Raw genomic sequence first — 57,671 nt, forward strand, 5'->3', positions numbered from 1 at the left:
TGTCGGTGTCAACAGCGCGGCCGTTGATCAAACGGACTTCATCCTGGCCACTTGAGGTCCTGGCCAGTACTGTCGCAAGGAGCGTGGACCACGGAGGGGAGGGCAATGGATGCCCTCCCTTTTTCCTTCCACTCAATGTAACGCAGCCTCGGGTTGCCGTGCCTGATCGTGCAGGAGGGCGGGTATCACCTGGAGAGTCTGGAGGATAATGCCAGGGCGTTTTTTGTGAGCCCTGAGGTGTGGCAGCTCTGAGATATTGGGTGTCTGGATGATTGCTTTCGCGGGCAAGCCCGCTCCCACAGTGTCCGAGTAAAACCGCAGCTTTGCGGACGGCACTGAACCTGTGGGAGCGGGCTTGCCCGCGAAGAACGATAACGCGGTCCACCTGACGGAACACAAACGCCCTACGGCACTTGCCATAGCCCTTACGTTAACGTAAAGATTGCGGCAGGGCGCCGACGTATGAAGGCGCAAGGGCGGACGACCCGGAGCGCTTGATGACGCTAATAAAAACCAACTCCCCCAAACTGCATCGCGAAGCCCGGCTGGCCCGGGAAAAGCTGCACCTGGAAGGCGAAGTGCCGGATGGCGTCCTGCGTGCGGAAATCGATGCTTCGTGGCGGCGCAGCCTGAGTCATGGCGTGCATTTCAATGCCAAGCACGAACTGGCGCTGGAATCGAGCGCCAGCCTCGACCTGTTGTTGGCCAGCAATCGCCTGCTGATCGACGCCGCGTTACCGGCCATCGATTACCTGGCCGAGCGTCAGGGCAAGGAAGGGCTGATCATCCTCGCCAACTCCGACGCCACCATCCTCGCCGTCGAAGGCCGCGCCGACCGTCTCAAGGGCAGCGGCCTGCAGGACATCACCCTCGGCGCCTGCTGGAGCGAAGCGGTCCGCGGCACCAACGCCCTCGGCACGGCACTGGTGGAAGCACGGCCGACCCTGATCGATTGCGGCGAGCATTACCTGGATCGCCTCAGTGATTTTTCCTGCACTTCGGTGCCAATCCATTGCCCACAGGGCGACATCCTCGGCGTTCTCGACCTGACCCGCGAAGGCCCGCTCGGCCGTGCCCATGACAGCACGGCGCTGCTGGCCATGGCCGTCAGCCAGATCGAAAGCCGGGTGTTCAACGCCAGTTACCCGGACGAAATCGTCCTCGCCTTCCACAGCCGTCGCCAATACCTCGAATCCCCGTGGCAAGGCCTGCTGGCGGTGAGCCTTGGCGGGCAGATCCTCGCGGTCAGCGCCCAGGCTTGTCAGTTGCTCCACGCCGAGCGCTCGGCCCTGGTCGGTCGGCGCTGCGAGGAGTTTCTCGGCGTCGATGGTCTGCAGTTGTTGGCGCGTCTGCATCAGGGTGGAGCCGGCAGCCTGCAGACCGCCAAGGGTGAGTTCTTCTATAAAACCCTGCGCGCGCCACAACGCTCGATCAACGTCAGCAGCCCGCCGCGCACGGTCGCGAAACCGGCCAAGGCGCAACCGGATCTGGAAGCGCTCGCCGGCAGTAACAGCCGTTACGCCCGAGCCTTGCGCATGGCCCGTCAAGGGTTGGCCAACGAACTGCCGGTCCTGTTATTGGGCGAAACCGGCACCGGCAAAGAAGTGATCGCCCGTGCCCTGCACATGGCCGGCGTGCGCTGCGACAAACCCTTCGTGGCAGTGAACTGCGCGGCGATTCCCGAAGGCCTGATCGAGTCCGAACTGTTCGGCTACCGCGAAGGCGCGTTCACCGGTTCACGCCGGGGCGGCATGGTCGGCCGCCTGCAACAGGCCCATGGCGGCACCCTGTTCCTCGATGAAATCGGCGACATGCCGCTGGCCTTACAGGCCCGACTTTTGCGGGTGTTGCAGGATCGCAAGGTCGCGCCCCTGGGCGCCGGCGAAGAGCAGGACATCGACGTCGCGCTGATCTGCGCCACCCACCGCGACCTCAAGCGTCTGGTGGAAGAAAAACACTTTCGCGAGGACCTGTTCTACCGGGTCAATGGCATCAGCGTGATGCTCCCGGCCCTGCGCGAACGCGAAGATTTCGCCGCGCTGGTCAGCCGCCTGCTGACGACACTGGGCGCACCCGCCGTGGTGCTGCACGATGATCTCGATCGTTTGCTCAGCGGCTATCACTGGCCGGGCAACATCCGCCAGCTGGAGATGGTCCTGCGCACCGCGCTGGCCATGCGCGAACCGGGTGAAACCGTGCTGACCCTCGACCACCTGCCCGACAGCATGCTCGACGAATTGACCGCCAGCGAACGGCCCCAGGCCAGCAGCATCCGGGAAAACGAACTGGAGCTGATCCGCCAGTCCCTGGACACGCATCAGGGCAACGTCTCGGCCGCCGCCGACGCCCTGGGTATCAGCCGCGCGACCCTGTATCGCAAGCTCAAACAGTTGCGCTCCTGATGCAACGCCTGATCGTTCGGCTGATCGACAGCCAGAACCCCGAAGCCCTGCAAGCGTCGCTGCGCTGGCTGTACAGCTTCGTGCGCCCCCATCGCCTGGCGATTGCCGGGCTGCTGGGCTTGTCGGTCTGTGCTTCGGCGTTGGTGCTGGTGCAACCCTGGCTGACCAAGCTGTTGATCGACGACGGCCTGCTGGCGCGCAACTTCCCGATGCTGGTGCTGATCGCCGGGCTGATGGTCGTTGCCGGGCTGCTGGGCACGGCGCTTTCGGGCATCAACCGCTACCTGCACACGCGCCTGTCCGGGCGCATGCTGTTTGCCCTGCGCGATGACCTGTACCGGCATCTGCAAACCCTGTCGCCGAGCTTTTACGGGCAGCGGCGCATCGGTGACCTGATGTCGCGCCTCGATGGCGACGTCGCGGAGATTCAGCGGTTCGCCGTGGACTCGCTGTTCTCGGCGGTGTCGAGCGTGATTGGCCTGGTGGTTGCCATCGCGATGCTGGTGACGCTGTCGTGGAAACTGTCGCTGCTGGCCCTGGTACTGATCCCTCTCGATGTCCTCTGGCTGCGCTGGATGCGGCGCAAGGTCGAGCGCGATGTGCGGCAGTTGCGCGAGCGTTCGGCAGACATGTCGTCGTTCATGGTCGAGACCTTGCCGGTGATGAAGTTCATCCAGTCCGCCGGCCAGCAACAGCGCGAAGCGCGGCGCCTGGAAACGCTGGGGCAAGGCTACATGAGCCAGTTGCTGCGCCTGCAAGTCACCGAGTTTTTCACCCAGGCCGTGCCGGGCACGCTGACCTCGCTGTCCCGGGCCTGCGCCTTTTTGATCGGCGGATACTGGGTGGTGCAGGGCACCTGGCAGCTCGGTGCGCTGATCGCGTTTTCCACCTACCTGGGGATGGCCGTGGGGCCGGTACAGAGCCTGCTCGGGCTCTACGTGGCGATTCAGCGGATGACCGTCAGCCTCGGCCGGGTCATGGAGTTGCGCGGCGAACAGCCGACCGTGTCGACGCCTGCCAGACCACGGCCGATGCCCAATGGCGGCGATCTCTGGTTCGACAACGTGCATTTCGCCCATCCCGGTCGCCAATCGACCCTGCGCGGCATCGAAGCGCGGATTCCCTACGGTATGAAAGTGGCCCTCAGCGGCGGCTCGGGTGTCGGTAAATCCACCCTGATCGACCTGCTGCAACGCCATCACGATCCGCAATCGGGCCGGGTCCTGCTGGGCGACGTCGATGTGCGCGAGCTGGACCTGTTCCAGTTGCGTCGACGCATTGCCATCGTCAGCCAGGACATCGTGCTGTTTCGCGGCAGCCTCGCCGACAACCTGGCTTACGCGGTGCCGGACGCCAGTCGCGAAGCGATTGCCGAAGTGGCGCGCCTGGCGCAACTCGACAGCCTGATCGAGTCCTTGCCCGAGGGCCTCGACAGTCCGCTGGGCGAGCGCGGCCAGCAGTTGTCCGGTGGGCAGAAGCAGCGCATCGCGATTGCCCGGGCGCTGTTGCAGGACCCATTGATTCTGGTGCTCGATGAAGCGACCTCTGCGGTGGACGAAGCCACCGAGCGCGAAGTCATCGACGCCATCGACCGCTTGTTTGCCGCACGCACGCGCTTTCTGATCAGCCATCGCCCTTCAACCCTGGCCGATGCCGATCTGCGGTTCGAATTGCTCGACGGCGTGCTGACCTCGAAAACGGTGCTGCATGAAACCTGAGTTGCGCGTGGGTGTGGTGGACAGCGGCCATTCGGCGGCGCAACGGGTGCAAGTGATCGCCGGTCGGCGCTTTTCATTGCTCGAAGACGGACTGGCCGAGGGCGACTTGCGCGAGGATCCGCTGGGGCATGGCAGTGCGGTGATCGAGGCGATTGGCCGGCGTGCACCCTCGGCGCTGTTTTGCATGGCCCAGGTGTTCGACCAGCGCGGTGTCACCAGTGCCCTGCAGATCGCCACGGCGATTGACTGGCTGGTGGCGCAGAACGTGCGACTGATCAATCTGAGCCTCGGCCTGCGCCAGGATCGCAGCCTGTTGCGCGCGGCCTGCGCGGCGGCGGTGGCACGGGGCGTGCTGTTGTGTGCGTCGAGTCCGGCCCAGGGGGGCGGGGTGTTTCCGGCCAACTATCCGCAGGTGTTGCGGGTGACCGGCGATGCGCGCTGCGCCGAACAGGAATGGTCGTGGCTCAACAGCGCCCAGGCGGATTTCGCCGCCTGTGTGCATGGCACGTACCCGGGGCAATCCGGGGCGAGCCTCGGATGTGCCGCGTTGAGCGGGCACATCGCCGGGTTCCTTGTCGAGCAGCCTGATGCCAGCAATGAGCAAGTCATCGAGTGGTTGCGCGACCATGCCCGTTACCGTGGCCCTGAACGGCGCTTCGGGCCATGACGGACATCGTCATTCTTGGCGCCGGACCGGCTGGAGCCGCTGTCGCACTGGGGCTACGGCGGCTTGGCCATCGCGTCACGCTGATCAGCGAATGGCGCCGGTTTGCGGCGCTTGAAGGCGTGTCCGTGCGGGTTCTGGATGCCTTGCGCAGCGCGGGCCTGCATCAGGCGTTGACGGAGGCGGCGCTGCCTTCTCAACGCCAGGTGAGCTGGAACGGCCAGCGCCATGCGCAGAACATCGAGTACTTGCTCGACCGTCCGCTGTTTGACCGAGGCCTGCGTGAGGATTTGCGCCTGGCGGGGGTCGAGCTGATCGAAGGCCGGGTGCTAAGGGTTCAGTCATCGGCCAATGGCCACCGAATCGAAATTGACGGACACGAATCGCTGCTTGCGCCGTTTCTCGTGGAAGCCCGAGGACGTCAGGCACCCGCTATCGGCAGGGGCATGCGTGGCCCTGAGACCGTCAGCCTGCTCAATCGCTGGCAAGGTACGCCGGGCAGCACCGCCAGCGCCGTGGAAAGCCTTACGGATGGCTGGGCATGGATGGCGCGCCGGGCCGACGGTCAGTGTTACTGGCAATGGACGGTGGACGTGGCCAGTGCCGGGTTGCCGGGCAAGGCCATGTTGCTCGATTACTGCCGGCAAAGACGTGGGGAGTCGGCAGTGGCTCGTGTTTTTTTCGGCGGCGAACCGGAGCTGGATGTGCAGCTGCATGCCCGCAGCAGCACGGCGATTCTCAACCCGCAGGTGTGCGGCGATAACTGGATTCGGGTCGGTGATGCGGCGATGGCCGTGGACCCGTTGTCGGGCAACGGCATTTTCCAATCCCTCTCCTCGGCGTTGCAGGCGCCGACGGTGATCAACACGCTGTTGTGCAAGCCTGAGCGAGCGGCTCTGGCCCGGCGTTTCCACGAGCAGCGGGTGGAGCAGCTGTTTTTGCGTTTTGCGCGGATCGGCCGGGATTTCTATGCCGATGAACAGCGTTGGCTGGATCAGCCATTCTGGCAGGCACGACGGCAATGGCCGGATGGTGAAATTGCCCATGCCGAGGCCGATTTTAATGCCCTGAGAATCGAACTCGCGCCGGTGTTGCGTGACGGATTTGTCGACGAGGCCGAGGTGGTGATCACGGTGGATCAGCCGCTGGGGATCTGGCATGTGCAGGGGGTGGAGGTGGCGCCGCTTGTAAGAAGATTGCGCACGGAGCCGGCTGAGCAGGTATTGGCCGGGTTGACGGTGGAGCAGGGAAGGAGGGTTCGCGGCTGGTTGTTGGCTCAGGGATTCAAACCCTGATATTTGGGCTGTCTGGACCGGCCTCTTCGCGGGCAAGCCCGCTCCCACACTGGAATGCATTCCCCTGTGGGAGCGGGCTTGCCCGCGAAGGCGGCCTAAAGGACGCTACAAATCACAACTTGATCAGCACCGACTTCAACTCGGTGTAATGCTCGATCGCCGCATACCCCATCTCACGCCCGACCCCGGACATCTTGTAGCCGCCGAACGGCAGCGCCGGGTCCAGGGCGCTGTGGCAGTTGACCCACACCGACCCCGACTTGATGCGTGGAATCATCCGGTGCACCGCCGCCAGATCATTCGACCAGATGCTCGCCCCCAGGCCGTAGGGGCTGTCATTGGCCATGCGCAGGGCATCGGCCTCGTCATCGAACGGAATCGCCACCAGCACCGGGCCGAAGATTTCCTCCTGCACCAGTGAGTGCTTCTGATCGACATCGACAATCACCGTCGGCTTGACGAAGAACCCCGGGCCAAACTGCTCGCCGCCGCAGGCGATGGTCGCGCCGCTTTCCCGGCCCTTTTCGATGTACCCGTAGACGCGCTCCTGCTGGCGCGCCGAGATCAAGGGGCCCATGTCGACGCTCGGGTCCAGGCCGTTGCCGAGTTTCATCGCGTTGGCGATGTCGCTGATGTCCGCCACCACATTGTCGAAATGCTTGCGCTGCACATACAGCCGCGAACCTGCGCAGCAGACCTGGCCCTGATTGAAGAAAATAGCGCTGGCGGCCCCGGCCGCGGCGGTTTTCAGGTCGGCATCGGCCATGACGATGGTCGGCGACTTGCCGCCCAGTTCCAGGGTGACCCGGGTCATGGAGTCCATGGCGATCTTGCCGATCTGCTTGCCCACCGCGGTGGAGCCGGTGAAGGTCAGCTTGTCCACCAGCGGGTTGTGGGTCAGGGCGGAGCCTGCGGTGATGCCGGTGCCGGTGACCACATTGAACACGCCTTCGGGATAACCGGCCTCCAGCACCAGCTCCGCGAGTTTCAGTGCGGTCAGCGGGGTTTCATCGGCGGGTTTGAGCACCACGGTACAACCGGTGGCCAGGGCCGGGCCGAGTTTCCAGCAGGCCAGCAGCAGCGGGAAGTTCCAGGCAACGATCGCACCGACCACGCCCACCGCTTCACGACGGATGAAGCTGTGGAACTGATCGTCGGGCATCAGCGGTGCCGAGACGTCAACCGTCGAGCCTTCGATCTTGGTTGCCCAGCCGGCCATGTAGCGCAGGAAGTCGATGGCCAGTTGTACGTCCATCACCTGGGCCACGGCGGCACTCTTGCCATTGTTCAGGCATTCCAGTTGCGCCAGCAGCTCGGCGTCGCGCTGCATCAGGTCGGCGAGTTTCCATAACAGGTTCTGCCGTTCCCGGGGGCGGGTGCGGGTCCAGGATGAATCGTCGAATGCCTGGCGGGCGGCGAGGACCGCGCGGTCGACATCCTCCGGCGTTGCCCGTGGCACCACGCACAGCACTTCACCGGTGGCCGGGTTGTGCAGGGGCATGGTCTGGCCGTCGGCGGCCTCGACCCAGTCACCGCCGATGAGCATGCGCGGGGCGCGCTGGATGAATGCCGAAGTGGCGGGAAGCAGGTTTGGGAGCGACATGATGAAACCTCGTCTTGTTCGTGTGGCGAGGTCTTTCGCAATGGCTGTGCCAGTTGTGTTTTTTCGGCCCGAAGGCCCCATCTGCCGGGGCGTGACAGATTCTCTGCGGATCACCCTGCGAAGGATAAACGTCGCAAATTGCGACGACGTGAGACGTCCCGAACACAACACCCTGCAGGAGCGAGCTTGCTCCTGGCGGCGTTCCGACGATGGACGAAAGAGCGCCACGTTTAGTCGGCAAGCACGCGTAATCGTTAACGACCATCGCGAGCAAGCTCGCTCCTACAGAAAGCTATGCTTGTCTCAGGCTGAAACAGTTGTCGCGAAATTAAACGCGCAACGCCGGCGACAGGATTGGCAAAACACCGGCCATTATCGGCAAATCATTGATTCATTGAGGTATTCATAAGCTGGCACGCTCCGTGTATTGCTCATTGCAGACGTTTCTCCTGCCTCCGTCAGCGGTTCACCGCCGACGGCAGAAACCATAAAAACGATAAGCCACAACAATAAGAACGCACCGTGCGAGGTTCGACGTTGATGAAGAGAAAACTCCGATCAGGCATGAGCGCCAGCCTGCTGGCCGTAGCCGCTTGTGTAGCGCTGCATTCGCCTCACAGCCTGGCAGCCCGTGACGCCCAGACCATCCTCAAGGAAACCTGTCAGGGCTGTCACACCCCCGAAGCCGATAATGCCCTGAGCCGCATCAGCCATCAGCGCAAAACGCCGGAAGGCTGGCTGATGAGCATCGCCCGGATGCAGACCATGCACGGTTTGCAGATCAGCGACGACGACCGCCGCACGCTGGTCAAATACCTGGCCGACACCCAGGGCCTGGCACCGAGCGAAACCGACGGCGTGCGTTATGCGCTGGAACGCCGGCTCAATACCGTCGAGCAATTCGATGACCAGACCAGTCAGATGTGCGGCCGCTGCCACTCCGGTGCGCGGGTGGCCCTGCAACGGCGGCCCGCCCAGGAATGGGAGCGCCTGGTGAACTTCCACCTCGGCCAATGGCCGTCACTCGAATACCAGGCCCTGTCCCGCGACCGCGACTGGTTCGATCTGGCCCGCAAAGAAATGGTGCCGCTGCTGGCCAAGCGTTATCCGCTGGACAACCCGGCCTGGAAAAAATGGCAGAGCGCCGCGCCGAAAAGCGAAGCCCTGGCGGGTGACTGGAGCTTCAGCGGCCACTTGCCGGGCAAAGGCGAGCTGGCCGGTGTGATGAGCGTGACGGCCGACGGCAGCGACACCTTCAAGGTCAACGTCAAAGGCCTGTACGCGGACGGCTCGCCGTTCAACGGCGACGGCAGCGCGATTCTCTATACCGGCTATGAATGGCGCGGCAACGTGACCATCGATGGCGTGACCATGCGCCAGGTGTTCGCAGCGCAGGGCAATGCCATGCAGGGCCGCATGTTCGAGGCCGAGCACGACGAGCGCGGTCTGGACTTCGTCGCCGCCAAACAGGGTTCCCAGCGTTTGCTGGCGGTGCAACCGGGCTACGTGAAGGCCGGCAGCGAAACCGAAGTGACCCTGATCGGCAGCGGCCTTTCCGGCAAGCCGAACTTCGGCAAAGGCGTGGAAGTGGTTGAAGTCGTCTCGCAGAGCCCGGAGCAGATCAAGGTCAAGCTCAAGGCCGCCGCCAATGCCCAGCCGGGCGCGCGTGCAGTCACCGTCGGCACGCTGAAAGGCCCGAGCCTGTCGGTGTACAGCAAAATCGCCGAAGTCAAAGTCGTGCCGGAGTTCTCGGTGGCGCGGATCGGCGATGGTGGTGGATCGACGCCGAAAGTCCAGGGCCGTTTCGATGCCGAGGCCTGGGGCAAAGGCGCCGATGGCAAGCCGTACCGCATCGGCGTGTTCCCGGCGCAGTGGAAGGTCGAGGCCTTCGACGAACGCGCCAAAGAGGACGAAGACGTCAAGTTCGCCGGCACCATGCAGGCCGACGCAGGTGTGTTCACCCCGGGCGATGCCGGGCCGAACCCGGCACGCAAGATGTCCACCAACAACGCCGGCAACCTCAAGGTGATCGCCGCCGTCGACGACGCCGGGAAATCCCTGACCGGCGAAGGCCACCTGATCGTGACCGTGCAACGCTGGAACAATCCACCCATTCCATGAGTTGACTGATCTCTCACGGTTTCAGACATCTTTTTGGAATGACCGCAGGCCCCGCCAAGCGGGGTTTGCACAGGAGGTTTGCAATGGGCGCTATCTTGAATCTGGTCGAACGCAACCTGCACGAAGTGCAGGTCGATGCCGACCGCATGCTGTTTCACATCCCCAGCAGTTCGCTGTTCGCCAGCGATGAACTGACGGGCACCATCATCGATACCTTGCGTGGTCCCGGCTGCTCCTCGGACGACCTGATCCAGCGCCTGGCGGCGCGCTTCAACGGCGAGGAAATCACCGAGACCCTGCGCGAGCTGATGGCCCTGGAACTGGTCAGCGACGGCTCGCCGCTGACCCCGGACATCGCCACCAAACGGGTCGAGCGCACGGCGATCAACACCGTGGTGCTCAACGTCAACACCGGCTGCAACCTGAGCTGCACCTACTGCTACAAGGAAGACCTCGACAAGCCGTCGGCGGGCAAGAAAATGGACGTGGAAACGGCCATCGCTTCGGTGGAAATGCTGCTGCGCGAATCCCCGGACGAAGAGCGTTTCACCGTGGTGTTCTTCGGCGGCGAACCGCTGAGCAACCGCAAGCTGATCGAGTACATGGTCGATTACTGTGAGAAGCGTTTTCGCGAGGCCGGCAAGTTCGTCGAATTCGTCATGACCACCAACGCCACGCTGCTCACCGAAGAAACCGTGGACTACCTCAACGCCCACCGTTTCGGGCTGTCGGTGAGCATCGACGGTCCGAAAACCGTACACGACCGCAACCGCATCACCGTGGGCGGGCAGGGCACCTATGACGTGGTGCGGCGCAAGGCCGAGATGCTGCTGTCGCGCTACAACAGCCGTCCGGTGGGCGCGCGGGTGACCCTGACCACCGGCGTGACCGACGTTGAAACCATCTGGGATCACCTGTTCAACGAACTGGGTTTCGCCGAAGTCGGTTTTGCCCCGGTGACGTCCGGCGACATCAGCAGTTTCAACCTCACCAGCGACGAGTTGATCGAAGTCTTCGCCAACATGAAAAAACTCGGTCGGCGCTATCTGGAAGCGGCGCTGGAGCACCGCAACATCGGTTTCTCCAACCTGCACCAGCTGATCACCGATATCCACGAAGGCCACAAAAAGGCCCTGCCGTGCGGCGCGGGCCTGAAGATGCTGGCGGTCGATCACAAGGGCGAGCTGAACCTGTGCCACCGCTTTACCGGTTCGAGCCTGCCGACCTTCGGCAACGTGCACAGCGGCGTCAAGCAGGTGGAGTTGAACGACTTCCTGTCCCAGCGCCTGGACCGCACCAATACCGGTTGCGAAGACTGTCAGATCCGTAACCTGTGCTCCGGCGGTTGCTACCACGAGAGCTACGCCCGCTACGGCGACCCGACGCACCCGACCTATCACTACTGCGAACTGATGCGTGACTGGGTCGACTTCGGCATCGAGGTCTACACCCGGATCATGGCCCATAACCCTGCGTTCATCAGCAGCTACATCACTCCGCGCAAGGCTCACTGATATGAAACATCTCAAGGCAATCAATAACAAAGCGTTGAAGCTGGATCAGGCCGCGGACGAGAACCGCATAGAAGAAGTGGTGGCCATGAGCTCCGTGGCGGGCTGTGCCTCGACCACCGACCCGGGCTGGGAAATCGATGCGTTTGGCGGTGTGTCGTCGCTGTGCCAGCCGATGGAGGCCGATCTCTACGGTTGCTCCGACCCGTGCTGGTGGCCGGCCCAGGTGCCCGACATGATGAGCACCTACCCGGACTGGAACAAGGATGCCCAGGCGTCCAACGAAAACTGGCGCAACCTCGGCACTGTCTTCCCCAAAGACAAGTGATCACAGAAGAAGGATTCCAGCATGCGTAACATCAAAGCCTGCGGCCTGGCCGCGTTCGCCGTCCTGAGCAGCTGTTCCGTCAGTGTTCTGGCCGATGAAAACACCGCGCTGCAAGTCGGTCACGAATACATGGTGACCACCAACTACCCGAACAACCTGCACGTGATCGACCTGGCCACCGACACCCTGTTCAAGACCTGCAAGATGCCCGACGCCTTCGGCCCCGGCACCGTGCAGTTGTCGCCGGATCGCAAGACCGCCTACGTGCTGAACAATCACTATGCGGACGTCTACGGCGTCGAACTGGACAACTGCAAACAGGTGTTCCACGCCAGCATCACCCAGAAGCCGGGTGAGAAGGCCAAGTCGATGTTCGCCTTCACGGTCAGCCACGACGGCAAGGAGCTGTACACCGTCGCCAACCCGACGCTGATGATGAACGACCGCTACGAAGTGCAGCAGCCTCGGCTGGACGTGTACTCGACTGACGCCGGGATGGATGCCAAGCCGCTGCGCAGCTTCCCGGCGCCGCGGCAGCTGACCATCATGCAGAGTGGCGACGATGGCACCCTGTATGTGGCGGGGGCGGACGTCTACAAGGTCAATGTGCAGACCGGCAAGTTCGACGTGCTGATCCCCAGCCGTCACTGGAAACGCCCGAACTACAGCGCGCCGGACGTGCTCTACGTGTGGAACCAGCAGACGTACCGGCATGACTTCTCGCTGCTCTACACCGCCGCGAAATTCAAGGACAAGAAGCAGGACCCGGCCACCGCCGAATACCTGTATGGCCTGTTCAGCGTCGACCTGAAAACCGGCAAGACCGAAACCACCGACTTCGGGCCACTGACGGAAATCTATTTCAGCGGCATGCGCTCGCCCAAGGATCCGAACCTGATGTTCGGTGTGCTTAATCGCCTGGCCAAGTACGACATCAAGGAGAAGAAAATGCTCCAGGCGGCGACGCTTGATCACTCCTACTACTGCATTTCCTTCAACAAGGACGGCAGCAAGATCTACCTGGCCGGGACGTTCAACGACGTGGCGATCTTCGATGCCGACAGCCTCAAACAGACGGGCAGCATCAAATTGCCGGGCGGGGACATGGCGATTACCACGGCGCAGATATTTGTCCGGTAATTGCGGCGACTGAACCGACGCCTTCGCGGGCAAGCCCGCTCCCACAGTGGATTTGTGGTGTGGTCACTATTGTGTGAACACCGCTGAACCCTGTGGGAGCGGGCTTGCCCGCGAAGAGGCCCTCAAAAACACTAAAAATCTTAAACCCCCGGCACCGGGCAACTCATATCCCCCTCCTGACACTTCAGGTAGTTCTTGAACGTCTGCACCCGCGCCTTGGTCAGTTCCGTGGTGCAGTTGCTATAGATCAGCGGATACACACTCCCGCCTTCCACCCCGGACGTCGAGAACTTGCACTCGGCATCGCGGAACGCAACCCACGCCCGCTGTGCACCCACCAGCAGTTTCTTGTTGTCCGGGTTGCCCTTGAATCGCGAAGTGATCTGCTGGTACAGCGCATTCAATTCCTTGTCGGCGGCCGCATTCTGTTGCGCCGCGCACTGGTTCATCGTCGCCTGGTCGCTGGCGTTGTCGCAGTCAACGGCGACAGCCATGGAGGTGAACAGCAGGGGCGTCAATGCCAATAGTAAGCGTGGGTTCATGCCGGATGACTCGCTGTGACCGAAAGTTGAGGTGCAGTGTAGCGCTGTGACGGATTCAGCCCGCTACGCTTGCCACTGCGAATGTTTCACCAGCGATTGCCATTCGATGCTGTTTCGAAGGAAAACGTTAGCAGTTTCGACCTCCGACTTTGTGATTGCCCCAGAACTTATCCGTGCAAATGCAACCGAATATCTCAGGTATGGTTGATTGCGCATCCCGATTGGTACAACTTTAGGGTTGGTCTTGTGGTCTTACTGACCTACTGTTCAAGTACAGGAGGTGACTTATGAACCCAGCATCTGATCGCATCGAAAGGAAAATCCTGCTCAAGGCCAAGCGTTCGCAGGTCTGGCGAGTGATAGCCCATGCCGAAGAGTTCGGGAAGTGGTTTGGCGTGGCGCTGGAAGGCAAGCGTTTTGTGGCAGGCGAGTGGACCCAGGGCCGGGTTACGTACCCCGGTTATGAACACGTATTGTGGAACGTGTTGGTCGAGCGGGTCGAGCCGGAGCGGTTGTTTTCGTTTCGCTGGCATCCGTACGCGGTGCGTCCCGAGATCGACTATTCCCAGGAGCCAACCACCCTGGTCAAGTTCGAACTGGAAGATCATGACGCAGGCACCTTGCTCAGAGTCTCCGAGTCTGGTTTCGATCACATCCCCGATGTGCGCCGGGAAAAGGCTTTCCGGATGGATAGTCGTGGATGGGAAGAGCAAATGAACAATATCGAGCAGTTTTTGATCGACAATGCAAAGTCCCACGAGCAACAGGGAGGCTGAAGTCGGCTCGACGCCTGAGGCATCTAAGGGTTTTCGGAAGGTGGCTTATAGCGAATGTCTTACACGCGATGGTAGCGATATCGCCTGTTACAATTTGGATCCGATGCGTATTCTGGCCTCACCCACTGAAGCACAGGATGTGCTCAGGATCACGGATGATCGACCATATGCAAGGAACGCTGCGACAAGGAGTCGTCATGGTCTTGGAAAAACCCGCTTCGGCGGGTTTTTTTGTGACCGCAGGAAAGGTCGGGGCGGCAGCAAGCGGATACCCGCCGCCGTTTTCTTACTGACGATCGAGTTTCGCCGCCGCGCGCTCGGTGATTTCCGCCCGCAGCTTCAATGACCCCGCAGCCCGCTGGCGAGCCTCTTCCAGCACACTGGCCGGCGCTGTCTCGGGGTTGCCCGCCGTAAACGGCGGGACCGGAGCGTATTCCAGTTGCAACTGCACCAACTCGGCGGTGGCCGGGTCGAACAGTTCGGCGACCAGGGTCAGGGCGAAGTCGATACCGGCGGTGATCCCGCCACCGGTCAACAGATGGCCGTCGCGAACCACCCGATCCTTCACCGCGATTGCGCCCAGCGGCTTGAGCAACTCGTGATAGGCCCAGTGAGTGGTGGCGCGTTTGCCCTTGAGCAATCCCGCCGCGCCCAGTACCAGTGCGCCGGTGCACACCGACGTGATGTACCGGGCGTTGGCGGCCTGGGCCCTGAGGAAGTCCAGGGTCTGGTCATCTTCCATCAACGGCCCGACGCCACTGCCACCGGGTACGCAGATCACGTCCAGCGCCGGGCAATCCTCGAAGGTGGTCGTCGGTTTCAACAGCAGGCCGGTGCTGGCGGTGACCGGCATCAGGTCCTTCCAGATCAGATGCACTTTCACATCCGGCAGCGAGGCCAGTACGTCATAAGGGCCGGTCAGGTCCAGTTGCTGAACCTGTGGAAACAACAGAAAGCCGATCTGCAACGTCATGGTGTTTTTCTCGTGAAGTGGGTGGACGGCTTGACTGTAGGCTCGTAGGATTTGGCGTATACGCCAATATCCCCACGAATTACGCCAAATGTCGAAAACCATCCATGTACTCGCGTTCGCCAACGTGCAATTGCTCGACGTCACCGGGCCGTTGCAGGTCTTCGCCTCGGCCAACGACATTGCCCGCCAGCAAGGCCTGCCGCCACCCTATGCACCGACGGTGATTGCCAGCGGCGGCGGGGCGGTGATGTCGTCGGCGGGCCTGGCGCTGTTGGCCGAACCCTTACCGGATGACGGCACTGACACCCTGATCATCGCCGGTGGCTGGGGTGTCTACGCGGCGGCGCAAGATGCGCCGTTGGTCGCCTGGGTGCGCGAGCATGCCCGTGGCTGCCGACGGGTTTCCTCGGTGTGTACCGGTGCGTTTCTGCTGGCGGCAAGCGGCTGGCTCGATGGCCGGCGGGTGGTCACCCACTGGACCCGCTGCGAGCAACTGGCGCAACAGCACCCGCGCTTGCAGGTCGAACCCAACCCGATCTTCATCAACGACGGCCCGGTCTGGACCTCGGCCGGCGTGACGGCTGGCATCGACCTGGCACTAGCCATGGTCGAACAGGACCTGGGGCGCAACATGGCCCTGGAAGTCGCCCGGCAACTGGTGGTGTTTCTCAAGCGTCCGGGTGGCCAGTCGCAATTCAGCGTGACCCTGTCCCTGCAACAGGAAGGCAAGAGATTCGACGAACTCCACGCCTGGATCAGCGAAAACCTGACCAAGGACCTTGGCATCCCGACCCTGGCCTTGCAGGCCGGCATGAGCGAACGCAGCTTCGTACGCCACTACCGCGCCGACACCGGCCAGACCCCGGCCCGGGCCATCGAACTGATCCGCGTCGAAACCGCGCGGCGTCTGCTCAGCGATACCGGTGTGCCGATCAAAAGGGTGGCGGTGCAATGCGGCTTCGGCAGCGAAGAAACCCTGCGCCGCAGCTTCCTGCGGGCCATGGGGGTGACACCGCAGGCTTACCGGGAGCGGTTTTCGGTCAGTGTTGCAGTAGAGCCAGTGGGGCGTTGAGGTTCTTTTTGTCTGGACTCGATGCAGTTACCCCAAGTTCACCCGAACAACACCCTTTGCCAATGTTCTTCACTGATGATCGCGATTGGAACGCCACTCTCTCTTAGCTCAACCGCTTTTTTGATCTTGGTTCCATAAGTGCTATGAAGCCATTGATCGTTTCCGATGCTGCCGACCACCAGATAGTTGATTTTCTTGCTGACCGAACCTCCAATCAGGCCGCCGCGTTCGACAATCAGCGATTCGCATGCTTTGCGCGGACCGTAAGCCATGACTCCGGTGAACAGGAAAACCCGATCAACCCAGTTCAGCGCGGGTGCAGGGTTGTCGAGTGGAAGACTGCAAGGCGTTGTGAAAACCTGGCCAGAACCAACCGGCAGACCTGCAAACTGGTGCAGCATATCCAGTAGCTCAGCCGATTCTTCGGAGTCCAGCACGCCATCGCTCAACATGTCGGAGAGGCGTTTATAAAGGATGTTCACGACCGGATCACCCAGATGACACAAATGAGCTTCGATCCAGCTCTTGAGAAACTCGGCTTCCTGCTGGTTGATCTTGCCATCGGCAGCGAGTCCAGCCGCAATACCTGTCAACGCGTCGGCTGAACGTCTATCAATGCGTGCTTCGTGGAAAAATCCACTGTTTTGAAATTCCTGATGCAAATCGACCATCGTCCCTGCTCCTAGAATTCAACTTCCGCCACCTGATTGAAATACTTCGCCCGATCCGGCGTAAACGTCACCACCATGGCTGTCCGAGCACACGTCAGCGCTCGTTCTTGCGCCAGGTCCACGTCCAGGTCTTCCCCGCGCAAGCCTTGCCACTGGGCGAGGTATTTGAGGGATCCGTATTTTTCGGTTTTCTTCAGGCTGCGGCTGACGCCACCTTTCCAGCCCAGCACCGGCAACTCGCCGGCGAGGCACTGTCGGGCGAGTTCGGGGAAACGGGCGGCGCGCTGGCGGCCGACTTCCCAGCATTTGATCAGGCCCTTGTCGTCGGCCTCCCAGAGTTCTTCGCGGTTCAAACCGGTTCGGAGCGGGGTGTCGATGCTGCGATGGATGCGTTGGGTCATTCTGGTTCCTTGAATTCGGGTGGTTCTGGACAGCTCCGCTGTACCCGTTGATTGAGGATGGTAGGTGGGGTGATAGCGGCTGGCAACAATCGTTTTCGGACAATTGAGATGCCTTGCTTGCTGATAACCGGGCAGGTTTGTTTAGTGGTTGCAGGAGATTGGCTTGCACCGGTCACCGGTTCACCCGGCGGTATTCAGTCAATCTTGTGTTGTGGCTGATGCCCCTTTCGCGAGCAAGCCCGCTCCCACACTTGCTCTCGGTCGGACACAAATTTGTGCCCATTCAAAAGTAAATGTGGGAGCGGGCTTGCTCGCGAAAGGGGCGACGCGTTCTCAAGGCTGCCAGACAACCTTCTCCCCACTCAACCTGCGATCCAGAAAACACGCCGCACTGATCAACGCCAGATGCGTCAGCGCCTGCGGCGTGTTGCCCATGTGCCGCCCATGGCTGTCGAACTCTTCGGCATACAACCCCAGCGGGTTGGCGTACCTGAGCAGCTGTTCGAACTCCAGGTGGGCCTTGTCGAGCTGGCCGGCGCGGGCCAGGCATTCGACGTACCAGAACGAGCAGGCGGCGAAGGCGCCTTCGCTGCCGGGCAGGCCGTCGATCTGGCTGTCGTCGTTGCGGTAGCGGTAGATCATGCCGTCGCGCACCAGGCTCTTTTCGATGGCTTGCAGGGTTGCCAGCCAGCGCGGGTCACGGGCACTGACGAAGCGCACCAGCGGCATCAGCAGCATCGAACCGTCCAGGCCGGTGCCGCCGATGTGCTGGACGAAATGCCCGTGCTCCTCATTCCAGAAGTTCTCCCAGATGTCGGCATGGATCGCCTGGCGGGTCTGGTCCCAACGGGCGAACGGGGCGGGCAGCGAGCGTTTGGACGCGAGGCGGATGGCGCGGTCCAGGGCGACCCAGCACATCAGCCGTGAATGCAGGAAATGATATTGCTCGCCGCGCATTTCCCAGATGCCGACGTCCTTTTGCTCCCAGGTCTGACAAACCTGATCGATGACTTCCACCGTGTGTTTCCAGCCTTCATGGGAGATGGCTTCGCCGTACTTGTTGACCAGGTAAATCGCGTCCATCAGCTCGCCAAAGATGTCGAGCTGGACCTGTTCGTACGCCTGATTGCCGATGCGCACCGGTTGTGCGCCACCATGACCAGACAGGTGCGTCAGCTCGATTTCCGGCAACTCCTGGCGACCGTCGATGGCATACAGGATGTTGAGTTTCGTCGGCTTGCCCCGGCACTCGCTGACCCGGCCGCGCAACCAGCGCATGTAGGCATTGGCCTCTTCGACGAAGCCCAGGCGCATGAATGCATAGACGGTGAACGAAGCGTCGCGGATCCAGGTGTAGCGATAGTCCCAGTTGCGCTCGCCACCAGGGCTTTCCGGGAGGCCGAAAGTAGCCGCGGCGAGAATGGCGCCGTGCTTGCGCGAGGTCAGCAGCTTCATGGCCAGGGCCGAGCGGTTGACCCTCTCGCGCCAGCGCCCGCGGTAGTTGGACTGGCCGATCCAGTCGCGCCAGAACTTCAGGGTGCGTGTCAGGCACAGATCGGCGGCACCCTCCCTGAAGCGTGGGTCGCCAGGCGCACCGAGCAGGAACTGGGCGGTCTGGTCTTGTTCAAGGGTGAACTGCGCGACCGCGCCATTGGCATCAATGTGCATGGCTTGATCGGCGCACAGTCGCAGGGACGGCTGGTCCGCAGCCTCGAAGATCACGTCATCCTTGTCCATGCTCGCGCGGGTGCTGGCGCGGGCGTAGTCATGGCGCACCGCGCAACGCATGTGGAAGGTGGCGCGGCCGCTGACCACGCGGATCCGCCGCATCAGCAGTGGCAGGTCGTCCTCGGTGTCGCCGACCGGCAGCAGGTCGGTGACCTCGACCACCGCCCGGTCACTGAGCCAGCGGGTTTGCAGCACGTTGGTGTCGGGCAGGTAAATCTGTTCGCGGCGGGCGTCGGGCAAGTCCGGCGATAGCTGGAAAATTCCCGCCTCGGGGGTGTCCAGCAGCGAGCAGAAGATTGACGGACTGTCGAACTCCGGCCAGCAGAAGAAATCCACGCTGCCCTTGTCGTTGACCAGCGCCGCGCTGCGCATGTCGCCGATGATGCCGTGGGCGTCGATGGGGCTCTGGCGTTCGGGGTGATCAGCCATTGTCGCGCAACTCCGGGAGTCTGGGGCCTATTTAGCTGACTGGTCTGGGTGGCCGAGAGTTCACTTGGCGGGGAGTGTGAGTTGTCTGTGAGGGCCCCTTCGTCGGAACGCCGCCCGGGGCAAGCCCGCTCCCACAGTTGATTTGTGTACGCCGTCCAATGTGGGAGCGGGCTTGCTCGCGAAGGGGCCTTCACATTCAACCAACAATTCCACGCTTCCCCCGCAATCAGCCGTTATGGCAACGTGCAGTCCCCTGATGAGACCTGACCCATGGCCAACCCCTATCGCGAGTTGTTCAAAGCCCCCGGCAGCGGCGCATTCGTGCTGGCCGGCATGCTCGCGCGCATGCCGATTTCCATGACCGGCATCGGCCTGATCACCATGCTCTCGCAATTGCAGGGTGGCTACGGAATGGCGGGCGCGGTGGCGGCGACGTTCGCCCTGGCCACGGCCTTTTGTGCGCCGCAGGTCTCGCGGCTGGTGGATCGGTATGGCCAGGGGCGGATTCTGCCGGTGGCGGCGCTGCTCGGCGGCGGGGCGCTGTTGCTGTTGTTGCTGTGCACGCGGTTGCAGGCACCGCACTGGACACTGTTTGTCTTCGCCGCGCTGGCCGGTTGCATGCCGAGCATGTCGGCGATGGTGCGGGCCCGCTGGACCGAGGTGTATCGTGGCCGCCCCGAGTTGCAGACTGCCTACGCCCTGGAATCGGTACTGGATGAAGTCTGCTTCATCGTCGGGCCGCCGCTTTCCGTTGGCCTGTGTGTGGTGGCGTTTCCCGAGGCAGGGCCATTGGCGGCCTTGCTGGCGCTGGCCGTCGGCGTCACCGCGTTCGTGTTGCAGCGCAGCACGGAACCGCCGGTACATCCCCACGAAGATCACCATCAAGGCTCGATCATCCGCTCGCGCGACATTCAATTGCTGATGCTGTTGATGGTCGCCATGGGCACCATCGTCGGCGTGGTGGACGTGGTCAGCGTCGCCTTCGCCCAGCAGCAGGGTCAACCGGCGGCGGCGAGCATCGTGCTGTCGGTGTACGCCATCGGCTCGTGCCTGGCCGGGCTGGCCTTCGGCGCACTGCGTTCGAAAGTACCGCTGGCGCGCCTGTTCCTGTACGGCGGCGTGGCAACGGCGGTGACCACCTTGCCGTTGTTGCTGGCGGCGAACATTCTCGGCTTGTCGCTGGCGGTGTTTGTCGCGGGGCTGTTTTTTGCGCCGACGCTGATCGTCGCCATGGCCCTGGTGGAGCAGATCGTGCCACCGGCCAAACTCACCGAAGGCCTGACCTGGCTGGTCACCGGGCTGAGCATCGGCGTCGCGATCGGTGCCGCCGGCTCCGGCTGGCTGGTGGACGCCTTCGGCGCGCGCAGCGGGTTCTGGCTGGCGATTGCGGCGGGGGCGCTGGTGCTCGGCTCGGCGATCCCGAGCTATCGCCATCTGAAATGAAGATCGACCTGTGGGAGCGGGCTTGCTCGCGAAAGCAGAGTGTCAGTCGACATCAATGTTGCATGACACACCACCTTCGCGAGCAAGCCCGCTCCCACATTGGGATCTGCGACTAATTCCGGCTACACCTCATCCGTTCTCCAAGCAGACAACCTTCGAGGAAATCCCGGTGACCCCGCTGACATTGCTGTGCCTGCCCTATTCGGGCGCGAGTGCCATGGTCTATAGCCGCTGGCGGCGCAAAATGCCGGAGTGGCTCAAGCTGCAACCGGTGGAATTGCCAGGGCGGGGCGCGCGATATGGCGAGCCCCTGCACACCGACATGCGCCGCCTGGCGCTGCAGCTGGCCCACGAACAGAAGGCCACGCTCAAGGCGCCGTATGCGTTGTTCGGCCATAGCATGGGGGCGTTGCTGGCCTGCGAGATGGCCCACGCGTTCCGCTCGCTGGGTTGCCCGGAACCGGTCGCGCTGTTCGCCTCGGGCACCGCCGCGCCGACCCTGCGCGCCGACTACGACCGCGGCTTTGCCCAGCCGAAAACCGATGCCGAGCTGATCGAGCAATTGCGCACCCTCAACGGCACCAGCGAAGAGATCCTGGCCAATCAAGAGTTGATGAGCCTGACCCTGCCGGTGCTGCGCGCGGACTTCCTGTTGTGCGGGCGTTTCGCACCGATCCAGCGCCCGCCGCTCAAGTGCCCGGTGCACGTGCTCGGCGGCAAGGCCGACCGCGCCACCACCGAGCAATTGATCGGCTGGAGCCAGGAAACCCGCGGCAGTTTCTCGGTGGACATGCTGGCCGGCGGGCACTTCTACATCCATGAGCAGGAGGCCAAGGTGCTGCGGGTGATCAAGGACCAGCTTGAGGGGCATCATCGGCGGCATTCCATGGCTGCCGTGGGTTAACACCCTCCTCAAACTTCACTGGACCCCTGTGGGAGCGGGCTTGCTCGCGAAGAGGGAGTGTCAGCAACATACCCGTTGCCTGACACACCGCCTTCGCGAGCAAGCCCGCTCCCACAGTAGTATTCATCAGCCTGTTTTTTCGCGTTTCTCTCCCTCCTGATACTTGTTCCCCTGCGCTAATTTTTCCCGCCTGCATTCGTTTTACAGGGACGACGCGCCTTTGCGCCTGCTGCCTACTGATGCGGATGCCGATAGATGAATGCTGAAGACTCCTTGAAACTTGCTCGCCGGTTTATCGGGTTGCCCCTGGAAAAGCGCCAGATGTTCCTGGCGGCCTTGCACAAGGAGGGCGTGGATTTCGCCCGTTTCCCGATCCCGGCCGGCATCGAGGCCGAGGATCGCCAGGCGTTGTCGTACGCCCAGCAACGCATGTGGTTCCTCTGGCAGCTGGACCCGCACAGCGGCGCCTATAACCTGCCGGGCGCGGTACGGTTGACCGGGCACTTGAACCTGTCGGCGCTGGAACAGGCGTTCGCCAGTCTGGTGGCGCGGCATGAAACCCTGCGCACGGTGTTCCAGCGTCAGGTCGACGACAGCTTGCAGCAAGTGCCGGCTACGGCGCCGTTGCTGATCGAACAGCTGGATTTCAGCGCACTGCCCGCCGAGGAACGCGAGCGGGCCGTGGCGCACACCGCCGAGCAGCAATCGATGCTGCCGTTCGATCTGTCGACCGGTCCGCTGCTGCGGGTCACCTTGCTCAAGCTCGCAGAACTTGAGCACGTGCTGTTGCTGACCCTGCACCACATCGTCTCCGACGGCTGGTCGATGAACGTGCTGATCGACGAATTCATCCGCTGCTACGACGCCTTCGATGCGGGCACCCAACCGCAGCTGGCCGCGTTGCCGATCCAGTACAGCGACTACGCCCTGTGGCAGCGCCGCTGGCTGGAGGCGGGCGAGCAGGCGCGGCAACTGGCGTACTGGCAGGCGCAACTGGGCGATGAGCATCCGGTGCTGGAACTGCCCCTGGATCATTCGCGCCCGGCCATGCCGAGCTATCGCGGCACCCGCTACGAATTCGCGGTCGAAACGCAACTGGCCGAACAACTGCGCAGCGCCGCACAGAAGCACAACATTACCCTGTTCATGCTATTGCTCGGCGCCTTCAACGCGTTGCTGCATCGCTACACCGGACAAACCGACATCCGCGTCGGCGTGCCCATCGCCAACCGCAACCGTGCGGAAATCGAAGGCCTGATCGGCTTCTTCGTCAACACCCAGGTGCTGCGTACCCAACTGGACGGCCAGACCCGGGTCGACGACCTGCTGCGCGCCGTCAAGGAAACCGCCCTCGGCGCCCAGGCCCATCAGGACCTGCCGTTCGAGCGCCTGGTCGAAGCGTTGAAACTGGAGCGCAGCCTCAGTCACACGCCGTTGTTCCAGGTGATGTACAACCACCAGCCGCACGTGGCCGACATGGCGTCGGTCAGCACCGCCTCCGGCCTGGTGCTGGGCAGCATCGACTGGCAAAGCCGCACCACCCAGTTCGACCTCACCCTCGACACCTGGGAGAAGGGTGGCAAGCTGCACGCCGCGCTGACCTATGCCAACGACCTGTTCGAAGCCGACACCATCGCACGCATGGCCCGGCACTGGACGCGTCTGTTGCAGGGGTTAGTCGACGACTCGACGCAAAAAATCGGTGAGTTGCCGATGCTGAGCGCCGATGAGCAACAGGTGCTGGTGCAGGACTGGAACCGCACCGCCGAGGTCTATCCCGTCGAGCAGTGCCTGCATCAGTTGATCCAGGCCCAGGCCCGACGCACGCCCGAGGCACCGGCGCTGGTGTTTGGCGAGCGCCGGTTGAGCTACGCGCAACTCGATGTCCGCACCAACCAACTGGCCAATTACCTGCGCGGGCAGGGCGTTGGTCCGGATGTACTGGTGGGGATCTGCGTCGAGCGTTCGCTGGAGATGGTCCTTGGCCTGTTGGCCATTCACAAGGCCGGGGGTGCCTACGTACCGCTGGACCCGGAGTACCCGGCCGAACGCCTGGCCTACATGATCGACGACAGCGCGATTGGCCTGCTGCTCACGCAAGGCTCCCTGCTCGGCGCACTGCCCACCGACGGCGTCAAGGTCATCGCCCTGGACCGGCAGCACGACTGGCTCGACGGCTACAGCGAAGTCTGCCCGCAGGTCGAAGTGCATCCGTTGAACCTGGCCTATGTGATCTACACCTCCGGCTCCACCGGTAAGCCCAAAGGCGCCGGCAACAGTCACGCGGCGCTGGTCAACCGCTTGTGCTGGATGCAGCAGGCTTACGGGCTGGATGACAGCGATTCGGTATTGCAGAAAACCCCGTTCAGTTTCGACGTGTCGGTCTGGGAGTTCTTCTGGCCGCTGATGACCGGCGCGTGTCTGGTGGTGGCGCCACCGGGCGCACATCGGGAACCGGCGCAGTTGATCCGCCTCATCGCTGACCACGGCATCAGCACGCTGCACTTTGTGCCGTCGATGCTCCAGGCGTTCATTCACGAGCCGGGTGTCGAGACGTGCACGGGCCTCAAACGCATTGCTTGCAGTGGCGAAGCCTTGCCGCTGGATGCGCAATTGCAGGTGTTCAAAAAGCTGCCGGGTGCCGGGTTGTACAACCTCTACGGCCCGACCGAGGCGGCCATCGACGTGACCCACTGGACCTGCGTCGACGAAGGCGCCGACAGCGTGCCCATCGGCCGGCCCATCGCCAACCTGCGCACCCATGTGCTGGATGCGCAATTGCTTCCGGTTCCGGCCGGCGTGGCGGGGGAGCTGTACCTCGGCGGCGCCGGGCTGGCGCGCAGTTATCACCGACGTCCGGCGCTCACCGCCGAGCGCTTCGTGCCGTGTCCGTTCCACGACGGCGCGCGCCTGTACCGCACCGGTGACCGTGTGCGGCAGCGTGCCGATGGCGTGATCGAGTACCTCGGGCGCCTCGATCATCAAGTCAAATTGCGCGGCCTGCGCATCGAACTGGGGGAGATCGAAACCCGCCTGATGCAGCACGACCTGGTGCGCGAGGCCGTGGTGCTGGTGCAGGGCGGCAAACATCTGGTGGCATACCTGGTGCTGGAAAGCGCCGACGCCGATGCGCAGTGGTCGCAAACCCTCAAGGCCTGGCTGCTCGGCAGCCTGCCGGAATACATGGTGCCCACGTACCTGATGCCGCTGGATGCCTTGCCGGTGACCGCCAACGGCAAGCTCGACCGCAAGGCCTTGCCGCCACCGGACGCCGCGCCGCAGCAGGCGTTCGTCGCACCGCAGGATGCCATGCAGACCAGGCTGGCGCAGATCTGGCAGGACGTACTGGGCACGCGACCTGTGGGCCTTGAAGACAACTTCTTCGAACTCGGCGGCGACTCGATCATTTCCATCCAGGTGGTCAGCCGCGCCCGCCAGGCCGGCATTCGCCTCAGTCCGCGGGATCTGTTCCAGTACCAGACCGTGCGCAGCCTGGCATTGGTCGCGACGTTCGAAAGCCGCAGCCGCATCGATCAAGGCCCGGTCAGCGGCGAGGTAATCCTGACCCCGACGCAGCATTACTTCTTCGAACAGGCCATCGCCCAGCGTCAGCACTGGAACCAGTCGCTGCTGCTGACGCCCCGGGAAGCGCTGGATCCGCAAGCGTTGGAACGGGCCTTGGTGGCCGTCGTCAATCATCACGACGCCTTGCGCCTGCGCTTCATCGACGGTGCCCAAGGCTGGCAGCAACACCATGGGCCGCAGGTCGAATCCGCTGGGTTGTGGCTGCGTCAGGCGTGTTCGACCGAAGCCCTGACCGTGCTGTGCGATGAAGCGCAACGCAGCCTCGATCTGGCCAATGGGCCGCTGCTGCGCGCCTTGCTGGTCAGCCTCGACGACGGCAGTCAGCGTCTGTTGCTGGTGGTCCATCACCTGGCGGTGGACGGCGTGTCGTGGCGGGTATTGCTCGAAGACTTGCAGCAGGCTTACCGGCAAGTGGCGCTGCCCGAGAAAACCAGCGCTTATCAAGCCTGGGCCGCGCACCTGCAACAGCATGCCGGCACCTTGTCTGAGCAAATGCCGTACTGGCAGGCGCAACTGGCGGATGCCCGGGACCTGCCGTGTGAGCATCCGCAGGGCAGCTTGCAGCAGCGCCACGGGCACAAGATCGAATCGACACTGGATGCCGAACTGACCCGCCAACTGTTGCAACAGGCACCGGCGGCCTATCGCACCCAGGTCAATGACCTGTTGCTCACGGCGTTGGCGCGGGTCATCTGCCGCTGGAGCGGGCAGGGCTCGACGCTGATCCAGCTTGAAGGCCACGGTCGCGAAGACCTGTCCGACGACCTCGACCTGAGCCGCACCGTCGGCTGGTTCACCAGCCTGTTTCCCGTGCGCCTGCAACCCGAGGCCGGGGCGGCGAATTCGATCAAGTCGGTCAAGGAACAACTGCGCGCCATTCCCGGCAAAGGCCTGGGCTATGGGTTGCTGCGCTATCTTGGCGAACCGGCGCAGCGCCAGCTTCTGCAAGACCTGCCGGCGCCACGCATCACCTTCAACTACCTGGGGCAGTTCGACCGTCAGTTCGATGAGGCTGCGCTGTTCATCCCGGCCGCGCAAAGCGCTGGTCAGGCCCAGGGCGATGATGCGCCGCTGGCCAACTGGCTGACCGTGGAAGGCCAGGTGTATGGCGGGCAGCTCTCGCTGCAATGGGGTTTCAGCCGTGACATGTTCGCCGAATCCACGGTGCAGCAACTGGCCGATGCCTACACCGAAGAACTCAAGGCACTGATCGAACATTGCTGCGCGACAACGCCAGGCCAGGTCACGCCGTCGGACTTCCCGCTGGCGCGCATCACCCGGGCGCAACTCGATGCCTTGCCTGTCCCGGCACCAGCCATCGAGGACGTTTACCCGCTGACGCCGATGCAGCAGGGCATGCTGTTCCACACCCTGTACGAACCCCAGGCCGAGGCCTACATCAATCAATTGCGTCTGGACATCCAGGGGCTGGAACTGGCGGCATTCGGCCGGGCCTGGCAAGCGGCGATCAACCGTCACGACATCCTGCGCAGCAGCTTCCACTGGTTGGGACTGGAATCTGCGCATCAGGTGATTCATCGCCAGATCGACCTGCAACTGCAAGTGATCGAGGCGGACGATGTCGACCTCTATGCACTGGCCGCCGAAGAGCGCAGTCGCGGCTTCGAACTCAGCGCCGCGCCGTTGTTCCGCCTGGTGCTGGTGCGCCGAAACCCTGAAGACTGGCACCTGATCTACACCAGCCATCACATCCTCATGGACGGCTGGAGCAACGCGCAATTGCTCGGCGAAGTGATTCAGCATTACGCCGGCCAGACGCTGGCCAGGCCGTTGGGGCAATACCGCGATTATCTGGGCTGGATTCAACAGCAGCCGCTGTTGGCCGCCGAGCAGTTCTGGAAGCAAGCGCTGGCGCCACTGGAAACGCCGACGCTGCTGGCGCAAGCCTTGCCGGCACCGGTCGAAGGACGCGGCATGGGCGAGCATCAATTGACCCTTGAAAGCGCCGCGCTGCAGCGCCTGGGCGATTTCGCCCGCCAGCAGAAAATCACCCTCAACACCTTGCTGCAAGGCGCCTGGGGCCTGTTGTTGCAGCGCTACACCGGCCAATCCTGCGTGGCGTTCGGCGCCACCATGGCCGGACGCTCCGCGCCGCTGTCGGGCATCGAGCAGCAATTGGGGCTGTTCATCAACACCTTGCCGATCATTGCCGCGCCGCCGGCAGGGCAGTCGGTGGCCCAATGGCTCAACCACCTGCAAGCGCTGAACCTGAGCCTGCGCGAGTTCGAACACGTGCCGCTCTACGACATCCAGGGCTGGGCCGGGCAACAGGGGGCGCTGTTCGACAGCCTGCTGGTGTTCGAGAACTACCCGGTGGCCGAAGCCCTCAAACAAGGTGCGCCGGCGGGCCTGACCTTCGGCGCGCTGCGTAATCACGAAATCACCAGCTACCCGCTGACCCTCGGCATCGAAGTCGGCACCACCCTGCGTCTGGATTTCAGTTTCGACCGCAGCCGGTTCAGCGCGGCGCAGATCAGCCAGTTGGGCGCCAGCCTGTTGCAGGTGCTGGAGCAATTCGTCGCGCAGCCACAGCAGGCATTGGGCGCGGTCAGCCTGCTCGATGCACAGGCTCAAGCAAAGGTGTTGGCCGGTTCGCGTCCGCCTGCGCCGCCACTCGACAGCCCGTTGCTGGTCCATCAGCGTTTCGAGCAACAGGCGGCACGCACGCCCGATGCACTGGCGGTGATGGTCGGCGACGAGTGCCTGACCTACGCCCAGCTCAATGCGCAAGCCAACCAGCTCGCCCATCGCCTGCGCGCCCTGGGTGTGGCGCCGGGGCAGCGGGTCGGCCTGTCGGTGCGGCGCAATGCGCAGATGATCGTCAGCCTGATGGCCATCCTCAAGTCCGGCGCCGGTTATGTGCCGCTCGATCCGGATTACCCGGCCGAGCGCCTGGCCTACATGATCGAAGACAGCGGCATGGATCTGCTGCTGGTGCAACCGGGGTTGCTCGCCGATGTAGCGTTGCCGCAAGGTTTGCCGCGCCTGGCGCTGGAGTCGAGCGTTGACGGTTACTCCACCGAAAACCCGGACAACCTCGCCAGCGCCGAAGACCTCGCCTACCTGATCTACACCTCCGGTTCCACCGGACGCCCGAAAGGCGTGTGCCTGGCCCACGCCGCGCTGCGCGAGTTTTGCGTGATCGCGGCGGACTATTCACAACTCACGGCGCAAGACCGTGTGCTGCAATTCGCCACTTTCAGCTTCGACGGCTTTGTCGAGCAGTGCTACCCGCCGCTGTGCGTGGGCGCGGCGCTGGTGATGCGCGGCGATGAGTTATGGGACACCGACACCCTTTATCGGCAGATCATCGCGCACGGCGTGACCCTGGCCGACCTGCCGGCCGCCTACTGGTTCTTGCTGGCTCAAGAGTGGGCTGCGCAACCGCAGCGTGAGAAAGGGCGCTTGCGTCAGGTCCACGTCGGGGGCGAGGCCATGTCGCTCGAAGGCCTGAAGTTGTGGCATGCCGCCGGTCTGGGCGATGTGCGCCTGCTCAATACCTACGGGCCAACCGAAGCCACGGTCGTTTCCAGTACCCACGAATGCACCCTGGCCGATACCCGCAATCCCCTTGGCGTGCCGATTGGCCGCGCGCTGCCGGGGCGTGCGTTGTATGTGCTGGACAGCGAAGGCCACCTGCTGCCGACCGGTTGCGTCGGCGAGTTGTGCATCGGCGGTGACGCCGGCCTCGCCCAGCGCTATCACCAGCGTCCGGGTTTGAGTGCCGAGCGTTTCATTGCCGATCCTTTTTCCGCCACGCCGGGGGCACGGCTGTACCGCAGCGGTGACCTGGCGCGCTATCGCGAGGACGGCGCACTGGAGTACCTGGGGCGTATTGACCATCAGGTGAAAATTCGCGGATTCCGCGTCGAACTGGGTGAGCTGGAGGCGCACCTGCAAGGCCTGGCGATGATCAGCGAAGCCGCGGTGCTGGTGCACGAAGGCGTCGGCGGCAAGCAGTTGATCGGCTATGTGGTGCCGGCCCCGGATGAACAGCTGGACGCCGATGCGCGGCAACTCACCGACACCGTGCGCCGCGCCTTGGGCGAGCGCCTGCCGGACTACATGCTGCCGACGCGACTGATGGTGCTGGCCGCGTTGCCCCTCAACCGCAACGGCAAACTCGACCGCGCCGCGTTGCCGGCCCCGCCAGTCTGGGAGGCCGCAACCGGTAGCGCACCACAAGGGGCACTGGAAATCCAGCTGGCGCAGATCTGGCAGCAGGTGTTGCAGGTCAGTCGCGTCGACCGCGAGAACAGCTTCTTCGAATTGGGCGGGCACTCGTTGCTGGCGACGCAAATCGTCTCGCAGATCCGCCAGCGCATGGGCCTGTCGGTAAGCCTGCGCAGCCTGTTCGAACACCCGCGCCTTGAGGATTTCGCCGCACAGGTACAGACACTGCAACACCGCTGTGAACGCCCGGCGCTGGTGGCGGACACCTCTGGCGAACGCCAGCCGCTGTCCTTTGCCCAGCAGCGCTTGTGGTTCTTGTGGAACCTGGAACCGGACAGCTCGATGTACAACATGCCGGGCGCCTTGCGCCTGCGTGGCGAGCTGAACCTCGACGCCCTGCGCCAGACCTTCGAAACCCTGGTGCAGCGCCACGCGGTGTTGCGCACCACCTTCTACGAAGAAGACGGCCAGACCTGGCAGCGGGTACACGGGCAATTGCCGTTGAGCTTCGAGGCCGGCGACCTGCGGCATCTGCCGGCGCCGGACGTCGAGGCGCAACACCTGGCCCGCGAGGAAGTCGCGCGGCCATTCGACCTGCGCCACGGCCCGTTGCTGCGGGTGCGGGTGCTGCGGGTCGCGGATGACCAGCATGTGCTGTTGCTGACGGTGCATCACATCGTCGCCGATGACTGGTCGTTCCGCGTGCTGATCAATGAATTCGTCACGCTCTATCCAACCCTCAACCGTGGCCAGACCCCGCAACTGCCGGCGCACAGCGTGCAGTACGCCGACTTCGCCAAATGGCAGCGCCAGTGGCTGGAGCAGGGTGGCGAGTTGCAACGCCAGCTCGACTACTGGCAGCAGCGCCTTGCCGAGCCGCAAGCCGTGCTGGAGTTGCCCGCCGATGGCGACCGGCGCACGGCGCAGGAAGGCGCCAGCGCGCATTTCACCTTCAGTGCCGAACTCAGCCAGCAGTTGCGCGACTTTGCCCAACAGCGTGACCTGTCGCTGTTCATGCTGCTGCTGGCCGGTTTCACCCTGGTGTTGCGCCAGCGCACCGAAGTCGCTCGGGTGCGCATCGGCACCGATATCGCCAACCGAAATCAAGCCGAGCTTGAAGAAATGGTCGGCTTCTTCGTTAACCAACTAGTACTGCAAGTGGAAGTCGATGCCGGGCAGCCGGTAGCGCAATTGCTGGAGGCTTGTCGCCGGGCGGTGCTGGAGGCTTCGGACCATCAGGACCTGCCGTTCGAGCGCCTGGTGGAGGCCTTGCGTTTGCCGCGCCGGGCCGGACGTTCGCCGCTGTTCGACATCAAGCTGATTTACCAGGAAGGCGTCGCTCGCTTGCCCTCGATGGATGGGTTGCACGTGGAGGATTTCCCCTCCGGGCGTCAGGCCGCCGAGATCGGCATGGTCGCTGCGTTCTACAACGACGCGCAGCACATCCACCTGAGCTTCGAGACACCGGCCGGCCAGTACCTGCCGAGCACGCTGGAATGTCTGTTCGAACAGATCCAGGCGGTGCTCGAAGCGTTGGTAAGCGCTGAGCCGTTGCAGGTCGGTGAGTTGCTGAACCTGGCCAGCGATGTCCAGCGCCGTGCCGAGGCGCGCTTGAACGAGCAACGCAAGGCCCTGCTCGGCGGTGCCATGGCGATCAAGCGCCGCTCGGCGAACCGGGGTGCGTCGACAGCGCATACCGCAGCGGACTGATACAGGCGACGGCGTCCTTTAGCGCCGCCGTCAACATTTTCTGGAGGGGTTTATGACCGTTTCAACGACCAAGTCCATTCCCAAGATGGGTCGTGGTGCCCGCAAAAGCCTGTCCACCGATCCGACGCGGCTGGTGAGTTTTGCGCCGATGTTCGAAGGCCACAGCATGCCGCTGGTGTGCCGTCCGGCCGTGTCCGGCGTGAACCTGGTGGAATGGGCGAGCCAGAATCGCGCGCTGATCGAAAGCAAGCTGCTGGAGCACGCGGTGATCCTGTTCCGTGGCTTCCAGGTGGCCGATATCGGCGAGTTCAACCGCTGCGTCGATGCGATATCCGGCGGTGCGCTGGAGTACCTGTTCCGCGCCTCGCCCCGCACCCAGATCACCGGTCAGTTCAAGATCTACAGCTCCACCGATTACCCGGCGCCGGAGAAAATCTTCCCGCACAACGAACACTCGTATTCGCCGGTGTTCCCGCGTCACCTGTATTTCTACTGCGACACCCCGTCGGCCACCGGCGGCGAAACACCGTTCGGCGATACCCGCCGGATCCTCGCGCGGATCGACCCGGCGGTGCGCGAAGAATTTGCCCGTAAACGCATCATGTACGTGCGCAACTACGGCGACGGCATGGGGCTGCCGTGGCAGACCGTGTTCCAGAGCGAGGACCGCGCGGAGGTCGAAGCCTACTGCGCCAAAATCGGTATCCAGACCGAGTGGAAGTCCGGCAACCGCCTGCGCACCCGGCAGAACGGTCCGGCCATCGTGCGCCACCCGCTGAGCGGCGAGCGCATCTGGTTCAACCACGGCACCTTCTTCAACGCGCTGACCCTGCCGGACAGCATCCGCGACAACCTGCTGCGTGAGTTCGGCCCGCAAGACCTGCCGCAGAACACCTTCTTCGGCGATGGCTCACCGATTCCCGACGACGTGATTCGCCACCTGCAAGGCATCTACCGCGAGGTGATGGTCGAGTTCGCCTGGGAGAAGGGCGACGTGGTCCTGCTCGACAACATCCTCAGCGTGCATGCGCGCAACGAATTCACCGGTTTCAGAAAAATCCTCACGGCCATGGCCATCGCGCAGAAAAGCGCCGACCTGGATCAGGAATAAGGACACCCGACATGAACACCACCGCCCTCGAACCTTCGGTAGACGTCTTCCAGACTTCGGCCCAGCAGGCCTTTTATTTGCGCGTCCAGGAACTGGGTGCCCAGCCGCTGTTCGCCGCCCTGACATTGCCGGTCGCCAGGCCGGTGGATGCCCGGGCGTTACGGGCGGCGCTGGAGACACTGGGCCGGCGTCACGAAACCCTGCGCACGGTGTACCGCCGCCTGCCGGGCATGAAGTGGCCGGTGCAGAGCCTGTGCGAGGCGCTGCCACTGACAGTGCTGGGCGACCAGCCTTCGGTGGCCGAGGCCTTGAGCCGCAGCCGTGAAGTCCTGGTTGAAGATTCGAATCAAGTGCTGGTGGTGGCACAGGTCGAGGGCGGAGCAGGGCAATCCATCGTCACTCTGCTGACCCCGGCGTGCAGCTTCGACGAGGCCTCGCTGCGGGTGCTGTCGGCTGAACTCGCCAGTCTGTTGCGCGGCGAAACCCTGGTCGAAGACGAGGACGCGCTGCAATACCTGGACTACAGCGCGTGGCAGGAAACGCTGCGCGAAGAAGACATCGGCCACCAGGGCGCCGCGTTCTGGCGCAACCTGCAACAGCAGTTCGTCGTGGGCCATCGCTTGCCCTTCGAAAAAGCGCTCGATGTCACCTTGGTTCGTCGTCAGGCCACCTTGATTGACGCCCCATGGTTGGCTGGGGTGCAACGGGCTGCTGTTGAAGCGGGCGTTGAGCCGGAGCAATTGGCGCTGTTGCTGTGGACCGCGTTCGTTGCACGCATCGGCCAGCAGGAAAAACTGCTGATGGGCTGGCAGGTGGACGGTCGCAACGAGCAGACCGCCACCACCCTCGGCCGGTTCGCCCGGCGTCTGCCGGTGGCCTTCGAGCACCGTAGCCAGCAGACACTGGCGCAAGCCTTGGCAGCCTTTGTGGCCAGCGTTGAGCAGTCGTTGTCCTGGCTCGACTGCCTCAACGAGTTCGAACTGAGCGCCGAAGGCACGGCGCCGCTGCGTTACGGTTTCGTCTATCAAGCCGCCCCTGAAGCCGGTATCGAGGTGGACGACGCCAACCCCGAAGTCTTGCGCCTGCGTGTCCAGGACGAGCAGTTGCAGCTGTCGTGTCTCGACGGTGCGCTGCCGGAGTCGATGCTGGCCGAATGGCTGGAGCAGTTTGTCGAGTTCAGCCGTCAATTGCTGGCATCGCCCGAGCTGAGCCTGGCTCAGGCGAGTCTGGTCAATGCTGCACAACTGACCCGCCTGATCGAGGGCTTCAACCCGAACGCCACCGGCCAGGCCTTGCCGTGCCGTTTCCTGCAAGAGCTGTTCAGCGAGCAGGCACGCCAGCATCCGCAACGCATCGCCCTGAGTATCAACGGTCAGCGCCTGACCTATGCCGAGCTGGATGCGCGCGCTAACCAGGTGGCCAATACCTTGCGCGCCCAAGGCGTGGCGGCAGATGAAATCGTGGCGGTCTACGGCCAGCGCTCGCTGGAAATCGTCATTGCCTTGTTGGGTACGCTCAAGGCCGGCGGTGCGTACTTGCCGCTGGACCCGAACTACCCGATCGAGCGCCTGGCGTTCATGCTCGCCGATACCGGCGCGCGCCAGGTGCTGGCCTGTCAGCCGCTGCCGGACGCATTGCGTCATGAGCGGATAATGTCCCTGATGCCCGGGGCCGAGGTCTGGGCCGCCGCGCAAACCGAACCTGCGCCTCAGGGCGACAGCGCCAACCTGGCCTACGTCATCTACACCTCCGGCTCCACCGGCCAACCCAAGGGCGTGATGATCAGCCATGCCAACGCCGTGGCCTCGACCCTGGCGCGCACTGGGTTTTATCGCCAGCCGCTGCGCGCGTTCCTGATGCTCTCGTCGTTCTCCTTCGACAGCTCCGTGGCCGGGGTGTTTTGGGCGCTGGGGCAGGGCGCGACCCTGTGCCTGCCGGACGAGGACAGCTACAAGGATCCGGCGCAACTGGCGGCGCTGATCCGGCGCGAAGAGATTTCCCACTACCTGACTCTGCCGTCCTACCACGCACAGATTCTCGAACACCTCGATCAGCAGACCCTGGCCTGCGTCATCGTTGCCGGCGAAGCCTGCAGCAACGCCCTGGTGCAGCGACATCGCGAGGCAGTGCCGGGGGTGGCACTGGTCAACGAATACGGCCCGACCGAAGGCACCGTGTGGTGCTCGGCCTGGGAATTGCCGCTCGGTCAGGACGCCGACAGTATCCCGATCGGCCAGCCGATTGCCGGCCTGCGCATTCACGTGCTCGGCCCGGACCTGCAACCGCTGGCTGTGGGCGTCGAGGGTGAACTCTACGTCGGCGGTGCCGGCATTGCCCGGGGTTACTTGCAGCGTGCCACGCTGACGGCCGAACGTTTTGTCCCCGACCTGTTCGCGAACGCGGCGGGCCAACGCCTGTACCGCACCGGTGACCTGGCGCGCTATCGCGCCGATGGCGTGCTGGAGTATCTGGGCCGGGTCGATCACCAGGTGAAAATCCGCGGCTTCCGCATCGAACTGGGCGAAATCGAAGCGGCCATGCGCAGCGCGCCGGGCATCGAGGACGCCGCCGTCATCGCCCGGGAAACCCCGACCGGCCCGCAACTGCTGGGCTTCGTGGTGTCCCCGGCCGACACCGCCGACATCCGCCTCAACGAATTGCGCAGCCATCTGGGGCAGGCGCTGCCCGAGCACATGCAGCCGGCGCGCTTGCAGGTGCTGGAACGTTTCCCGCTGATGCCCAACGGCAAGCTCAATCGCCAGGCCTTGCTCGATCTCGATGTGCGCCGCAGCGCCTTCGTCGCGCCGCGCAACGACCTGGAAAAAACCCTGGCGGCGACCTGGGCCGAAGCGCTGCACGTCGAGCGCGTCGGCGTGCACGACAGCTTCTTCGAACTCGGCGGGCACTCGCTGCTGGCCACGCGCATTCGCGCGCGGATTCAGGACGAACTGAACCTGGCGATCCCGCTCAAGCTGTTTTTCGACGGCGATACCCTGGAACGCCTGGCGGCGCAGATCGAGCAGTTCCGCCAGCAAAGTGAACACAAAGACAACGATGTAGACGCCCTCGAAGCGTTGTTCGACGAAGTGGATGAGGAACACGCGCGATGAGTGCTGCACCGGACAGAATGATGACCCTGGCCCAGCGTTTCTGCGGCTTGAGCGCGGACGCCCGGCGTGCGTTGCAACAAAAGATGCACGCTCAGGGGCTAACCCTGGAGTTGCTGCCGATCCCGCCACGGGACCGCGCCGTCGACACGCTGCCGGCGTCCTACGCGCAGCAGCGCTTGTGGTTCCTCTGGCAGATGCAGCCCCAGGCCACGGCCTACAACCTGACCGGTGCCTTCCGCCTCAATGGCGAGCTGAACCGCGATGCATTGGCGCAGACCCTGGCGTCACTGGTGCAACGTCATGAGGTGTTGCGCACCACGTTCGTCTTCGATGAACAGCAAGTGCTGCAGCACATCCACCCGCAGATGGACACCCCGCTGGTCGAAGTCACTGCCGCCGACGACATCGAACTGCAACGCCAGATCGCCCTCAACGCCGAGCAGCCGTTCGACCTGCAGCACGGCCCGTTGATGCGCTGCCGCTTGATCCGCCTCGATGCCCGGCAACATGTGCTGGTGCTGACCTTCCATCACATCGTCACCGATGGCGGCTCGCTGCCGATCCTGTTGCAGGAATTCACCCGGGTCTACGGGCAGTTGAGTGCCGGGCAGGCCGTGCAGCTAGCGGAACCGGGCATTCAATACGCCGACTTCGCCCGCTGGCAGCGCCTGTGGCTGGAGGCCGGCGAAGCCGAGCGTCAGCTCGATTACTGGCGCGAACAGCTGGGCAATGAACACCCGCCACTGAAGCTGCCGACCGACCGCCGTCGCCCGGCGATCCCGAGCCAGCAGGGCGCCAGCGTCGAGCTGAAAATCCCCGCTGCGTTGACCGCGCAACTGCGCGAGCTGGCCCGCCGCGAAGGCTGCACCCTGTTCATGCTGCTGATGGCAGCACTGCAGACGCTGTTGCATCGCTACAGTGGCGAGCAGGACATTCGCGTCGGCGTGCCGATTGCCAACCGTACCCGCCAGGATGTGGAAAACCTGCTGGGCTTTTTCGTCAACACCCAGGTGCTGCGCAGCCAGCCCCGGGCCGACCAGCTGTTCGTGCAATTGCTGGCCGAGGTCAAGACCGCGGCGCTCGGCGCGCAGGCCCATCAGGACCTGCCGTTCGAGCAACTGGTCGATGGCCTGGGCGTGGAGCGCAGCCTGAGCCACACGCCGCTGTTCCAGGTGATGTTCAACCACCAGCGCGACAGTGGCGACCCGCAACGTTGGGACTTGCCGGGCCTGAGTGTCGAACCGCTGATCTGGGAGGAAAAGACCACCAAGTTCGACCTGATGCTCGACACCGTCGAAAGCGACGAGGGCATCCACGCGTCGTTCGTCTACGCCACCGAACTGTTCGACGCCGCGACCATCGAGCGTCTCGGCCGCCACTGGCTGAACCTGTTGCAGGCCATCTGCAGCGATGCCGGTGTGGCCTTGGCCGACCTGAGCATGCTCGACGCTGCCGAACAGCAGGCCACCTTGCTGGACTGGAATCGCAGCGCCGAAATCAACGCGCCAGAAACTGCGAATACCCTGTGTGCCCATCAACTGATCGAAGCCCAGGCCGCCGCGCATCCGCACAACATTGCCGTGTCTTGCGAGGGCATCACCCTCACTTACGCCGAACTGAACAGTCGCGCCAACCGCATTGCCCATCGTCTGCGCGAACGCGGGGTCGGTCCGGACGTGTTGGTGGGCATCGCCCTGGAGCGCTCGCTGGAGATGATCGTCAGCCTGCTGGCGATCCTCAAGGCCGGTGGCGCCTATGTGCCGCTGGACCCGGATTACCCGCAGGATCGCCTGGCCTACATGCTCGCCGACAGCGGTACGCGCCTGTTGCTGACCGATTCGGCGCTGATGCCACGCCTGCCGTTGAACGAAGGCATTGAAGTGATCTGCCTCGATCACGCCAGCGACTGGCTCGATGAGGCCAGCGCCGACAACCTGCCGAACCTGACCAGCCCACAGAATCTGGCTTACGTCATCTACACCTCCGGTTCCACCGGCAAACCCAAGGGCACGCTGCTGCCCCACAGCAATCTGACCCGCCTGTTCAGCGCCACCGGGCACTGGTTCGGTTTCAATGCGGACGACGTCTGGAGCCTGTTCCATTCCTATGCCTTCGACTTTTCCGTATGGGAAATCTTTGGCGCGCTGTTCTACGGCGGCAAGCTGGTGGTGGTGCCGCACGCGGTCAGCCGCTCCCCGGAAGACTTCGCCCGCTTGCTCTGTGATGAAGGCGTCACGGTACTGAACCAGACCCCCTCGGCCTTCCGTCAGTTGATGCCGTTCGCCTGTGCCAACGCACCAGGCATGGCCCTGCGTTACGTGGTGTTTGGTGGCGAGGCGCTGGATGTGGCCAGCCAGCGGCCGTGGTACGACGCTTTCGACGACCGGCAGCCATTGCTGATCAACATGTACGGCATCACCGAAACCACGGTGCACGTGACCTACCGCCCGCTGTCCCGCGCCGACCTCGATGGCGCCAACAGCTCGCCCCTGGGCGAGCCGATCGCCGACCTGCGCTGGTACGTGCTCGACCCGCGCCTGAACCCGGTGGCCAAGGGCTGCGTCGGTGAGCTGTACGTCGGCGGTGCCGGTCTGGCCCGGGGTTATCACCAGCGTGCCGACCTGACCGCCACGCGCTTTGTGCCGGACCTGTTCGCCGCTGAGCCGGGCGCACGCCTGTATCGCACCGGCGACCTGGCGCGTTACTGCGCCGATGGCAGCATCGAGTACGCCGGGCGTATCGACCATCAAGTGAAGATCCGTGGCTTTCGCATCGAATTGGGGGAAATCCAGGACCGCCTGCAAAGCCATCCGGCCATTGAGCAAGCGCTGGTCCTGGCACCGCAGGTCAACGGCAGCCAGCAACTGGTGGCGTGGTTCACCGCTACCAGCGACGACAAGGATTTGCGCCAGTCCCTGCGCGAGTATTTGCAGGGCGGTCTGCCGGACTACATGGTGCCGGCGCACCTGATCAGACTCGAGCACTGGCCGCTGACCAGCAACGGCAAGCTGGATCGCAACGCACTGCCCAAGCCTGATGCGGCGCTGGCGCAGCACGCTTACACGGCGCCGATGGATGAGCTGCAAAGCGAGCTGGCGGCGATCTGGCAAGACGTGCTCAAGCTTGAGCGCGTAGGCATCGACGACAACTTTTTCGAACTGGGTGGCGATTCGATCATCTCGATCCAGGTGGTCAGCCGCGCGCGTCAGGCCGGGATTCGCATCACCCCGCGCGACCTGTTCCAGCACCAGACCGTGCAGAGCCTGGCGAAGGTCGCTGTGCGCAGCGCCGGGCTGGTCATCGATCAGGGGCCGGTGCGCGGTGACGTGTTGCTGACGCCTATCCAGCACTGGTTCTTTGAACAACACATCGAGGCCCGTCATCACTGGAACCAGTCGGTATTGCTGGAACTGCGCGAGCCGCTGGACAGCAGCTGCCTGCAACAGGGGCTGGCGGCGTTGCTGGAACATCACGATGCGTTGCGCCTGCGTTTGCATCAGGTCGATGGCGTCTGGCAACAGGCGCAAGCAGAACAATGGAGCAGCGCCGAGGTACTGTGGCAGCGCCAAGCCGCCGATGCCGATGAACTGCTTGAACTGTGCAACGCCGCACAGGCGAGCCTGAATTTGCAGGACGGCCCGCTGTTGCGTGCCTTGCTGGTGGACATGGGCACGGCAGGCCAGCGCCTGTTGCTGGTGGTGCATCACCTGGCGGTGGACGGCGTTTCCTGGCGTCTGCTGCTCGAAGACCTGCAAGCCGCCTACGCTCAGGCACGTCGGGCCGAGCCGCTGCGCCTGCCGGCCAAGACCAGCGCCTATCAGGCCTGGGCTGCACGTTTGCAACGCCATGCGCAAAGCCCGGCGCTGGCGCAGCAAGCCGCTTACTGGCAAGCCCAATACCAGGACGTTGCGGTGCAACTGCCGGCGGATAACCCGCAAGGCAGCCTGGCCAGCCGGCACGCCGTCAGCGTGGAAACCGTGCTCGACAGCACCTTGACCCGCCAACTGCTGCAAGACGCCCCCGCGGCTTACCGCACCCAGGTCAACGATCTGTTGCTGACGGCACTGGCGCGGGTGCTGGGCCAGTGGACCGGTCAATCGTCGACCCTGGTCAAACTGGAAGGCCACGGCCGCGAAGACCTGTTCGATGACATCGACCTGACCCGTACCCTGGGCTGGTTCACCTCGATTTTCCCGGTCAAGCTCACCCCGGCCGACGACCTGGCCGCGAGCATCAAGGCGGTCAAGGAACAGCTGCGCGCCGTGCCCGACAAAGGCATCGGCTTCGGCATCCTGCGCTATCTGGCCGACGTTGGCCTTGAGGCTCTGCCATCACCCCAGGTCACCTTCAACTACATGGGCCAGTTCGACGCCAGCTTTGACGAGCAGGCGCCGTGGCGCCCGGCGAAGGAAAGCGGCGGTGCCGAACAGGGCGCCTCGGCCGGGCTGGACCGGGGCCTGAGTATCAACGGCCAGGTCTACGCCGGCCAACTGCGCTTGAGCTGGACCTTCAGTAGCGACCTGTTCAAAGCGCAAACCGTACAGCACCTGGCCGATGCCTATGCCATGGAGTTGCAACGGCTGATCGAACATTGCCTGAGCGGTGCCGGTGGCCTGACCCCGAGCGACGTACCGCTGGTGCGCGTCGATCAGGCGCAGCTCGATGCCTTGCCGTTGGCAGCCAGCGGCATCGAAGACATCCTGCCGCTATCACCGATGCAGCAAGGCATGTTGTTCCACAGCCTGTTCGCCCCGGATGCCGGTGCCTACGTGCCGCAGATGCGCGTGGATGTACAGGGGCTGGACGTCGAGGCGTTCCGCAATGCCTGGCAGCAGACGCTGGCGCGCCATGAAGTGCTGCGCGCGGCGTTCTTCAGCGAAAGCAATGGCTCGCGGCCGCTGCAAGTGATCCTGGCCGAAGCCACGCTGCCGATGAGCCTGCTCGACTGGCGCGACCGGCCTGATCTGCCGCAAGCACTGGAGCGACTGGCCGAGGACGATCGCCTGCGCGGTTTCGACCTGACGGCGGCACCGCTGCTGCGGCTGACCCTGGTGCAGACTGCCCATGACAGCCATCACCTGATCTTCACCAACCACCACATCCTGCTGGACGGCTGGAGCACCTCGCAGTTGTTCGGCGAAGTGCTGCAGCGGTATTGCGGAATCATGCCCGCGCCGAGCGTCGGTCGTTATCGCGATTACATGGGCTGGCTGGGCACCCGTGACCGCGCTGCGTGCGAGGCGTTCTGGCTGGAGCAATTGCAGGCGTTCACCGAGCCGACGCGACTGGCCGGTGCCTTTCCGGGTCCGGTTGCAGGGCAGGGCAGCGGTCATCGCACGCTGAACCTCAGTCTGGACAGCGCGGCCACCGAGCGCCTGAGCGGTTTCGCCCGCCAGGCCCGCGTCACGCCCAACACCCTGCTGCAAGCCGCCTGGCTGTTGATATTGCAGCGCTACACCGGCCAGTCGACGGTGGCGTTCGGCGCCACGGTGTCGGGGCGTCCGAGTGAACTGCAAGGCATCGAGCAGCAGATCGGGTTGTTCATCAACACCTTGCCGGTGATCGCCACGCCGCACCCCGAGCGCACGGTCAGCCAATGGATCGATGAAGTCCAGGCGCTCAACCTCAGGTTGCGCGAAGTCGAGTACACGCCGCTGGCGGACGTGCAGCGCTGGGCCGGTCATTCCGGCGAGGCGCTGTTCGACACCCTGCTGGTGTTCGAAAACTACCCGGTGGCGCAAGCGTTGGAGGAGGGCAACAGCAGCGCGCTGAAATTCTCCGGCATCCGTCACCACGACCAGACCAGTTTCCCGCTGGCCATTGCCGCCGAGCTGGGCGAATGCCTGGACCTGCGTTTCAACTACGACACGGCGCTGTTCAGTGCCGAAGCCATCGAAGGTTTGAGCACTCGGCTGGTGGCGTTGCTCGATGCCATGGTTTGCGCGCCGCAACAGCCCTTGGGGCGCTTGAGCCTGCTCGATGCCGCGCAAACGGCGCAGCAGGTCGAAGGCTTCAACCGCACGGTGCAGGACTGGGCGGATGTGCGCCCGGTCTACCAGTGCTTCGAAGCCCAGGTGCTGCAGACTCCGGAGGCTCCGGCCCTGGTGTTTGCCGGCCGGACCCTGAGTTATCGCCAGCTCAATCAACAGGCCAACCGACTGGCGCACCTGTTGCGCCGCCAGGGTGTGGGCGCCGAAGTGTTGGTGGGCATCGCTGCCGAGCGTTCACTGGATCTGGTGATCGGCTTGCTGGCGATCATGAAGGCCGGTGGCGCCTACGTGCCGCTGGACCCGGACTACCCGCGTGAACGCCTGGAGCACATGTTCGACGACAGTGGCGTGCACCTGCTGCTGACCCAGCGGCATCTGCTTGAGCAGTTGCCGATCCCGGCCGCCACCACGGCGATCTGCCTGGACGACATGGCGCCGTTGCTCGAAGGGCTGAGCGACGAAAACCTGCCCGGCGTGGTCGAGCTGCAATCGCTGGCCTACATGATCTACACCTCGGGCTCCACCGGCAAACCCAAGGGCGCGGCCAACCGTCACGATGCCTTGTACAACCGCCTGGCGTGGATGCAGGGCGCCTATCCGCTGGACGGGCGCGACACCGTCTTGCAGAAAACCCCGTTCAGTTTCGACGTGTCGGTCTGGGAGTTCTTCTGGCCGCTGATGACCGGCGCACGGCTGGCCGTGGCCGAACCGGGGGCCCATCGCGATCCGGCGCAACTGGTCAGCCTGATCGAGCAGTACCGGGTCAGCACCCTGCATTTCGTGCCGTCGATGTTGCAGGCGTTTGTCCAGGGCGAAGGCTTCGAGCGTTGCGCCAGCCTGCGGCAGATCATGTGCAGCGGCGAAGCCTTGTCGGCAGACTTGCAGCACAGCCTGTTCCGCGTCCTGCCGGACGTCGGCCTGTACAACCTGTACGGCCCGACCGAAGCGGCGATCGACGTAACCCACTGGACCTGTGTCGATGACGGCGGGTTCAGCGTGCCGATCGGTTATCCGATTGCCAACCTGGTGACCTACATCCTCGACGACAGCCTGCAACCGCAGGTGCAGGGGTGTGTGGGCGAGCTGTACCTGGGCGGCATCGGCCTTGCCCGTGGTTACCACAACCGTGCGGACCTGACCGCCGAGCGCTTCGTCGCCAGCCCGTTCGGTGAGCAGGGCGAACGCCTGTATCGCACCGGCGATCTGGCACGCTACCGCGAGGACGGCGTGATCGAATACGTCGGCCGCATCGACCATCAAGTGAAGATCCGCGGCTTGCGCATCGAACTGGGGGAAATCGAAGCCTGCCTGCTGGAGCATCCACAGGTGCGCGAAGCCGTGGTGATTGCCCTGGATGTCGGCAAGTCCAGGCAATTGGTGGCTTACGTCGTCGGTCATGCCGACCTTGAGCCACTCAAGCAACACCTGCGCAACGCGCTGCCAGAGCACATGCAGCCAAGCCACATACTGTTGCTCGATCAGTTGCCGGTGACACCCAACGGCAAGCTCGACCGCCGCGCATTGCCGCAGCCGGACCAGCAGGTTCGCGAGTACGTGGCGCCGCGCAACGACGTGGAGTCGAAGTTGCAAGCGGTGTGGCAGGCGTTGTTCGAAGTGCCGCAAGTGGGCGTTTTCGACAACTTCTTCGAACTGGGCGGCGATTCCATCGTCTCGATCCAGGCCGTCAGCCGCGCGCGCAAGGCCGGGTTGAGCATTTCGCCCAAGGATGTGTTCAGCCATCCGACCCTCGCCGAACTGGCGACGGTCGCCCAACCGGTCGCGGCAGATCAAACCGTGCCGACTGTGGTTGCACCGACAGCAAAAATCGAACTGAGTGAAGCGCAATTTCAGGCGCTGGAACTGACAGCGGACGAAGTCGAAGACGTTTATCCGCTGTCGCCGATGCAGCAAGGCATGCTCTTCCACTCGGTGCAGGACGGCGATTCGGGGCTGTACGTCAACCAGATCGAAGTGGGCGTGCGCGGCGTGGATGGCGCGCGCTTCCGCGAAGCCTGGGCCGATGCTGCCCAACGTCACGGGATTCTGCGCACTGCCTTCCTCTGGGAAGGTGACAAGGAGCCGCTGCAAGTGGTGCGGCGCGATGCGCCTGCGCTGTTGACCGAGCTGGACTGGCGCGAGCTGGATGATCAGCCTGAACGCGTCCGCCAACTGGCCCTGGAGGAGCGCGAACGCGGCTTCTCGCTCAATCGCGCGCCCTTGTTGCGCCTGTTGCTGGTGCGTCTGGAAGACGACCGCTATCGTCTGATCTGGACCTACCACCACATCCTCATGGACGGCTGGAGCGTGTCGCGCCTGATCGGTGAAGTGCTGCGCCATTACAGCGGCGATGAGCACGAGCCGGTGGCCGCCTATCGCGACTACATCGACTGGCTCGGCCAGCAAGTCGCCGAGGCCAGCGAGGCGTTCTGGAAAGGCAAACTCGCCAACCTCGAAGGCTCCACGCACCTGGCCCGCGCCTTGCCGGTCAAGGCGCCGCAAGCGGGTTACCACGCGATCTACACGCACCTCAGTGCCGGGCAGACCGCGCGTTTGCAGGCCTTTGCCCAGCAACAGCAGGTGACGCTCAACACCTTGGTGCAAGCCGCCTGGTTGCTGCTGTTGCAGCGCTACACCGGCCAGCGCACGGTGACGTTCGGCGCCACCGTGTCCGGGCGCCCGGAAACCCTCAACGGCTCCGAGAACATGCTCGGGCTGTTCATCAACACCTTGCCGGTGGTCAACAGCGTGCCGACCGAGGCCAGCGTCGGTGACTGGCTGCGCGAGATCCAGGCCTGCAACCTCGACATCCGCGACTTCCAGCAAACCCCGCTGAGCGATATCCAGCGCTGGGCCGGGCAGGGCGGGCAGTCGTTGTTCGACAGCATCATCGTCTTCGAAAACCAGCCGGTGGACCGCACCCTGCGCGAATGGAACGGCGACTCGCTGCGCTTCGAAGACGTGTCCGACTTCGGCCTGACCAGCTTCGCCATGGACCTGATGGTCAGCCTCGACGAGGGGCTGCGCATCGAGTACATGCACCAGCGCGACCAGTTCGATCTGGCGACCGTCGAAACCCTGCGCGGCCACATGGAAAGCCTGATGCAGCGCCTGTGCGACGACGCCGGGCGTGCCGTCGGCGAACTGGGCCTGCTGACCCTGGACGAAGGCCGGGCGCTGGACGGCGAACTGCAAGTGGTGGCGGACGGTGACGAGACACCCGTGCACGAGCTGATCCGTCAGCGTGCGCGACTGCAACCGGATCACACGGCGCTGGTGCTCAGTTATGCCGACCGTGACGCCGAGCACCTGAGCTACGCGGAGATGGACCGGCGCTCCGATGCGTTGGCGGTGCATCTGCTGGAACAAGGCGTGCAGGCCGAAGACGTGATCGGTGTGTTCATGGAGCGTTCGCTGGAGCTGGTGGTGTCGCTGCTGGCGGTGATGAAGTGTGGCGCCGCCTACGTGCCGCTGGACCCGCAATACCCCCAGGAACGCCTGCGCTACATGATGGCCGACAGCGACATGCGCCTGCTGCTGACCCAGGAACGGCTGCGCGACACGGCGCAGTTGAATCCGGGCACGGCGATGGTCGCGGTGGACCGATTGAACCTCGACGTCGAGGTGCCGGCACCGCAACGTGCTGTGCACGCCGAGCAACTGGCCTACCTGATCTACACCTCCGGTTCGACCGGCAAACCGAAGAGCGTCGCCGTCGCCCACGGCCCCCTGAGCATGCACGTACAGGCCATCGCCGAGCTGTACGAAATGGACCCGGGCAATCGCGAACTGCACTTCATGTCGTTCGCTTTCGATGGCGCCCATGAACGCTGGATCACCGCGCTGATCAGCGGCTCGACCCTGGTCATTCGTGACAACAGTCTATGGACCGCCGAGCAGACCCTGGCCGTGCTGCACCGCCAGCGCATCAGCGTCGCCTGCTTCCCGCCGGCGTACCTGCTGCAACTGGCCGAGCACGCCGAACTGCAGGGCGGTGATCCGCCGCCGGTGCGCATCTACTGCTTCGGTGGCGATGCGGTGCCGGACGCCACGTTCGAGCGGGTCAAGCACACACTCAAGCCGCAATACCTGGTCAACGGCTACGGCCCGACGGAAACGGTGGTCACGCCGCTGCTGTGGAAGATCGCCGCCGACGGCCACTGCCAGGCAATGTACGCGCCGATTGGCCAACGCGTCGGCAGCCGCAGCCTGCACGTGCTGGACATGGACCTCAACCCGCTGTCGGTGGGCATGGTCGGCGAGCTGTACATCGGCGGACGGGGTGTCGCGCGCGGCTACCATCGTCATCCGTGGCAGAGCGCCGAGCGCTTCGTCGCCGATCCGTTCAGCCCTGAAGGCGGGCGTTTGTACCGCACCGGTGACCTGGTGCGCCGTCGCGAAGATGGCGTGTTCGACTACGTCGGGCGCATCGACCATCAGGTCAAGGTGCGCGGCTTCCGCATCGAACTGGGCGAAATCGAAGCCCGCTTGCGCGAGCAGGCCGGGGTCAACGATGCGCTGGTGGTCGTGCGGGACAACGGCCAGGGGCCGCAACTGGTGGGCTATGTGGTGGCGGCGCAAGACGATGGCCTCGGCCCGCGTTGCCAGGCGGCATTGCGCGAAAGCCTGCCCGACTACATGGTGCCGACGCAGGTCGTGGTGCTGCCGCGCTTCCCGCTGACGCCCAACGGCAAGCTCGACCGCAAGGCCCTGCCGGATCCGGCCTTCAGCGGTCGCGACTACGTGGCCCCGCGCACGCCGCTGGAATGGGCGCTGGCGGACATCTGGCAACAGGTGCTGGGCATCGAGAAGGTCGGCATCACCGACAATTTCTTCGAGTTGGGCGGCGATTCGCTGCGCACCCTCAAGGTGATCTCGAAAGTGCGTGCGCTGAACGCGCCGGATTTCCAGATCAAGCTGCGCGACATGATGGCCAAGCCGACGATTGCCGGGTTGTCCGGTGTCGATGAGCAACCCGTGCGCCAGAGCCCGCAACCGCTGTTGCTGCTCAATCAGCTGGTGACGGATCAGCCGGCACTGTTCTGCCTGCACGCCGGTTTCGGCACGGTGTTCGACTACGAACCGTTGGCCCGGCGCCTGGACGGTGAGCGCACGGTGTACGGCGTGCAATGCCGGATGCTGCTCGACCGGCAGTGGCACGACACCTCGCTTTCGCAGATGGCCACCGACTACGTCGAGGCGATCCGCGCCCGACAACCCCAGGGGCCGTACCATGTGCTGGGCTGGTCGCTGGGCGGGGCCTTGGCGTTGCTGGTGAGTGAGCTGTTCGAACAGCAGGGCCAGCGTGTGGCGTTCGTCGGTCTGGTGGACAGCTTTGTACCGACCCAGGCCAATGCCGTTGCCAGTGCGGATGAGTGGCGTGTGGATCTGGCGGAGTTCCTTGGTGCAACCCTGGGCATGGATGGCGAGGTGATCGCCCGGGCGCTGAGTACCGAGGCGGCGGGGGACCACGATGCCGTGGCGCGGATCATTCGCGCGGTGATCGACAGCCAAAGCGATCAGGCCAGCGGTTACGCGCTGCTCGGTGCCGATGAACTGGCCCAGACGTTCATGGTCAGCACACGTTTGAAGGCGCTGTCGCGGCAGGTCGACACCCTGCCGATACCGCAAGCCGGGCTGCATTGCTGGTGGGCCGATGGCAACCCGACGGCCGAACGCGCCACGCTCGAACGCCAGCAACCGCGGCTGCGCCAGGTGCAAACGGTGACGGCCGGGCACTTCGATATCCTGCAGCAGGATGAGTGTCTGGATGCCGTGGTGGCGCTGCTTGGCCGGGAGGTGGTGCCGCAGATCTAAGCTGATAATTTGTGGCTAGGGGCTTCCCTGTGGTGAGGGGACTTGCCTGTGGCGAGGGAGCTTGCTCCCGCTCGGCTGCGAAGCAGTCGCAAACCCGAACAACGCGGTATGTCTGGCTAACCGCGATCACAGGTTTTGGGGCCGCTTCGCGACCCAGCGGGAGCAAGCTCCCTCGCCACAAGCAAGCTTTCGCCACAGGTTTTTCGTTCGGCTTGGCAGGGTCTTCATTGAGCCCTAATGAACGACCCTCCCGGTTCGTTTACCAGGGCAAGCCTGTTTATTTTTTGGAGACTACCGCCCATGGCATTGCACCCGGACATCGAAGGTTTTCTGGAGCTGGCCGAGTTCGGCCGCCTCAGCGGCAAAAGCCAACCCATGCATGAGCTGACGCCTGGCGAAGCGCGGCAGCAATTCGAACAGACATCGCAGTTGCTCGATGCCACCCCGACGGGTGCATTGACGGTGACGGCGGTCAGCCTTCCGGCGCGGGACGGGCATGTGCTCAACGCGCGGCTGTACGCCAAACCGCAACCGCACAACGAGCCACGCCCGGTGTTGTTGTACTTCCATGGCGGCGGCTACGTGGTGGGCAGCCTCGATTCCCACGACACCCTGTGCCGGCGTCTGGCGTTGGCGGGGGAGTTTGCCGTGTTGTCGGCGGACTATCGGCTGGCGCCGGAACACCGTTTCCCCACCGCTTACAACGATGCCGAAGACGTGACGCGCTGGCTGGCTATTACCGGTGCTCAAGCCTTGGGACTGGACGCGAGGCGCATAGCGCTGGCAGGGGACAGCGTCGGCGGCAGCCTGGTGGCATCGCTGTGCATCGCCATGGCCCAGGACCCGCTGGGGTGGCCGCTGGTGCCGCGCCTGCAAGTGTTGCTGTACCCAGTGATCGACGCGGTAAAAAAACGCCCGTCGCTTGAGCGATTCGCCGAAGGCTATCTGCTGGAAGCCACCACGCTGGAATGGTTCTACCAGCAATACCAACGCAGCGAAGCGGATCGTGCCGACTGGCGTTTTTCACCGCTGTACGCCGAAGGACTGCAACGCCTGACGCCGACGGTGCTGTGGCTGGCCGAGTACGATCCGTTGCTCGATGAAGGCCTGGCCTGGGCCGAGAAACTGCGGACCGCGGGGCAACCCTTGGCGCTGGAGGTGAAGGCCGGCATGACCCACGACTTTGCGCGCATGGGCGAGATGGTCCAGGAAGTGCCGGGGATGCTGGTGCAACTGGCGGCGCAGATCAGCGAGAGCCTGGGCTGATTTGTGGGAATTGCCCTGAGGTCGATCAGTTAAGCACAACCCCTGTGGGAGCGAGCTTGCTCGCGATAGCGGTCGTACATTCAACATCTATGTGTCTGACCCACCGCCATCGCGAGCAAGCTCGCTCCCACAGGGGGGCTTTGTACTCTCAAGATTTTCATCAGCTGTCAGCTAGTGGCTACTATGGCGGATCCAGCCGATCCAGCGCCCGATTCACCGCCAGTTCCCCCAGCATGATCTCCTGCGCAATCCCCAACAGCGCATTGCGACTTGTCCCCTGTAAATGATCCACCAGATCGTTGGCCATGACATTGGCCGACGCCAGGGATTCGCAGGCGTGCACCAGCAGGGTTTCCTCTTTCTCGCTACGTCAGCATTGGGTCGATTTTAGCCGGTCACAAAAGACAGAAATCGACCGATTGTGTTGAAAAAGTCGACCATGGTTTGCGCATCCGAAAAGTACGCGTCCGAGATTGAAATCTTTACTTTTGGCAGAGGCTTCCGGACTCGGATTTCACGTAGCAGCGTGCGAAAAAGGCGTTTTCACGAGTAAATGATCAGGCAGTTTGGGTAGACCGACTTTTTCAACAGAATCGACCAGAAGCTGTCAGTCGCTCAAAACACTTAAAAACCACTGATTACTAAAGTAACCAGGATCCGAAAATAGCTCACTCGGTCGAAGGGACGGATGTTTTGCTGCCCAGGCGAATCAGTTCATTGGAGAAACACAGGCCGACGATGATCAGTGCCGCTCCCGCGTACAGGCTTTCACGCGGTACTTCATTGAGCGCCACAAACGCCAGCAGCGCGGCGAACAGTGGCTCGGTCAGCTCCAGCGCTTGCACTTGGGAAGGCTTGAGATACTCGATGGCCTTGGTGGTGCAGAAGAAGCCCAGGATTGTCGGCAGCGTGGCCAGTGCCAGCAGCGCGGCGATCGCCAGCGGCGACAGCTCGCCCATCGCGAAACCATCGGCCGCAGCCGGCATCAGCAGGTACAGGCTGCCAAAGAACAACAATTGACGGGTGAAGTGCAGCCCCCCCGACACACCCATACGCTTCATGGCAACCGAAAAGGCCCCATAGCCGCAGCCGGCCATGGAGGCAAGCGCAGCACCTTGCAGGGTAAAGCCCTGCTGCAGGTCGCCGCCGAAGATCACCGAGATCCCGGCGATAGCCAGTGCGGCGCCAACGGTAGCGTTCGCGGTGATGGCATCCTTGAGGAAAATGCGCCCCAGAATGATCGAGGAAATTGAGGCACTGGCCATCAGCACCACCACCACACCTGCCGCAGCGTAGTGTCGATAGGCGGACGTTTCGAAATGGAACAGCACAAAGATGCCAAGGAATGCGCAGATAGCCGCCTGAGTCCATTTGGTCGACGCCGCCGGGCGCTTGAGGAAAAACAGCAAGATCGAGAGAAGCACGCAACCCAGTACGGTCTTGATGACAGCGACACTGCTGGCGGTGAAGCCATTACTCATGAGCACTTTGCTGAGTACACCGATCGTTGCGTTCAGCGCTGCAGCGCAGAGTGCAAATATGACGCCTTTGCTGAAAGTAGACTGCATTGTTGACGATCCCTGTCGCTGAATTGTCGTTCGATAGAATGCCGCCCTGCATCGACGGCGCAAAGTTTGCGGATAGCCCCCAAGGGAGCAGTCAGAGGGCCTGGCCCTTGGCTATGCAATATGAGTTGACGAACGTTGCAGTGTGCTGCAAAGACTGACGTATATCCGGTTTGGCTATTCCATGCCTGTTGGCAAATTGCTCGAACGCCGTTGTATCAAAACGAGTGGTCTGGATAAAGTCCAGGGCTTCGGGTTTTGTATTCAAAAAACGCGCAACGGGAGGAATACTCAGTAGCAACTTCAGCAAGCGCAGTGGAATGTAATGCTTGGGAGACTTTAAGCCCAACGGTTGTGCCACCTGTACCAGCAGTTCTCGCAAGTTGGGAGTTTGGTCATCGAGCGCCAGCAGTTCCTGGCCCGCCATGGCAGGATCAAAAGCACAAACCGCCACCAGTTCGACCAGGTAATCCACGGTAACCAGTGGCAGCCAGTGCTCGGCGGTACCAGGCACTGCAGTCAGCTTTCCCTGTACAAGGTTGCGTATCAGCTCCACCAGCGGCTGACCGTCAAGGATATGCCCCGTGCGGCTGTGGCCACAAACCGTCGCAGGGTGGACAACGGTAATCTCTCCGCCCTTGGTGGACATGAGCTCCAGGGTCGCAAAATGCGCCTCCAGCTTGCTCCCCTCGTAACCACCGACACGTCGGTAGACGGCAGGCCAGTCCGTCAGCTCCGGGAAACGAGGGTCAATTCCGATGCGTTGCAGATGTTCATGGTTTTTCAGCATGTAGCCGCCGATCATCACTAACCGGCTTTTTTGCTCAGCCGCCAACAGCGCCACGCGCTTTGCCCCTTCCACATTCACCGCACGAGAATGCTCCACGGAAAGCCCCCATGCGAAGTGGGCGCCTAAGTGGAATATGACTCTGGAGCGCCTTAATACTTCTCGGTCAGGAAGACTCAGCCCGAGGTTGTCCCGTTCCAGATCGCCAGCCACGGCAAATACCCGGGTCGCGCAACCTCCCAAATTGTCGACTTGCTCGCGCAATGCAGCCAGTCGCTCTGGGCGCCGCATCAACACCCGAATGGTGTGACCTTTTGCACTCAGGTACGCCACCAAATGTTGACCGATAAAGCCGGTACCCCCCGTGACAAAGCACTCCACGCTCATTTCCCTGCTCCTTGTTCAAGGTGAAAAATCAAGCGTAAACTATCGACCCAACTCTATAGTCAAGCGGTGTTTTCATGAAAATCGGCGAACTCGAGACTCGTAGCGGCGCCAGCCGCCATACGCTGCGTTACTACGAGCAAATCGGCCTGATCTCACCGCTGCGGCAAACTAACAACTATCGCGTTTACACAGAGCAAACTCTGCAGGATCTGGACTTTATCCAGCGCGCGCAAAGCATGGGGTTTTCCCTGGGGGAAATAGGCGAGATTCTGGATGCGCAGCGCAACAAACTGATCGATTGTGCTGACGGCGCCAAGCTAATTGAAAAGAAGATGGCGGAAATCAAACAGAAAATCGCCAACTTCCAAAGCATTTATCGGTATCTGGACCAAGAGCGTGCAAGCCTCGAAGCCAGTGCTGCCAAGCAACTTGAGCTTCAGCAGCTGAACAACTCTTCCAACTGAACTGTCAGCATCTGCGTAACGGGAGCTGCAGCTTGCTTTCAGTTTCAAGCCCATGAGACGGGCATTTGCGCGTTGTGCGACTGTCCACGGACACACCCGAGGGCGCTGCCTTTTACCTGCGCTGCGGGTTCCAGCCGATACGGGATGACTTTGCGACGCATAGGAAGCCCACTTCATAACTCGGCAGCCGCTATGTATTATCGACATCGGCCCGATGCTGCCCGCCGCTCGCTCCCGCTGGGAAAGGTGAAAGCATCTGCACCTCATGCAAACCCTGTCGCCTCTCTTGACGGTCGAGGTTTGGCAATGCGAGCACCAAAGCATCTCGGCTACAGGAGCAGACATGTTTTCAATCGAGCAAGCCAAGCAAATGGCCAAACAGTTGCGCGCCTCGCTGGAGGAACGCAATCAGGCGGTGACCCACTCCACTGCGCTGGAACTGGTCGCGCAGCAACTGGGCTACAAGGACTGGAACACCGCGTCGGCGCTGCTGGCCCAGGCCGATACCCCGCCAGCGCCGGGCATTACCTTCGATAAACCCATCCCCATTTTGCGCAGTTTCGACGAAGCCAAGGCCCGGGAGTTCTATCTGGATTTTCTGGGTTTCAGCGTCGAGTTCGAGCACCGCTTCGAGGCTGATCTGCCGCTGTACCTGGGCATCAGCCGCGACGGGCTGCACCTGCACCTTTCCGAACATCACGGCGATGCCAGCCCGGGCTCGACGGTGTTTGTGCCGATGCAAAACATCGAACTGCTCAGGGATGAACTGCTGGGCAAGCGCTACGGCTATGGACGCCCGGAGATTGTTCAGCAGGGCTGGGGCAAGGAGTTGCAGGTCTACGACCCGTTCGGCAATCGGATTCGCTTCTGCCAATATTGATCACGCGGTGCGGGCTGGGGCGACCCGGTCCGCTTTGAACCACCAGCTACTCAGGATGAACACGCCATGACCACGCAGGACACTTCGCTTCAAGACATCGCCGCGCCTGAAGGCGTTTGTTATGGCTGCGGCAGCCAGAACCCGCACGGGCTGCACATCAAGAGCTTCTGGCATGAAGACGGGGTGCATGTCATGGCCGAGCATATGCCCGAAGACAAGTATTGCGGCTGGCCGGGGCTGGTTTACGGCGGTTTGATCGCGATGCTGGTCGATTGCCACTCCAACTGGGCCGCGATGGCTTATCACTACCGCGCCGAACAGCGCGAAGTGGGCAGCTTGCCCCACGTCACCTGCGTCACCGGTAACCTGGGCATCAAGTACCTCAAGCCCACCCCGATGGGCGTACGCCTGACATTGCGGGCAAAAGTCGAGGGTGATGTCGGGCGCAAAAGTCGCGTCATCTGTGAGGTGTTCGCCGGGGACGTCCTGACCGCTGTCGGGGACTCCACGTTTGTGCGCGTCGATACCGAGCAACTCAGGGCCGCCGCGCACGACAACAAGGTCGATTCCTGATCCCGGCGCCTTCGCCGTTCGTCAGCGAGCCAGCACCTTTTACGATGCCGGGTCTTCCAAGGTTTTATACCTCACCGGGGAGACCCCAATAATGAACAGGAAAATGCTCGCACTCATGGCTGCGGGTCTGTTGTCGACGGGCTCTTTTTTTGCGCTGGTCGCCGAGAACGCGACGGCGGGTTCCGCTGTCCCGCCTGCTGCCGTGCCTGGCATCAACCAGCCTCAAGGCGCTGAAGCCAAAGACGAGAAGGCCGACAAGAAGGGCGAGGAGGCCGCGGGCTCAAACTCCGGCGCCGATTCGCAAGCGATGGAAAAGGATGCCGCGACCTCAAGTGGTTCGAAGGACGAAGAAAAAGAACCCACGCAGTGACAGCCTGAATCGACCGGTTTTTCCCGGACATTACGCGACGTCTATGCCATCACCCGGTTGCGCCCGCTCTGCTTGGCCAGATAAAGACGCTCATCGGCCAGTTTCAGTACGCTTTCGGGCATCGGGGTGTCCGCACTCCGGCAAGCCACGCCGATGGACATCGTCAGCTTTCCAACCTGCGGCACCTCGGTCTGTGCGATGTGCTCGCGTATCCGCTCGGCAATGACCCTGGCGGTATCCAGCGGCGTATCCGGAAGGATCAGCGCGAACTCTTCACCACCGGCGCGGCAGGCGAGGTCGCCGGTCCGGGAGTTCTGCTTGAGGATGCCGGCGACCTCTTTCAGGGCCACGTCACCGGCGTCATGCCCGAAGGTGTCGTTGACCTTTTTGAAGTGATCGATATCCAGCGCCAGCACCGAATAGGCTTGCCCGGTTTTTGCCAGCAGATCCAGTACGCCGCCCATGGCCCTTCGATTGGCCAGGCCGGTCAGGGGATCGCTTTGCGCTTCGTGGCTGAGTTGGCCAAGCTTTTGCTGGAGCAGTTGCACACCGGTCAGCATGGCCTGGCGAATGGCCGATGCGTCGCGGTACCAGGCATGGACTTGCCGCAGTTGCTCGCTCGTTTGCGGGGCGGCCAACTGGTCGGCGGCTGCCGATAACTGGCGCAACGGCCGGGCGATCAGTGTGGTCCCGAGCAAAATCAATCCGAGCCCCAACAGCCCGGCGGGGATCATGCCCAGGACCATGTCGCGCATGAGTTGCCCCAGCGGTGCCAGGCTGAGGTCCCGGGGTTGTTGCGCGACAACCGCCCAGTTGGCGTCTGGCACCTGGGCAAAACCGGCGAGCATGGGAACACCCTTGTAGTTCGGGCCTTCCAGGGAGCCACGTTCGCCGCGCAAGGCCGCATCGACCGTCAGGCTCCAGCCCAGGACCTCACCGATGCGCTTATCGTCCGGGTGATACAGCAGCCGCCGATTACCGTCGGCGATGAACGCAAAGGTCCCTTCGTGATGGAAGTGACGGCTGATGATCGTATGAAAGGTGCTTTGCTTGAGCAGGTAGACCGAGCCGCCGACGACGCCGAGAAACGCTCCTGACGGGTTGAAAACCGGTTGTGAAATGAACACCACCAGGTTGCCCGCCGCGGAAACGTAAGCTGCGCTGACCGATGGACGACGTTCCTTGAGCGCCTGCTGGATGCCCTCCGACGTCAACGTGGCGCCGACAATCTGCGAAGTATCCGGATAGGCCTGCAGGACTTTGCCTGTCGCATCCACAATGGCAATGGAGTTGAAGTCGGCATCCTGGGCTTGCAGGCGTATGGCTTCTTTGCGCAGCACTTCGGGGTCGTTCCAGTGCCGGCCCAGCGTGTTGGCGCTGTAGTTCAAGCGACTGTGCGCCGAATTCAGGAACTCACCGATGCTGGAAGCGACTTTTGCGGCATAGGCTGCGTTGGCCTCAAGCGTCGTATGGATCAGGGACTGACGCTGCACCCGGTAAGCGACGTAGAGGCTGTTGCACAGCGTCGCCAGGACCGACAGCAGGACGAAGAAAAGAATCAGTCCGCGCAGGTTGATGGGCAGGGGCCTGGACAGCTTCGCGCGGCTACCTTGCTCGTTGATGGCACTGTTGGGGGCATCCGCAGGTGTCGCCATTTTCGATCCATGAAGGGTGTGTTGTGAGGGGGGCAAAGACTGCCTTGCAGGATAGGCAGAGAGCGCCGAGTTGTCACATGCACGCCACAGAAAACAGAATCGGGCAAGGCTTTGGCTGCTGCAACTTCTGTGGGAGCGAGCTTGCTCGCGATAGCGCAATGTCAGTCAACGATGATGTTGACTGTGCAATCGTCATCGCGAGCAAGCTCGCTCCCACAGGGTCTGCGCCTCGGCTGACAGGCATTAGCTGCCGGCAATCAGTACTGCGCGCGCAGGCTCAGGGTCACGGTGCGCGGGTCGCCGTAGAAGTTGGTGCCCCAGGAGGCATCGACGCGGTCGTAGTACTTGCGGTCGAACAGGTTGTTGGCGGTCAGTGTCGAGGACAGGTTTTCGTTGAACTTGTAGCCAACCTGCGCCGAGGTGATGGCATAGCCGCCTTGTTCGAACTTCACGTCACGCTGGTAGTAGGTGTCGCTGACCGCACGCACGCCACCGCCGACGCTGAAGTCCTTGAGCGGACCGTCGGTGAACTCGTACTTGGTCCACAGGTTGAAGTTGTGCTTGGGCGTGATGGTGCTGAAGGTATTGCCTTTGTTGGCCGCATCACCGTCCAGGAACTTGGTGGAGGTGTAGGCGTAACCGGTGACGATGCTCCAGTTCTCGGTCAGGTTGCCACTCAGCTCGGTTTCCCAACCTTCGCTGCGTGCCTTGCCTTCGGTCATGTAGGCACCGGAGTTGTTGTCGTATTCGGCGCGGTTTTCATCGTAGATACGGAAGGCCGCGATGCTGGCGTTCAGGCGACCGTCGTAGAACTCGCGCTTGAGGCCGATCTCGTATTGCTTGCCTTCGCGCGGGCCGACCGGCTCGCCGTCCGCGCCGATTTCGCTCTGTGGTTTGAATACGCCGGTGTAGCTGAAGTAGGTCGACAGTTCCGGGGTGATCTTGCCGATGAGGGCGCCGTATGGCACGACCTTGCGGTTGATGCTGGTGTGGGCTTCGCCGAAGTTGTTGAAGAAGGCGTTGGCGTTCTTCGCGTCGGCTTCGTACCAGGTCACACGGCTGCCGCCGATGACATCGAGCCAGTCGGTGACGTTGAACTTGGCACGGGTATAGACCCCGTACTGGTCGGACTTGGACCAGTTGCCGTTGACGTGCGCATAGTCGTTGCGGGGGATGTCGATGCTGCCCGGATCCCACACGTTGATCGGGAAGTACTCACCGCCGCCGTAGGTGAAGTCCTTGTCCAGGTGCTGGTACTCGGCACCCAGGGTGAACTCGTGGCGGCGATCGGCGAACTCGAACGGCGTGGTGACGAAGCTGTCGACGCCAATGGTCTTGATGTGGGTGTAGTAGTCGTAGGCCACGGCCCAGCTGTCACCGGTGGCCGGGTCGACCGCGCCGTCGGCCCAGGTGAAGTTACGCTCCGGGGTTTCGGCGTCGCGGTAGGTCAGGGTGGTCTTGAACTGACCGCCGTTGTCCAGTTCGTGATCAACTTCGGCAAAGGATTCCCAGACCTTCTCGTTCAGGGTGTTCCACTTGGCGTCGACGAAGGTCGAGCGCGGAACGTCCAGCAAGGTGCCATCGGCATAGGCCGGCAAGCCGAAGGCCGGGGTGGAGTTGTTCTTCTGGTAAGCGCCACCGACCGACAATGTGGTGGCCGGGTCGAGGTCGAATTCCAGGCGACCATAGACCATCGGGCGTTCGTTCTGCGCGTAGTCGACGTAGGACTGGTTGTTCTCGTAGGCGGTGATGAATCGACCGCGCACGGTGCCCTGGTCGTTCAGCGGGCCGGTGACATCGACCATGGAACGGTAGTGATCGTAGGAGCCGGCGGCCAGCTCGCCACCGAGGGCGAATTTGCCCAGGGCGCGCTTGCGCACCACGTTGATCGTACCGCCGGGCTCACCTGCGCCCTGGTACAGGCCCGACGGACCGCGCAGCACTTCGATGCGGTCGTACATCGCCAGGTCGAAACTGGTGGCCATGTCGCCCTGGCCGGTGGGTTGCGAGACGCCGTCGACCTGCACCTGGTCGACGAGGAAGCCGCGCATGTAGACGTCGTTGAGGCTGGAGCCGGAGTTGTAGGTCTTGATGGTCACGCCGGTGACCTGACGCATGGCGTCCTGCAGGCTGTTCATGTTCTGGTCGTCCATGCGCTGGCGCGTGACGACGGACACCGACTGCGGCATGTCCTTGAGCTTGATGTTGCCTTTGCCGATGGTCACTTCATCGCTGGTGTAGGAATGCGTGCCTTCGGTGGTCGGGCCCAACGCCACGCCGGTGATGGAGGTCGCACCCAGCTGCAATGCACTGGAGTCACCGACCGCTGGCACCAGCGACACGGTGTTGCCATTCAACTGAAAATTGATGCCGCTCCCCAGCAGCAAGGTTTTCAGTGCCTGTTCCGGTTCCATGTTGCCGGACACCGCCGTGGACTTGATGCCGTTGACCATGTCCTGGCTGTAGAGAATCTGCAGGTTGGTCTGCTG

31 protein-coding genes and 3 pseudogenes (1 of these 34 running past the window's edge) are annotated in these 57,671 nt (G+C 63.1%); 23 read left to right on the top strand and 11 right to left on the bottom strand.

Features of this window, described 5'->3' with window-relative positions:
• Positions 1-141: 141 nt before the first annotated feature.
• The 5 genes and pseudogenes from AC3WN7_RS16745 to qhpG all read left to right on the top strand — a co-directional run.
• Positions 142-252: pseudogene (locus AC3WN7_RS16745) on the top strand (histone deacetylase family protein); the annotation flags it as partial.
• Between the two features lie 245 nt (positions 253-497).
• Positions 498-2,402 (top strand): sigma-54-dependent Fis family transcriptional regulator, encoded by a 1,905-nt coding sequence (locus tag AC3WN7_RS16750; protein WP_102674319.1) that lies wholly within the window; start codon positions 498-500, stop codon positions 2,400-2,402.
• Positions 2,402-4,120, top strand: coding sequence for an ABC transporter ATP-binding protein (locus tag AC3WN7_RS16755; RefSeq protein ID WP_102674320.1), 1,719 nt, complete (start codon positions 2,402-2,404; stop codon positions 4,118-4,120). The genes AC3WN7_RS16750 and AC3WN7_RS16755 overlap by 1 nt, the downstream gene beginning before the upstream one ends.
• Entirely contained in the window at positions 4,110-4,787 is a 678-nt protein-coding gene (qhpE, locus tag AC3WN7_RS16760) for a subtilisin-like serine protease QhpE (RefSeq protein WP_102674321.1), read from the top strand. The genes AC3WN7_RS16755 and qhpE overlap by 11 nt, the downstream gene beginning before the upstream one ends.
• On the top strand, positions 4,784-6,079 hold the full coding sequence (gene qhpG, locus AC3WN7_RS16765; RefSeq protein WP_102674322.1) for a flavin-dependent monooxygenase QhpG: 1,296 nt from the start codon (positions 4,784-4,786) through the stop codon (positions 6,077-6,079). Before qhpE ends, qhpG begins: the two co-directional genes overlap by 4 nt.
• A gap of 112 nt (positions 6,080-6,191) precedes the next feature.
• Here qhpG and AC3WN7_RS16770 read toward each other — a convergent pair whose 3' ends face one another.
• Positions 6,192-7,682, bottom strand: coding sequence for an aldehyde dehydrogenase family protein (locus tag AC3WN7_RS16770; protein ID WP_102674323.1), 1,491 nt, complete (start codon positions 7,680-7,682; stop codon positions 6,192-6,194).
• Between the two features lie 540 nt (positions 7,683-8,222).
• Here AC3WN7_RS16770 and peaA point away from each other — a divergent pair.
• From peaA to peaD, 4 genes are all read left to right on the top strand, one after another.
• Positions 8,223-9,803 carry a quinohemoprotein amine dehydrogenase subunit alpha gene (gene peaA, locus AC3WN7_RS16775; protein WP_102674325.1) on the top strand — a complete coding sequence of 527 codons (1,581 nt, stop codon included), beginning with the start codon at positions 8,223-8,225 and terminating at the stop codon, positions 9,801-9,803.
• Positions 9,804-9,886: 83 nt separating this feature from the next.
• Entirely contained in the window at positions 9,887-11,317 is a 1,431-nt protein-coding gene (gene peaB / locus AC3WN7_RS16780) for a quinohemoprotein amine dehydrogenase maturation protein (RefSeq protein ID WP_007971077.1), read from the top strand.
• A gap of 1 nt (position 11,318) precedes the next feature.
• Positions 11,319-11,642 (top strand): quinohemoprotein amine dehydrogenase subunit gamma, encoded by a 324-nt coding sequence (qhpC, locus tag AC3WN7_RS16785; protein WP_007971075.1) that lies wholly within the window; start codon positions 11,319-11,321, stop codon positions 11,640-11,642.
• 21 nt (positions 11,643-11,663) lie between these two features.
• Complete coding sequence (peaD, locus tag AC3WN7_RS16790; protein ID WP_102674326.1) at positions 11,664-12,782, top strand: quinohemoprotein amine dehydrogenase subunit beta; 1,119 nt, start codon at positions 11,664-11,666, stop codon at positions 12,780-12,782.
• A gap of 140 nt (positions 12,783-12,922) precedes the next feature.
• Here peaD and AC3WN7_RS16795 read toward each other — a convergent pair whose 3' ends face one another.
• Positions 12,923-13,324 carry a lysozyme inhibitor LprI family protein gene (locus AC3WN7_RS16795; RefSeq protein WP_102674327.1) on the bottom strand — a complete coding sequence of 134 codons (402 nt, stop codon included), beginning with the start codon at positions 13,322-13,324 and terminating at the stop codon, positions 12,923-12,925.
• 287 nt (positions 13,325-13,611) lie between these two features.
• On the opposite strand from AC3WN7_RS16795, the gene AC3WN7_RS16800 reads away from it, so the two are divergent.
• Positions 13,612-14,100 (top strand): SRPBCC family protein, encoded by a 489-nt coding sequence (locus AC3WN7_RS16800; RefSeq protein WP_095968147.1) that lies wholly within the window; start codon positions 13,612-13,614, stop codon positions 14,098-14,100.
• A 286-nt stretch (positions 14,101-14,386) separates the two neighbouring features.
• On the opposite strand, the gene inhA is transcribed toward AC3WN7_RS16800, so the two are convergent.
• Complete coding sequence (gene inhA, locus AC3WN7_RS16805; RefSeq protein WP_102674328.1) at positions 14,387-15,073, bottom strand: isonitrile hydratase; 687 nt, start codon at positions 15,071-15,073, stop codon at positions 14,387-14,389.
• Between the two features lie 88 nt (positions 15,074-15,161).
• Here inhA and AC3WN7_RS16810 point away from each other — a divergent pair, with 88 nt between their 5' ends.
• Complete coding sequence (locus AC3WN7_RS16810) at positions 15,162-16,145, top strand: GlxA family transcriptional regulator (protein WP_102674329.1); 984 nt, start codon at positions 15,162-15,164, stop codon at positions 16,143-16,145.
• 38 nt (positions 16,146-16,183) lie between these two features.
• On the opposite strand, the gene AC3WN7_RS16815 is transcribed toward AC3WN7_RS16810, so the two are convergent.
• From AC3WN7_RS16815 to AC3WN7_RS16825, 3 genes are all read right to left on the bottom strand, one after another.
• Positions 16,184-16,816: a BRCT domain-containing protein gene (locus tag AC3WN7_RS16815; protein ID WP_015094139.1), complete on the bottom strand. Its 633-nt coding sequence runs from the start codon at positions 16,814-16,816 to the stop codon at positions 16,184-16,186.
• 11 nt (positions 16,817-16,827) lie between these two features.
• The gene (locus AC3WN7_RS16820; protein WP_102674330.1) at positions 16,828-17,217 is read right to left on the bottom strand and encodes a hypothetical protein; all 390 of its coding nucleotides are present in this window, start codon (positions 17,215-17,217) and stop codon (positions 16,828-16,830) included.
• Between the two features lie 333 nt (positions 17,218-17,550).
• Positions 17,551-19,374: a glycoside hydrolase family 15 protein gene (locus tag AC3WN7_RS16825; RefSeq protein ID WP_102674331.1), complete on the bottom strand. Its 1,824-nt coding sequence runs from the start codon at positions 19,372-19,374 to the stop codon at positions 17,551-17,553.
• Positions 19,375-19,644: 270 nt separating this feature from the next.
• Between AC3WN7_RS16825 and AC3WN7_RS16830 the strand changes: the two genes are divergently transcribed.
• The 7 genes from AC3WN7_RS16830 to AC3WN7_RS16860 all read left to right on the top strand — a co-directional run bounded on the left by AC3WN7_RS16830 (position 19,645) and on the right by AC3WN7_RS16860 (position 48,501).
• A complete protein-coding gene (locus AC3WN7_RS16830) occupies positions 19,645-20,817 on the top strand; it encodes an MFS transporter (protein WP_095968143.1) in 1,173 nt (390 codons plus the stop codon).
• A 169-nt stretch (positions 20,818-20,986) separates the two neighbouring features.
• Positions 20,987-21,721, top strand: coding sequence for a thioesterase II family protein (locus AC3WN7_RS16835; RefSeq protein WP_102674332.1), 735 nt, complete (start codon positions 20,987-20,989; stop codon positions 21,719-21,721).
• Positions 21,722-21,976: 255 nt separating this feature from the next.
• A complete protein-coding gene (locus AC3WN7_RS16840) occupies positions 21,977-31,210 on the top strand; it encodes a non-ribosomal peptide synthetase (RefSeq protein WP_102674333.1) in 9,234 nt (3,077 codons plus the stop codon).
• Positions 31,211-31,262: 52 nt separating this feature from the next.
• Positions 31,263-32,321 (top strand): TauD/TfdA family dioxygenase, encoded by a 1,059-nt coding sequence (locus tag AC3WN7_RS16845; protein ID WP_102674334.1) that lies wholly within the window; start codon positions 31,263-31,265, stop codon positions 32,319-32,321.
• A gap of 11 nt (positions 32,322-32,332) precedes the next feature.
• Complete coding sequence (locus tag AC3WN7_RS16850; protein WP_102674335.1) at positions 32,333-35,431, top strand: non-ribosomal peptide synthetase; 3,099 nt, start codon at positions 32,333-32,335, stop codon at positions 35,429-35,431.
• Positions 35,428-47,235 (top strand): non-ribosomal peptide synthetase, encoded by an 11,808-nt coding sequence (locus AC3WN7_RS16855; protein WP_102674336.1) that lies wholly within the window; start codon positions 35,428-35,430, stop codon positions 47,233-47,235. The genes AC3WN7_RS16850 and AC3WN7_RS16855 overlap by 4 nt, the downstream gene beginning before the upstream one ends.
• Positions 47,236-47,535: 300 nt before the next feature.
• On the top strand, positions 47,536-48,501 hold the full coding sequence (locus AC3WN7_RS16860; RefSeq protein WP_102674337.1) for an alpha/beta hydrolase: 966 nt from the start codon (positions 47,536-47,538) through the stop codon (positions 48,499-48,501).
• Between the two features lie 181 nt (positions 48,502-48,682).
• Here the strand turns inward: AC3WN7_RS16860 and AC3WN7_RS16865 are convergent.
• The 3 genes and pseudogenes from AC3WN7_RS16865 to AC3WN7_RS16875 all read right to left on the bottom strand — a co-directional run.
• A pseudogene (locus tag AC3WN7_RS16865) lies at positions 48,683-48,856 on the bottom strand (DUF6124 family protein); the annotation flags it as partial.
• 313 nt (positions 48,857-49,169) lie between these two features.
• On the bottom strand, positions 49,170-50,069 hold the full coding sequence (locus AC3WN7_RS16870) for a DMT family transporter (protein ID WP_102674338.1): 900 nt from the start codon (positions 50,067-50,069) through the stop codon (positions 49,170-49,172).
• Positions 50,070-50,160: 91 nt separating this feature from the next.
• Positions 50,161-51,240, bottom strand: coding sequence for an SDR family oxidoreductase (locus tag AC3WN7_RS16875; protein WP_102674339.1), 1,080 nt, complete (start codon positions 51,238-51,240; stop codon positions 50,161-50,163).
• Positions 51,241-51,314: 74 nt separating this feature from the next.
• On the opposite strand from AC3WN7_RS16875, the gene AC3WN7_RS16880 reads away from it, so the two are divergent.
• The 5 genes and pseudogenes from AC3WN7_RS16880 to AC3WN7_RS16900 all read left to right on the top strand — a co-directional run bounded on the left by AC3WN7_RS16880 (position 51,315) and on the right by AC3WN7_RS16900 (position 53,527).
• On the top strand, positions 51,315-51,704 hold the full coding sequence (locus tag AC3WN7_RS16880) for a MerR family transcriptional regulator (RefSeq protein WP_102674340.1): 390 nt from the start codon (positions 51,315-51,317) through the stop codon (positions 51,702-51,704).
• A gap of 68 nt (positions 51,705-51,772) precedes the next feature.
• Positions 51,773-51,883, top strand: a pseudogene (locus tag AC3WN7_RS16885) (GNAT family N-acetyltransferase); the annotation flags it as partial.
• Positions 51,884-52,047: 164 nt separating this feature from the next.
• Positions 52,048-52,584 carry a glyoxalase superfamily protein gene (locus AC3WN7_RS16890; RefSeq protein ID WP_095968130.1) on the top strand — a complete coding sequence of 179 codons (537 nt, stop codon included), beginning with the start codon at positions 52,048-52,050 and terminating at the stop codon, positions 52,582-52,584.
• A gap of 66 nt (positions 52,585-52,650) precedes the next feature.
• The gene (locus AC3WN7_RS16895; protein ID WP_102674341.1) at positions 52,651-53,157 is read left to right on the top strand and encodes a PaaI family thioesterase; all 507 of its coding nucleotides are present in this window, start codon (positions 52,651-52,653) and stop codon (positions 53,155-53,157) included.
• A 91-nt stretch (positions 53,158-53,248) separates the two neighbouring features.
• Positions 53,249-53,527: a hypothetical protein gene (locus AC3WN7_RS16900; protein WP_102674342.1), complete on the top strand. Its 279-nt coding sequence runs from the start codon at positions 53,249-53,251 to the stop codon at positions 53,525-53,527.
• A 41-nt stretch (positions 53,528-53,568) separates the two neighbouring features.
• Here the strand turns inward: AC3WN7_RS16900 and AC3WN7_RS16905 are convergent, their stop codons facing one another.
• Together AC3WN7_RS16905 and AC3WN7_RS16910 are read right to left on the bottom strand one after the other, a co-directional pair.
• On the bottom strand, positions 53,569-55,182 hold the full coding sequence (locus AC3WN7_RS16905) for a diguanylate cyclase (protein WP_102674343.1): 1,614 nt from the start codon (positions 55,180-55,182) through the stop codon (positions 53,569-53,571).
• Positions 55,183-55,439: 257 nt separating this feature from the next.
• Positions 55,440-57,671 carry the 3' portion of a TonB-dependent siderophore receptor gene (locus tag AC3WN7_RS16910; protein ID WP_102674344.1) on the bottom strand. The gene runs 186 nt beyond the window's last position, so the window shows 2,232 of its 2,418 coding nt (coding positions 187-2,418); its start codon lies beyond the right edge, outside the window; the stop codon is at positions 55,440-55,442.

The sequence above is a fragment of the Pseudomonas sp. FW305-70 genome (assembly GCF_058783925.1).

Bases quoted from the DNA above. Each gene is read 5' to 3' on its own strand.
- AC3WN7_RS16850 (WP_102674335.1), top strand. From the start codon at position 32,333: ATGAACACCACCGCCCTCGAACCTTCGGTAGACGTCTTCCAGACTTCG.
- AC3WN7_RS16840 (WP_102674333.1), top strand. From the start codon at position 21,977: ATGAATGCTGAAGACTCCTTGAAACTTGCTCGCCGGTTTATCGGGTTG.
- peaA (WP_102674325.1), top strand. From the start codon at position 8,223: ATGAAGAGAAAACTCCGATCAGGCATGAGCGCCAGCCTGCTGGCCGTA.
- qhpC (WP_007971075.1), top strand. From the start codon at position 11,319: ATGAAACATCTCAAGGCAATCAATAACAAAGCGTTGAAGCTGGATCAG.
- AC3WN7_RS16905 (WP_102674343.1), bottom strand. From the start codon at position 55,182: ATGGCGACACCTGCGGATGCCCCCAACAGTGCCATCAACGAGCAAGGT.
- AC3WN7_RS16860 (WP_102674337.1), top strand. From the start codon at position 47,536: ATGGCATTGCACCCGGACATCGAAGGTTTTCTGGAGCTGGCCGAGTTC.
- AC3WN7_RS16825 (WP_102674331.1), bottom strand. From the start codon at position 19,374: ATGGCTGATCACCCCGAACGCCAGAGCCCCATCGACGCCCACGGCATC.
- qhpG (WP_102674322.1), top strand. From the start codon at position 4,784: ATGACGGACATCGTCATTCTTGGCGCCGGACCGGCTGGAGCCGCTGTC.
- AC3WN7_RS16890 (WP_095968130.1), top strand. From the start codon at position 52,048: ATGTTTTCAATCGAGCAAGCCAAGCAAATGGCCAAACAGTTGCGCGCC.
- AC3WN7_RS16800 (WP_095968147.1), top strand. From the start codon at position 13,612: ATGAACCCAGCATCTGATCGCATCGAAAGGAAAATCCTGCTCAAGGCC.
- AC3WN7_RS16750 (WP_102674319.1), top strand. From the start codon at position 498: ATGACGCTAATAAAAACCAACTCCCCCAAACTGCATCGCGAAGCCCGG.
- AC3WN7_RS16770 (WP_102674323.1), bottom strand. From the start codon at position 7,682: ATGTCGCTCCCAAACCTGCTTCCCGCCACTTCGGCATTCATCCAGCGC.
- peaD (WP_102674326.1), top strand. From the start codon at position 11,664: ATGCGTAACATCAAAGCCTGCGGCCTGGCCGCGTTCGCCGTCCTGAGC.
- AC3WN7_RS16830 (WP_095968143.1), top strand. From the start codon at position 19,645: ATGGCCAACCCCTATCGCGAGTTGTTCAAAGCCCCCGGCAGCGGCGCA.
- AC3WN7_RS16810 (WP_102674329.1), top strand. From the start codon at position 15,162: ATGTCGAAAACCATCCATGTACTCGCGTTCGCCAACGTGCAATTGCTC.
- peaB (WP_007971077.1), top strand. From the start codon at position 9,887: ATGGGCGCTATCTTGAATCTGGTCGAACGCAACCTGCACGAAGTGCAG.
- AC3WN7_RS16880 (WP_102674340.1), top strand. From the start codon at position 51,315: ATGAAAATCGGCGAACTCGAGACTCGTAGCGGCGCCAGCCGCCATACG.
- AC3WN7_RS16875 (WP_102674339.1), bottom strand. From the start codon at position 51,240: ATGAGCGTGGAGTGCTTTGTCACGGGGGGTACCGGCTTTATCGGTCAA.
- AC3WN7_RS16755 (WP_102674320.1), top strand. From the start codon at position 2,402: ATGCAACGCCTGATCGTTCGGCTGATCGACAGCCAGAACCCCGAAGCC.
- AC3WN7_RS16845 (WP_102674334.1), top strand. From the start codon at position 31,263: ATGACCGTTTCAACGACCAAGTCCATTCCCAAGATGGGTCGTGGTGCC.
- AC3WN7_RS16895 (WP_102674341.1), top strand. From the start codon at position 52,651: ATGACCACGCAGGACACTTCGCTTCAAGACATCGCCGCGCCTGAAGGC.
- AC3WN7_RS16795 (WP_102674327.1), bottom strand. From the start codon at position 13,324: ATGAACCCACGCTTACTATTGGCATTGACGCCCCTGCTGTTCACCTCC.
- AC3WN7_RS16900 (WP_102674342.1), top strand. From the start codon at position 53,249: ATGAACAGGAAAATGCTCGCACTCATGGCTGCGGGTCTGTTGTCGACG.
- AC3WN7_RS16855 (WP_102674336.1), top strand. From the start codon at position 35,428: ATGAGTGCTGCACCGGACAGAATGATGACCCTGGCCCAGCGTTTCTGC.
- AC3WN7_RS16815 (WP_015094139.1), bottom strand. From the start codon at position 16,816: ATGGTCGATTTGCATCAGGAATTTCAAAACAGTGGATTTTTCCACGAA.
- AC3WN7_RS16820 (WP_102674330.1), bottom strand. From the start codon at position 17,217: ATGACCCAACGCATCCATCGCAGCATCGACACCCCGCTCCGAACCGGT.
- qhpE (WP_102674321.1), top strand. From the start codon at position 4,110: ATGAAACCTGAGTTGCGCGTGGGTGTGGTGGACAGCGGCCATTCGGCG.
- AC3WN7_RS16870 (WP_102674338.1), bottom strand. From the start codon at position 50,069: ATGCAGTCTACTTTCAGCAAAGGCGTCATATTTGCACTCTGCGCTGCA.
- inhA (WP_102674328.1), bottom strand. From the start codon at position 15,073: ATGACGTTGCAGATCGGCTTTCTGTTGTTTCCACAGGTTCAGCAACTG.